Annotated in this window: 45 protein-coding genes, 1 tRNA gene and 4 pseudogenes (2 of these 50 only partly in view); 24 read left to right on the top strand and 26 right to left on the bottom strand. The window is 44.2% G+C overall.

What is annotated here, in order from left to right; translation table 11 throughout:
* The 6 genes from ACUJFK_RS17705 to ACUJFK_RS17680 all read left to right on the top strand — a co-directional run.
* Positions 1-1,439: the 3' end of a YhdP family protein gene (locus tag ACUJFK_RS17705; protein WP_445425682.1), read on the top strand. 2,419 nt of this gene lie to the left of the window's left edge; only the last 1,439 of its 3,858 coding nucleotides appear in the window; the start codon falls outside the window, past its left edge; its stop codon occupies positions 1,437-1,439.
* A complete protein-coding gene (locus ACUJFK_RS17700) occupies positions 1,411-2,262 on the top strand; it encodes a carbon-nitrogen hydrolase family protein (protein WP_445425681.1) in 852 nt (283 codons plus the stop codon). Before ACUJFK_RS17705 ends, ACUJFK_RS17700 begins: the two co-directional genes overlap by 29 nt.
* The gene (gene tldD / locus ACUJFK_RS17695; RefSeq protein WP_445425680.1) at positions 2,262-3,701 is read left to right on the top strand and encodes a metalloprotease TldD; all 1,440 of its coding nucleotides are present in this window, start codon (positions 2,262-2,264) and stop codon (positions 3,699-3,701) included. Before ACUJFK_RS17700 ends, tldD begins: the two co-directional genes overlap by 1 nt.
* Positions 3,702-3,728: 27 nt before the next feature.
* Positions 3,729-4,769, top strand: a complete 1,041-nt coding sequence (locus ACUJFK_RS17690) for a branched-chain amino acid aminotransferase (RefSeq protein ID WP_445426807.1) — start codon at positions 3,729-3,731, stop codon at positions 4,767-4,769.
* Between the two features lie 133 nt (positions 4,770-4,902).
* Positions 4,903-5,445: a PH domain-containing protein gene (locus ACUJFK_RS17685; protein ID WP_445425679.1), complete on the top strand. Its 543-nt coding sequence runs from the start codon at positions 4,903-4,905 to the stop codon at positions 5,443-5,445.
* Positions 5,438-7,030, top strand: coding sequence for a PH domain-containing protein (locus tag ACUJFK_RS17680; protein WP_445425678.1), 1,593 nt, complete (start codon positions 5,438-5,440; stop codon positions 7,028-7,030). The genes ACUJFK_RS17685 and ACUJFK_RS17680 overlap by 8 nt, the downstream gene beginning before the upstream one ends.
* A 35-nt stretch (positions 7,031-7,065) precedes the next feature.
* Here the strand turns inward: ACUJFK_RS17680 and yjgA are convergent, their stop codons facing one another.
* Entirely contained in the window at positions 7,066-7,596 is a 531-nt protein-coding gene (gene yjgA, locus ACUJFK_RS17675) for a ribosome biogenesis factor YjgA (RefSeq protein ID WP_306178803.1), read from the bottom strand.
* A gap of 118 nt (positions 7,597-7,714) precedes the next feature.
* Here yjgA and pmbA point away from each other — a divergent pair, with 118 nt between their 5' ends.
* Complete coding sequence (pmbA, locus tag ACUJFK_RS17670; protein WP_445425677.1) at positions 7,715-9,058, top strand: metalloprotease PmbA; 1,344 nt, start codon at positions 7,715-7,717, stop codon at positions 9,056-9,058.
* 224 nt (positions 9,059-9,282) lie between these two features.
* Here the strand turns inward: pmbA and ACUJFK_RS17665 are convergent, their stop codons facing one another.
* Together ACUJFK_RS17665 and ACUJFK_RS17660 are read right to left on the bottom strand one after the other, a co-directional pair.
* The gene (locus ACUJFK_RS17665; protein ID WP_445425676.1) at positions 9,283-11,454 is read right to left on the bottom strand and encodes a M3 family metallopeptidase; all 2,172 of its coding nucleotides are present in this window, start codon (positions 11,452-11,454) and stop codon (positions 9,283-9,285) included.
* Positions 11,455-11,620: 166 nt separating this feature from the next.
* Positions 11,621-13,528, bottom strand: coding sequence for an ATP-binding protein (locus ACUJFK_RS17660; RefSeq protein ID WP_445425675.1), 1,908 nt, complete (start codon positions 13,526-13,528; stop codon positions 11,621-11,623).
* Positions 13,529-13,682: 154 nt separating this feature from the next.
* On the opposite strand from ACUJFK_RS17660, the gene ACUJFK_RS17655 reads away from it, so the two are divergent.
* Positions 13,683-13,759, top strand: a tRNA-Arg gene (locus ACUJFK_RS17655).
* Positions 13,760-13,928: 169 nt separating this feature from the next.
* Here ACUJFK_RS17655 and ACUJFK_RS17650 read toward each other — a convergent pair.
* A complete protein-coding gene (locus ACUJFK_RS17650) occupies positions 13,929-14,192 on the bottom strand; it encodes a hypothetical protein (protein ID WP_445425674.1) in 264 nt (87 codons plus the stop codon).
* A gap of 449 nt (positions 14,193-14,641) precedes the next feature.
* Between ACUJFK_RS17650 and ACUJFK_RS17645 the strand changes: the two are divergent.
* From ACUJFK_RS17645 to ACUJFK_RS17630, 4 genes and pseudogenes are all read left to right on the top strand, one after another.
* Positions 14,642-15,421, top strand: a pseudogene (locus ACUJFK_RS17645) (PAS domain-containing protein); the annotation flags it as partial.
* Positions 15,419-15,943, top strand: coding sequence for a methyl-accepting chemotaxis protein (locus tag ACUJFK_RS17640; RefSeq protein WP_445426806.1), 525 nt, complete (start codon positions 15,419-15,421; stop codon positions 15,941-15,943). The pseudogene ACUJFK_RS17645 and the gene ACUJFK_RS17640, both read left to right, overlap by 3 nt.
* A 176-nt stretch (positions 15,944-16,119) precedes the next feature.
* Positions 16,120-16,434, top strand: a complete 315-nt coding sequence (locus ACUJFK_RS17635; protein WP_445426805.1) for a methyl-accepting chemotaxis protein — start codon at positions 16,120-16,122, stop codon at positions 16,432-16,434.
* A gap of 334 nt (positions 16,435-16,768) precedes the next feature.
* On the top strand, positions 16,769-20,062 hold the full coding sequence (locus tag ACUJFK_RS17630; protein WP_445425673.1) for a bifunctional diguanylate cyclase/phosphodiesterase: 3,294 nt from the start codon (positions 16,769-16,771) through the stop codon (positions 20,060-20,062).
* A 73-nt stretch (positions 20,063-20,135) separates the two neighbouring features.
* Here ACUJFK_RS17630 and ACUJFK_RS17625 read toward each other — a convergent pair whose 3' ends face one another.
* Together ACUJFK_RS17625 and ACUJFK_RS17620 are read right to left on the bottom strand one after the other, a co-directional pair.
* Positions 20,136-21,107 (bottom strand): diguanylate cyclase, encoded by a 972-nt coding sequence (locus ACUJFK_RS17625; RefSeq protein ID WP_445425672.1) that lies wholly within the window; start codon positions 21,105-21,107, stop codon positions 20,136-20,138.
* A 5-nt stretch (positions 21,108-21,112) separates the two neighbouring features.
* Positions 21,113-24,919: a CHASE domain-containing protein gene (locus ACUJFK_RS17620; RefSeq protein WP_445425671.1), complete on the bottom strand. Its 3,807-nt coding sequence runs from the start codon at positions 24,917-24,919 to the stop codon at positions 21,113-21,115.
* Between the two features lie 833 nt (positions 24,920-25,752).
* Between ACUJFK_RS17620 and tnpA the strand changes: the two genes are divergently transcribed.
* The 3 genes from tnpA (at position 25,753) to tnpC (ending at position 28,048) form a co-directional block, all read left to right on the top strand.
* Positions 25,753-26,037: an IS66 family insertion sequence element accessory protein TnpA gene (tnpA, locus tag ACUJFK_RS17615; RefSeq protein WP_445425670.1), complete on the top strand. Its 285-nt coding sequence runs from the start codon at positions 25,753-25,755 to the stop codon at positions 26,035-26,037.
* Positions 26,038-26,039: 2 nt separating this feature from the next.
* Positions 26,040-26,396, top strand: coding sequence for an IS66 family insertion sequence element accessory protein TnpB (gene tnpB, locus ACUJFK_RS17610; RefSeq protein ID WP_445425669.1), 357 nt, complete (start codon positions 26,040-26,042; stop codon positions 26,394-26,396).
* A 92-nt stretch (positions 26,397-26,488) separates the two neighbouring features.
* The gene (gene tnpC, locus ACUJFK_RS17605; protein ID WP_445425668.1) at positions 26,489-28,048 is read left to right on the top strand and encodes an IS66 family transposase; all 1,560 of its coding nucleotides are present in this window, start codon (positions 26,489-26,491) and stop codon (positions 28,046-28,048) included.
* A gap of 54 nt (positions 28,049-28,102) precedes the next feature.
* Here the strand turns inward: tnpC and ACUJFK_RS17600 are convergent.
* Positions 28,103-28,483 (bottom strand): annotated as a pseudogene (locus tag ACUJFK_RS17600) (transposase); the annotation flags it as partial.
* A gap of 480 nt (positions 28,484-28,963) precedes the next feature.
* Between ACUJFK_RS17600 and ACUJFK_RS17595 the strand changes: the two are divergent.
* Entirely contained in the window at positions 28,964-29,737 is a 774-nt protein-coding gene (locus ACUJFK_RS17595; RefSeq protein ID WP_445425667.1) for a hypothetical protein, read from the top strand.
* A gap of 61 nt (positions 29,738-29,798) precedes the next feature.
* Here the strand turns inward: ACUJFK_RS17595 and ACUJFK_RS17590 are convergent.
* From ACUJFK_RS17590 to ACUJFK_RS17575, 4 genes and pseudogenes are all read right to left on the bottom strand, one after another.
* Positions 29,799-29,939 (bottom strand): annotated as a pseudogene (locus ACUJFK_RS17590) (IS3 family transposase); the annotation flags it as partial.
* Between the two features lie 299 nt (positions 29,940-30,238).
* The gene (locus tag ACUJFK_RS17585; protein WP_445425666.1) at positions 30,239-31,573 is read right to left on the bottom strand and encodes a type II toxin-antitoxin system HipA family toxin; all 1,335 of its coding nucleotides are present in this window, start codon (positions 31,571-31,573) and stop codon (positions 30,239-30,241) included.
* Positions 31,573-31,953 (bottom strand): XRE family transcriptional regulator, encoded by a 381-nt coding sequence (locus ACUJFK_RS17580; RefSeq protein WP_445425665.1) that lies wholly within the window; start codon positions 31,951-31,953, stop codon positions 31,573-31,575. The genes ACUJFK_RS17585 and ACUJFK_RS17580 overlap by 1 nt, the downstream gene beginning before the upstream one ends.
* 763 nt (positions 31,954-32,716) lie before the next feature.
* Entirely contained in the window at positions 32,717-33,106 is a 390-nt protein-coding gene (locus ACUJFK_RS17575; RefSeq protein WP_445426804.1) for an ATP-binding protein, read from the bottom strand.
* 235 nt (positions 33,107-33,341) lie between these two features.
* On the opposite strand from ACUJFK_RS17575, the gene ACUJFK_RS17570 reads away from it, so the two are divergent.
* The 5 genes from ACUJFK_RS17570 to ACUJFK_RS17550 all read left to right on the top strand — a co-directional run bounded on the left by ACUJFK_RS17570 (position 33,342) and on the right by ACUJFK_RS17550 (position 40,397).
* Complete coding sequence (locus tag ACUJFK_RS17570) at positions 33,342-34,895, top strand: methyl-accepting chemotaxis protein (RefSeq protein WP_445425664.1); 1,554 nt, start codon at positions 33,342-33,344, stop codon at positions 34,893-34,895.
* 91 nt (positions 34,896-34,986) lie between these two features.
* Positions 34,987-37,515 carry a PAS domain S-box protein gene (locus ACUJFK_RS17565; RefSeq protein ID WP_445425663.1) on the top strand — a complete coding sequence of 843 codons (2,529 nt, stop codon included), beginning with the start codon at positions 34,987-34,989 and terminating at the stop codon, positions 37,513-37,515.
* Between the two features lie 50 nt (positions 37,516-37,565).
* Positions 37,566-38,690: an ISAs1 family transposase gene (locus tag ACUJFK_RS17560; RefSeq protein WP_420934092.1), complete on the top strand. Its 1,125-nt coding sequence runs from the start codon at positions 37,566-37,568 to the stop codon at positions 38,688-38,690.
* Between the two features lie 73 nt (positions 38,691-38,763).
* On the top strand, positions 38,764-39,534 hold the full coding sequence (locus ACUJFK_RS17555) for a putative bifunctional diguanylate cyclase/phosphodiesterase (RefSeq protein ID WP_445425662.1): 771 nt from the start codon (positions 38,764-38,766) through the stop codon (positions 39,532-39,534).
* A 641-nt stretch (positions 39,535-40,175) separates the two neighbouring features.
* A complete protein-coding gene (locus tag ACUJFK_RS17550) occupies positions 40,176-40,397 on the top strand; it encodes a hypothetical protein (protein WP_445425661.1) in 222 nt (73 codons plus the stop codon).
* A 136-nt stretch (positions 40,398-40,533) separates the two neighbouring features.
* Here the strand turns inward: ACUJFK_RS17550 and ACUJFK_RS17545 are convergent, their stop codons facing one another.
* Both ACUJFK_RS17545 and ACUJFK_RS17540 read right to left on the bottom strand, forming a co-directional pair.
* Complete coding sequence (locus tag ACUJFK_RS17545; RefSeq protein WP_445425660.1) at positions 40,534-40,887, bottom strand: type II toxin-antitoxin system PemK/MazF family toxin; 354 nt, start codon at positions 40,885-40,887, stop codon at positions 40,534-40,536.
* Positions 40,887-41,141 carry an AbrB/MazE/SpoVT family DNA-binding domain-containing protein gene (locus ACUJFK_RS17540; protein WP_445425659.1) on the bottom strand — a complete coding sequence of 85 codons (255 nt, stop codon included), beginning with the start codon at positions 41,139-41,141 and terminating at the stop codon, positions 40,887-40,889. Before ACUJFK_RS17540 ends, ACUJFK_RS17545 begins: the two co-directional genes overlap by 1 nt.
* Before the next feature lie 426 nt (positions 41,142-41,567).
* Here ACUJFK_RS17540 and ACUJFK_RS17535 point away from each other — a divergent pair, with 426 nt between their 5' ends.
* Positions 41,568-42,320 carry a hypothetical protein gene (locus ACUJFK_RS17535; RefSeq protein ID WP_445425658.1) on the top strand — a complete coding sequence of 251 codons (753 nt, stop codon included), beginning with the start codon at positions 41,568-41,570 and terminating at the stop codon, positions 42,318-42,320.
* On the opposite strand, the gene ACUJFK_RS17530 is transcribed toward ACUJFK_RS17535, so the two are convergent.
* Complete coding sequence (locus tag ACUJFK_RS17530; protein WP_445425657.1) at positions 42,315-45,542, bottom strand: tyrosine-type recombinase/integrase; 3,228 nt, start codon at positions 45,540-45,542, stop codon at positions 42,315-42,317. The two genes, ACUJFK_RS17535 and ACUJFK_RS17530, sit on opposite strands and share 6 nt — an antisense overlap.
* Positions 45,539-46,351, bottom strand: a complete 813-nt coding sequence (locus ACUJFK_RS17525; protein WP_445425656.1) for a hypothetical protein — start codon at positions 46,349-46,351, stop codon at positions 45,539-45,541. The genes ACUJFK_RS17530 and ACUJFK_RS17525 overlap by 4 nt, the downstream gene beginning before the upstream one ends.
* Before the next feature lie 118 nt (positions 46,352-46,469).
* Between ACUJFK_RS17525 and ACUJFK_RS17520 the strand changes: the two genes are divergently transcribed.
* Positions 46,470-48,025, top strand: a protein-coding gene (locus tag ACUJFK_RS17520; RefSeq protein ID WP_445424806.1) for an IS3 family transposase whose coding sequence is annotated in 2 segments (ribosomal slippage) — positions 46,470-46,953 and positions 46,953-48,025 — 1,557 coding nt in all. Because the reading frame shifts where the segments join, the coding sequence is not laid out codon by codon here.
* Here the strand turns inward: ACUJFK_RS17520 and ACUJFK_RS17515 are convergent.
* Both ACUJFK_RS17515 and ACUJFK_RS17510 read right to left on the bottom strand, forming a co-directional pair.
* A complete protein-coding gene (locus ACUJFK_RS17515; RefSeq protein WP_445425655.1) occupies positions 48,010-49,731 on the bottom strand; it encodes a hypothetical protein in 1,722 nt (573 codons plus the stop codon). The two genes, ACUJFK_RS17520 and ACUJFK_RS17515, sit on opposite strands and share 16 nt — an antisense overlap.
* Positions 49,718-50,173 (bottom strand): hypothetical protein, encoded by a 456-nt coding sequence (locus ACUJFK_RS17510; RefSeq protein WP_445425654.1) that lies wholly within the window; start codon positions 50,171-50,173, stop codon positions 49,718-49,720. The genes ACUJFK_RS17515 and ACUJFK_RS17510 overlap by 14 nt, the downstream gene beginning before the upstream one ends.
* 297 nt (positions 50,174-50,470) lie before the next feature.
* On the opposite strand from ACUJFK_RS17510, the pseudogene ACUJFK_RS17505 reads away from it, so the two are divergent.
* Positions 50,471-50,710 (top strand): annotated as a pseudogene (locus ACUJFK_RS17505) (transposase); the annotation flags it as partial.
* Positions 50,711-50,718: 8 nt separating this feature from the next.
* Here the strand turns inward: ACUJFK_RS17505 and istB are convergent.
* The 9 genes from istB to ACUJFK_RS17460 all read right to left on the bottom strand — a co-directional run.
* A complete protein-coding gene (gene istB, locus ACUJFK_RS17500; RefSeq protein ID WP_445425653.1) occupies positions 50,719-51,465 on the bottom strand; it encodes an IS21-like element helper ATPase IstB in 747 nt (248 codons plus the stop codon).
* Between the two features lie 11 nt (positions 51,466-51,476).
* The gene (istA, locus tag ACUJFK_RS17495) at positions 51,477-53,015 is read right to left on the bottom strand and encodes an IS21 family transposase (protein WP_445425652.1); all 1,539 of its coding nucleotides are present in this window, start codon (positions 53,013-53,015) and stop codon (positions 51,477-51,479) included.
* A 144-nt stretch (positions 53,016-53,159) separates the two neighbouring features.
* Positions 53,160-54,206 carry a TonB-dependent receptor plug domain-containing protein gene (locus ACUJFK_RS17490; protein WP_445425651.1) on the bottom strand — a complete coding sequence of 349 codons (1,047 nt, stop codon included), beginning with the start codon at positions 54,204-54,206 and terminating at the stop codon, positions 53,160-53,162.
* 110 nt (positions 54,207-54,316) lie between these two features.
* Positions 54,317-54,838: a response regulator transcription factor gene (locus ACUJFK_RS17485; protein ID WP_445425650.1), complete on the bottom strand. Its 522-nt coding sequence runs from the start codon at positions 54,836-54,838 to the stop codon at positions 54,317-54,319.
* Complete coding sequence (locus ACUJFK_RS17480; protein WP_445425649.1) at positions 54,835-55,956, bottom strand: ATP-binding protein; 1,122 nt, start codon at positions 55,954-55,956, stop codon at positions 54,835-54,837. Before ACUJFK_RS17480 ends, ACUJFK_RS17485 begins: the two co-directional genes overlap by 4 nt.
* On the bottom strand, positions 55,931-56,119 hold the full coding sequence (locus ACUJFK_RS17475; protein ID WP_445425648.1) for a hypothetical protein: 189 nt from the start codon (positions 56,117-56,119) through the stop codon (positions 55,931-55,933). Before ACUJFK_RS17475 ends, ACUJFK_RS17480 begins: the two co-directional genes overlap by 26 nt.
* A 57-nt stretch (positions 56,120-56,176) precedes the next feature.
* Complete coding sequence (locus ACUJFK_RS17470) at positions 56,177-56,668, bottom strand: Dps family protein (protein WP_445425647.1); 492 nt, start codon at positions 56,666-56,668, stop codon at positions 56,177-56,179.
* Between the two features lie 71 nt (positions 56,669-56,739).
* Positions 56,740-57,348: an SAM-dependent methyltransferase gene (locus ACUJFK_RS17465; protein ID WP_445425646.1), complete on the bottom strand. Its 609-nt coding sequence runs from the start codon at positions 57,346-57,348 to the stop codon at positions 56,740-56,742.
* A 20-nt stretch (positions 57,349-57,368) separates the two neighbouring features.
* Positions 57,369-57,671: the 3' portion of an efflux RND transporter permease subunit gene (locus ACUJFK_RS17460; protein ID WP_445425645.1), read on the bottom strand. Its footprint extends 2,946 nt past the window's final position; 303 of the gene's 3,249 nt are visible here — the last part of the coding sequence; its start codon lies off the right edge, out of view — the gene reads right to left on this strand; the stop codon is at positions 57,369-57,371.

Here is a 57,671-nt window from a genome sequence, read left to right as displayed (position 1 = left end):
CTGCCAGCTTACAATTGGTGGCGCACGGTAATGAACAGCAAAGTTATTTTACGTTGGATTATCCAGCGCTACTTAACTTTCAAGCCGAACTGCCACACAGTACAGGCGTGATAAGTCGTGCACAGTTATCGGTTGGTAGTGCGGACCCAGGGCTGGGAAGTAAAGGGTTTAATGTCGACATCAATTTGCCAGCAGTCAGTTTGCTGCCATGGTACGAGTTTTTACAGCCGTTACTCAGTTTGAAGAGCGAGGGCCAGGGGTTATTACCGCCGTTAAACAAAGTGCGTGGCCGTATTGGCGCGATAGCGCTACCCGATAATTTGCAGTTAACCAATACGGTTTTTGAGTTATCAAGCACAGATCAAGCGTGGCAGTTACAGCTTAATGGTACAGAATTAGCGAGTCGTTGGCAGTTTTTCCATGACTGGCAAGCGCAAGGCATCGCCGCACAGTTTGATTACTTGCATCTTGCTGTACCTGAAAAAGACGCGGCCTTGGCAGAAAACGAACGCGCTGTAGCGTTATTAGCAGAGTTACCTGAGCAACAATGGTTAACCCAAATGGTGCCATTGCAATTAAGTTGTCAGGATTGCTCAATTGGTAATTACCGTTTCGGTAATGTGCAAATTCAAGCCGCAGGTACAGGCGATAGCTGGCAGTTACGCCAATTCGATGCCGATTACAAAGGCAGTAAGCTTGGCGTGTCAGGCTATTGGCAGCCTGATAACGCAGCAGGTGTTAGCCATTTTAATGGTAGCTTCTCTAGCCCGAATATCGGCAACTTATTGGCTGAATATCAATTAAGCACCGCCATTAGCGGCAGCCGCAGTGACATCAGTTTTGAGCTAAATTGGCCAGGTGCGCCACAGCAGTTTCGTCTAGGCTCGCTTAATGGCAATGTCAAGTTTGCACTTGGTGATGGCGCTTTAACGGAGGTCAGCGATCAGGGCGCACGGTTATTTTCACTGTTTAGCCTAGACTCGTTAGTACGTAAATTGCGGCTCGATTTTCGTGATGTGTTTGCCAAAGGTTTTTACTACAACAAAATGAGTGGCACCCTAAACGTGCAGCGTGGTGTTGCGCAAACCAATGACTTTGTAGTGGATGGTGTGCCAGGCAATTTAGCGATTCAGGGCTATTCTGATCTGGTAAAACGGCAGATGGATTATCAAATGTCCTTTGCGCCGAAAGTGACCTCGAGTTTACCGGTGATCATTGCCTGGATGGTGAATCCCGCGACCGGTTTAGCGGCACTTGCCTTAGATGAAGTCTTTCAATCGGCAGAAGTGATCTCGCGTATTAATTTCACGGTAACCGGCAGTTTTGATAAACCGGTCGTGACGGAAGTCAATCGACACAGCACCGAAGTGCCCGTACCGGTGCGTATTGCTCAACCAGAGGCGGTTCCCCTTGATAACACTCAACCCCGCTCAGACTAAATGGCAGCTCAGCGCCATTCAATTTAACAGCCAGCCCGATCCCGAGAGTAATTTACGTTTTTTGCGTGAGCAATTAGCACAATTGCCCCGTGCTTTGCAGCATCTGGTGGTGCTGCCAGAGTGTTTTGCCGTATTTGGTGGGGCTGAAGGGGTACAGCTACGTTATCAAGAGCCGCTAGGGCATGGGCCTATTCAGCAGGCTTGTGCGACATTAGCTCAGCAGTATCAGCTGTACTTGGTGGCCGGGAGTTTACCAACATGCACCGATGAGCCAACGCGTTTCGCTGCCAGCAGTGTGTTTTTTGCGCCTGATGGCCAGTTATTGGCCGATTATCAAAAATTACATTTGTTTGATGTGAGCGTGAATGACAGCATGGGATCGTATCGCGAATCGCTCAGTACCCAGCCGGGTAAGAAACTAACATTATCTGTACAGGGCAGTCTGAAACTGGGTATGACTATATGCTATGATGTGCGCTTTGCTGGCTTAACACAGGCGTTAGCCGAGCAGGGTATGAATGTACTCAGCGTGCCGGCGGCGTTTACCGAAGTTACCGGCGCGGCACATTGGCATACGTTATTACGCGCGCGTGCAATTGAAAGCCAAAGCTTTGTGGTGGCGCCAGGTCAAACCGGCACCCATGCCAATGGGCGTAAAACATTCGGCCATAGCCTGATTATTAGCCCTTGGGGCGAGGTATTAGCCGAGGCGGGTTCCGCCCCGGGTTGGATCTCAGTGGCGGTCGATTTGGCCGATTGCCAACAATTGGCCGTAAACATGCCAGTAAAGCAACATAACCGATTTAGAAGTGAGCTGAAATAATGAATGTAGTAGAACAAAACCTAATTAATGCTTCTGAGCTGAGCGCCCGCGATTTAGAACAGACGCTGGGCTTTTTGTTTGCGCATCAGCTCGATTATGCCGATTTATACTTTCAATCTAGCGTGCATGAGTCGTGGGTATTAGAAGATGGCTTGGTAAAAGATGGCTCATTTAATATCGAGCGAGGCGTGGGTGTTCGCGCTATTAGCGGCGAGAAAACCGGCTTTGCTTATGCCGATTCGATCAATAGCGACGCGCTAAAACAAGCGGCTACCGCCGCGCGCGGTATTGCGGCGCACGGTCAACAAGGCAGTGTTAAAGCCTTTAGCCGTAGTGGTAATAGCCAAATTTATTTACCCTGCGAGCCCTTACAAAGCCTAAGCAACACCGACAAAGTCGCTTTATTGCATCAAGTTGAAGCCTTTATTCGCACTTTAGACAAGCGTGCTGAGCAAGTTATGGTGAGCCTGACTGGCGTTTACGAAGAAATATTGGTTGCAGGCAGCGATGGTACCTATGCGACAGATATTCGTCCTTTAGTACGCTTAAATTGCTCGGTGCTATTAGAAGAAAACGGTCGTCGCGAGCGCGGCAGCGCCGGTGGTGGCGCGAGAACGGATTATCACTATTTTAGTGAAGAAGTTGACGGTGCGGTGCGCTGGCAGCAGTTTGCTCGTGAAGCCGTGCGGATGGCACAAGTTAATTTAACGGCAGTTGATGCGCCTGCTGGCACCATGCCGGTAGTGCTCGGCTCTGGCTGGCCAGGTGTGTTGTTACATGAAGCGGTAGGCCATGGTTTAGAAGGTGATTTTAACCGTAAAGGCTCCTCGACTTTTAGTGGCCGTATTGGTGAGCAAGTGGCGTCGAAGCACTGTACTATTGTCGATGATGGTACCCTGACGGGTCGTCGTGGTTCATTAAATATTGACGATGAAGGCACAGCAAGCCAATACAATGTCTTGATTGAAAACGGTATTCTGAAAGGCTACATTCAAGATAAACATAACGCGATGTTAATGGGCGTGGCACCTACCGGTAACGGCCGTCGTGAGTCATTTGCGCACTTACCCATGCCACGGATGACCAACACCTACATGTTAGCGGGCGAATATAGCCCAGAAGAAATTATTAGCAGCGTGAAGAAGGGCATTTATGCGCCTAACTTTGGTGGTGGCCAGGTAGATATTACCTCGGGTAAATTCGTGTTTTCGGCTTCTGAAGCCTACTTAATTGAAGACGGTAAAATTACCACACCGATTAAAGGCGCGACGTTAATTGGTAACGGCCCAGAAGCGATGCAACATGTTTCTATGGTCGGCAATGATATGCGCTTAGACAGCGGTATCGGCGTCTGTGGTAAACAAGGTCAAAGTGTACCGGTTGGTGTAGGGCAGCCTACCTTGAAACTGGATGCGCTGACCGTTGGCGGCACTCAATAATTAAAAATAGATAGCGTTAACCTCTGGATCTGCCGGCACAGACCGGCACTACAACATACGCAGGAAAGAAAGATGGCAGCATTTGGTACGGTATTCACCCCCGAGATGATTATCTCGCGTTATGAACAAAATCAGTGGAGCACACCAGCAATGGTGTCGAGTAATAGCATCAGTTTGCACCCGGGTGCACATGTGCTGCATTACGCTAGCACCTGTTTTGAAGGGCTAAAAGCGTTTCGTCACGCGGATGATTCTATTCATATTTTTCGGATGGATAAAAACGTGGCGCGCTTACAGCAAAGTAGTGCTTTGCTGGCGTTACCTGCTTTTGACCCGGTCATGTTATCCAACATGATCACGGATATCGTGCGTCAATATGCGGCAGATGTGCCAAGCCCACCGGGCTCAATGTATATTCGCCCTACCCATATCGGTACCGAAGGCTCTATCGGTAAAGCCGCAGCACCCAGTTTAAATTCGATGCTGTATGTGCTGTTATCTCCGGTGGGTGATTATTTTGCTGGTGGTGCCAAGGCGCTAAGATTATTGCTAGAAGACGATGCCCGCTGTGCTAGCCATATGGGTATGGTAAAAAGTGGTGGTAATTATGCCAGCGCACTGCAGCCTATTATGAAAGCCCGTGCCGCAGTGCAAGCCGATCAGGTCTTGTTCTGCCCGAACGGCGATGTACAAGAAACCGGTGCTGCGAACTTCTTATTAATTGATGGTAATGAAATTATCACTAAAGCACTGGATAGCTCGTTCTTGCACGGCATTACGCGTGACTCTATTTTAACGCTGGCGCGTGACCGCGGTATGAAAGTGTCTGAGCGCGAGTTAACGGTCGACGAATTACTCGAGCGCGCAGTGCGCCCTGGGGCAGAAGCCGCGTTATCAGGCACTGCTGCAGTCTTAACGGCGGTCGGTACCTTGATCCATGAAAACAAAGAGTATCAAGTTGGCGGTGGTGAGGCAGGGCAAACCACAGCGGCCTTGCGTCAGGCGCTAAATGATATTCAATGGGGTAGAGCTGAAGATAAATTTGGTTGGTTGACGAAGGTTTGCTAAACCCGGCAGTTATACGCTGATTATTACGGCAGCTGCGGCTGCCGTATTTATAGGTATAAACAAAATGACTGGTGATAAAGCGGTACGGGCTGCTATCATTCTGCTTACACGCGAATAACAGCCAGAGAACAACATGGATCAGCAGCCTTTTTATAACCTTGCTTTATCTGAGGCCGATTTACCGGCGTTAGCGCAATTAAACTGGCAGCCCCTTTCCCCTCAATATAAACCGTTAATCGTGGCTTTAGACCTCGGCTGGACAGCCTTGCTAACACTCGTGTGGCTGGTTTTGCTGTACCAACCGTTTTGGCCTGTCGATGAAGTGCATCAGCCGCTGTTGTTATCGTTAGGTTTGCTGATCAGTGGCCTGGGGCTGCTGCTGGCAACTTGGGATCATTTTGCACTGCCAACATACGCTTATGCGTTACGAGAGCATGACCTTAGTTTTCAACGCGGTTTATTTTTTCGTAAAAGCACCACGCAACCATTATTGCGTATTCAGCATATTGAGCTAAAACAAGGGCCCTTAGATCGCTGGGCCGATTTAGCCACGCTACAAGTATTTAGTGCGGGTGGCGCCATGCATACTTTTCAAATCCCCGGTTTACCCGCTGATACCGCCCAACAAATTCGCCAGTTAATTTTGCAACATAAGGATATGCAGCAGCATGGCTGAGCCGCAGATCAGTGTCAGTGAAGCAACGCCGGCCCTAGATGCTTTATCGCAATGGCAGCGTGTATCGCCGATTGCGCTGTTGTACCTGGCGTTACGTTTATTTAAAGCGATTTTTGGTAACGTGAGCTACTTGGCCCCGGTGCTGATTGTGTTTTATCAAGGCATACAGCGGCAACCTCGCGCTTTCTTGCTTGGCGTACTGGTGGTGTTGCTGTTGCTGATCGTGGTTGCCTTGTTGCGCTATTGGGCTTTTCGTTTTCGCATTATTGATGAAACGGTGGAGATCCGTTCGGGCGTGCTACGTAAAGCGCAGTTAAATTTACCCTTTAATCGCATTCAAAATGTGAGGCTACAACAACCGCTGTACTATCGGCCAACAGGGCATTTATGTGTGCATTTAGACACGGCCGGTTCCAAAGTGCAAGAAGCGCAGCTGGCGGCGTTACCCGAACATTGGGCACAACAATTACAACTCGCTATTTATGCTAAACGCCAAGCTTTAGCCACTGCCGCGCAGCCACTTGAGTGCATCGACGAAACCGCCACAGCCAATACTGAAGCTGCGACACCAGCCACAGATCCAACAGAAACACTGCTCTGTCGTCGTGATATTGGCGATTTAGTGCTATATGGCATTAGTAATAACCGAGTGATTTTAGCGTTGGGTTTGTTAGCGCCTTTTTATCGCCCTTTAGTGGATACGCTAAATGAAAAGTTACCTGTATTGGGCTTAGATATTAGCGGTTGGTTTAACCCTGCCCAGCAATCTTGGTTTGGTGTGGGGTTAGCCGTGCTCGCGACTGCAATGTTCTTTATGTTGCTGATCACGCTGGGCTCTATTGCCCTGTCGGTGATCAGTTACTATCAATTTCGTTTGTACCGCACGCAGGACCGCTATATTCGGCGCAGTGGTTTGTTTACCCGCCATGAGATCAGCATGACATTATCGCGTTTGCAGTGGGTAAAGTTACAACAAGATTGGTTAGATAAACTGCTTGGGCGCTGTAATTTACATTATGAACAACTGTTTTCACCGCTGGAAGCCATGCAGCAAAATGCCGGTCACAGTAAAATTATGGTGCCAGCGCTCCATCCTGATGCCGCAGCGCAATTACTTTATGAAGCTTACCCACAACAACAATTAGCAAAAATGGCTTTAAAAGGGGTGAATTGGCGATATTTAATTCCGAGCGCACTGTTTGTCAGTTTACCGTTATTGGTGATCAGTTTGTTGTTGCTGATACGCACCTCAGTATGGATGGGCAGTTTTGGCATTTTGCTTACCGCTATAGTGCAAGTATTGCTGTTGATGCGCTGGCGTAAGTTTGGTTACGCACTTGATACTGAGTTTTTGTATATTCGGCAGGGCGTGATTGGGGCGGATTATTATTGTGTGCCACTGCATAAGTTACAGCAACTGACCTTAAGCCAGCATTGGTTTATGCGCAAAGCCCAGCTGCAACATTTGCGGTGTGTTTATGCAGCTGGCGCATTGAATATTCCCTATATGCCGCAAGCCGATGCACAAAAACTGGCTAACTATGCCTTGTATCAAGCACAGGCCAGTGGCAAAGGTTGGATGTGAGCCTTGGCACACACCCAGTGGTTTGCTTAGGGGCGTTATTCAGGCAGGATCAACGGTCGGATCAGCTGAAACAGCTCACGGAAAGCCTTTGGAGGTTGCTCTTTTTCTGCTTCACGTTTGGCATTACGGATCAGTTGTCGTAATTGCTGCACGTCTACTTCAGGGTAATCTGCAATAAACGCCGTTACCGCATCGCTATCGGCTAATAAGCGATCGCGCCATGTTTCAACTTTATGAAATTGCTTAGTGGCCGCGCGATTGGTGTTACGGATCAGTGCTAGCGCCTGTTCAATCGGCTCTAAATCGCGATCACGCATTAACCGGCCAATAAACTGTAAATGGCGGCGTAACGCTTCGCGTTTTTTCGCCAATCTATCGGCTAATTCTAACGCCTCTTTTAATTCGTCATCCAGCGGCACCTTAGCGCGTAATGCTGGGCTAAGAGCCAGTAGCTCTTCACCTAGCTCCTGCATGGCTAACATTTCTCGTTTAATCTGGCTTTTACTGATGTGATCCGGTTGTTCCAGCCACTTGCTGTCACCGTATTTAAATTCTGTATCTGTCATGGCTCTAAGTTCTATAAAAATAATTACATCTAGTATATCACTAAACTCGGCAGAGCAGGCAGCAGCCTTTGTCTGACTATGATAAGCTTAGCCCATTGATTTAGAGGTAAGAGTAACTATGCAGCAACAATCAGAAATTCAACGGGAAATTGCCGAAGTAAAAGAAGCCGTTAGTCAGGTGTTAGCCCATGCCAAACGCTTAGGGGCCAGTAGTGCGGAAGCGTCAATGAGCCGTACTCGTGGTTTAAGTGTCGAAACTCGACACGGTGAAGTGGAAACGGTTGAATTTAACCAAGACGGTGGTTTAGGCATTAGCCTGTATTTTGGCCAGCGTAAAGGTTCTGCCTCTACTGCCGATCTTAGCCCGCAAGCGCTAGAGCGTGCAGTTGCTGCCGCAGCAGATATTGCCCGCTACACCTCAGAAGATCCGCATGCTGGCGTAGCGGAAGCGGCATGGTTAGAGTTTAACCCACCAGAGTTAGATTTATATTACCCCGACAGCATTGATACTGAACAGGCCATTGCGCTGTGTGCTGGCGCAGAAGACGCAGCCTTTGCGGCGGATAGCCGCATTACCAATTCTGAAGGGGCGTCGTTTTCAACACACCAAGGTTTAAAAGTGTATGGCAACAGCCATGGTCAGATTGTCGGTTACCCGAGTTCTCGGCATAGTTTTAGCTGCGTGGTAATTGGTGAGCAAGACGACGATATGCAGCGCGATTACAGCTTCACGGTGGCACGGCGCTATGCTGACTTGTTAGATCCAAAACAAATTGGCCGCGAAGCCGCCTTAGAAACCGTCGCGCGTTTAAATGCCCGTAAGATCCCGACGCAAAAAGTCCCTGTGATATTTCGGGCAGACATTGCCAGCAGTTTGTTTGGGCATTTAGTGTCTGCCATCAGCGGGGGCAGTATTTATCGTAAATCGAGTTTCTTACTGAATAAAGTTGGCCAGCCCATTATGGCGCCGCACCTGACGATATTAGAGCAACCGCACCTGAAGCTGGCGCTTGCGTCTAGCCCCTTTGATGCGGAAGGTGTTAAAACGCGTGATTTAGCGGTAATCGAAAATGGCGTGTTAAACACCTATCTGACCACCAGCTACTCCGCGCGTAAATTAAACATGGCCAGCACCGGGCATGCTGGTGGTATTCATAACTGGTTGATTAACCATGGTGATACCGATTTAGCCGGTTTGTGTAAGCAGATGGGCAAAGGCTTACTCGTGACTGAGCTGATGGGGCAAGGCGTAAACACGGTAACGGGTGATTATTCTCGCGGCGCTAGCGGTTTCTGGGTTGAGCATGGCGAAATTCAGTTCCCAGTAGCAGAAGTGACCATTGCGGGTAATTTGGCTGATATGTTTATGAATATTGCCGCTGTGGGTAATGATGTTGATCGGCGCGGTGGCGTACTCACGGGGTCGGTTTTAATCAGTCAAATGCAGGTTGCGGGCAGTTAATGTGTACTTTTGCTAGATTAATAAGCGTTAAACGAGACTTATGTCTAAGTGGCAACGCTTTATCTGTGTTGAAAAAACAGACAGCATGAAAGATAAACTAGCCGTTAGCAGTAAATAAAAAGCCCCGCACTGCGGGGCTTTGGTTTTTGTGTGCACGGGTGAAGCTTAATGCCAAACCTTTAAATACAAAATGTACAACGGCTTAGCATTAAATAGCCTGCAGCTTAGTCAATCTTGGTTTTTAAACCGCGACGAATTAACAGTGCATCTGTGGTTGGCTCTTGTCCGCGGAACGCTTTATAAGAATCCATGGTAGGGCGTGAGTTGCCGACTTCCAGAATGTTTTTACGATAATGGTCGCCATTTTCACGCGTTAAGCCACCGTTTTTCTGCACATAAGCAAAGGCATCGGCGGCAAGAATTTCACTCCACATATACGCGTAATAGCCTGCTGAGTAGCCACCGCCCATCGAATGTGAGAAGAAATTTGATTTATAACGTGGTGGCACGGCAGGTAAATCAACACCATGCTTTTTCAACGCGGCAGCTTCAAAGGCTTGCGGATCTTGCAGTGGTGCATCGGCCGGTAATGAGTGCCATTCCATATCTAATAACGCGGCCGACATATATTCCAGCGTATCAAAACCTTGGTTAAAGCTACGCGAGCGAATCACTTTTTCTAATAAGGCAGCAGGGATCGGCTCACCGGTTTGATAGTGTTTGGCGTAGTTGCTTAAAATCTCGGGATGTTGTGCCCAGTCTTCTTCAAAGGTAGATGGGAACTCAACAAAGTCACGCGATACCGCAGTCATTGCCAGCGAAGGGTTTTTAACATTTGAGAGCATACCGTGAACACCATGGCCTAACTCATGGAAAATGGTAGTGGTGTGATCATAGCTGATTAACGTAGGTTGCCCCTCTGGCGCTTTGGGAATATTCATTACGTTAACTACAACAGGCTTTTGCCCCGTCAAATGTGATTGCCCTACAAAGGCGCTCATCCAAGCCCCGCCGCGCTTGCCTTCACGTGCAAAGTAATCGGCGTAGAAAATGGCTAAGCTGCTACCATCTGCGTCAAATACTTCATAAGCGACAACATCAGGATGATAAACCGGTAAATCTGGTCGAGGTTTGAAGCTAATGCCATAAAAACGGTTTAAATAATAAAACACACCGTCTTCTAATACGCGGTTGAATTCAAAATACTGTTTAACTTCGTTTTCGTCTAAGTCATATTTTGCTTGGCGAACAAACTCAGCATAGTATTCCCAGTCCCAAGGTTGCACTTCAAAATCACCGCCTTTTTCAGCGATCATTGCCTGGATCTCAGCTTGCTCTTGCTTGGTATTGGCAACTACCGCAGGGGCCATTGAACCTAACATAGCAAAGACCGCTTGTGGTGTTTTGGCCATGTTGTTTTCTAAAGTAAAGCTAGCCCAATTATCATAGCCGAGCAGTTGTGCACGTTCAGCGCGTAATTGCGCTAAACGGGCCACAATATCGGTATTGTTATTGTCGCCGCTTTGCGCGCGGTTAGCAGAAGCTTCCCATACTCGTTGGCGCAAGTCGCGGTTATTTAACGAGCTTAAAATGGGCTGACGTGTGGTATTGGTGATGCTGATTAAATATTTACCGTCATGGCCACGCTCTTTAGCCGCGTTGGCCGCTGCAGTAATTTGTGCTGGTGAAAGGCCATCAAGCTCTTCTACGGTATCTACGATAACAGCAATATTCGCCGTTTCGGCTAACAGGTTTTGTGAAAATTTGTTGGTTAAAGTGGAATGTTCTTCATTCAGTGCACGGATCGCGGTTTTTTGCGCGTCGTTAAGTTTGGCACCGGCTCGCACAAAGCGCTCATAATATACTTCAACCAAGCGCAACGATTCGGCATCTAAGTTTAAGTCATTGCGAGTAGTATAAATTTGCTCGATACGGGCGAATAACTCAGGGTTCAAATTGATATTGTCTGAATGCGCAGCCATTTTCGGTGCTAATTCGCTTTGAATGGCACGGCGCGCTTCGTTGCTGTCTGTGCCGGTCAGGTTATAAAAAACGCGAGAAACGCGCGTTAATAACTCACCGCTTTTTTCCATAGCAACCAAGGTGTTTTCAAAGGTTGCAGGTTCCGGGTTATTGGCGATAACCGCAATTTCATCTAAATGTTGCTGCATACCCGCGGTAAAAGCTGGTAAAAAATGCTCATCTTTAATGGCGGCAAAATCTGGCGCTTCATAAGTTAAGGTGCTTTTTTGAAAAAACGGGTTGCTCACTGTTACATCCGTAACCGCAGCCGGTGCGGCAGCTTGATTCGCTTGTTGAGTTGGGGTGGTGTTGTCTGTACAGGCGCTCAGTGCAAGTACAGCACTGATAGTCGTAGCGAGTAATGATTTACGCATGATGTGCTCCATGGGTTAGCTTGGTAATTTTATAGTTATACAATGCCTTTTAAGCGGCATATAGTAATATTTCAGTATGCCAAATAATGCTCTTAGAAAAAGCGGTTTTGCAACTAAATCACCATAATATCAGACCAATTGCCCTTGTTTTGCTGTTGTAACACGCTCAGTCTTCTGCTGGCGTGATCAGCGGTAGGGTAAAGTAAAAGCAGCTGCCATCATTTAGCCGTTCATAACCCACAGTACCTTGCAGTTTTTCAATGATTTCTTTACAAATCGCCAAGCCTAAGCCTGTACCGCCTTGCTCACGCACTGTCGGGTTATCGGCTTGGGCAAAACGTTGGAACAGCATAGGCTCAAAAGCCGGTGGCACGCCTTTGCCATGATCGATAACACACACTTTGATTGTTTGCTCTTGCTGCTCGAGCCGAATATGCACGGTCGACGTTGCCGAAGAGAATTTTATGGCGTTAGAAAGTAGGTTGATCACCACTTGGCGTAAGCGTGATTCATCGGCTAATACCCAAAGGCTGTTTGCAGAACTATCTTTTAGCTCAATGGTACGATGTAACCCATGCAATTGAGCAATACATTGTAGTAACAAGGCTTTTATATCAACCGGCCGCACATTAAAACGCATATGGCCGCTACTGAGTTTTTCAAAGTCGAGTAGGTCGTTCACCAGTTGGTGTAACTGCTTACAACTTTGCTGGGCTAAATGCAGCATTTTATGTTGTTTCTCGGTTAATTCACCCAAAGCACCGCCCAGTGCTAAGCTCAAACTGCCATTAATGGCGGTAAGTGGTGTGCGCAATTCGTGGCTCACGGTTGCGACAAAATCGTTTTGTAGGCGTTCTACCCGTTTGCGTTCAGTGATATCACGTAATACAAACAAGCGCTGGGCTTGTTGCAGGGGTAACTCGGTATGCGATAGTTGTAATGGGAAGCTCTGCTGATCAGCGCGCTGCCCTAAACATTCAATTTCAACTTGGACAGGCTGTGCAGGATCGTAGATTTTCGCGCTATCTTCACTGGGATCTAACAAACAGGTCCAATGTTTACCCGTTAAGCTATTGGCAGGGTAAGCAAAAATGCGATAACAGGCTCGGTTTGCGGTTTTAATAATACCTCGTGCGTCAACGGTAATAATGCCATCAAAGACATTATCATGAATGCTACGCAAGGTTTTTTTCTTATCGCCTAATGCTTTGGCACTTTGCTTTAAGCGTTGCATCGAGAAAAATATGCGCCACTGTAACAACAGCATAATCATACCCGCGCTGTACAGCATACCCCGAAGCCCAGACACGCGTTGCTCAGACAACTCCGCTGCGGGGATGGCCATTTGCCACTTCGCGCCTCTTATCGATACATTTAGAATAGGGTTTTTGCTATTAAAAAGAGCATTATCGCCAAAAAAGCTTTCAGTAAACCGCTGGTCAGGCAGTTTACTACGCAGCGCAATGGGTAATGCTAATTGGGTTGAAAGTTCAGCCAAACGCTGCCAAATGGGTTCAATGTCGATTACCGTACTGACAATGCCCCAGTACTCGCCGTTGGGCATAAAAATGGGGTAGCGATAGATAAAAGAAATACCCCCTTGCACCAAATGTATCGGGCCAGTGAGTTTAGCATTTCGATCCGCAATAATGCTGGCAATAGCCGGCCATTGCTCAGTTAAATCGGGATAATATAAGTTTAATGCCTGCTCGTTGCCGGCCAACGGAAAGATGTAACTAATACGATTCGCTGGCGCTATACCAATGTTCCTAATATAAGGGGCTTGTTTCACCAAGCCGGGCAATAACACGTCTAGCTCGTTGTTACTAATTTTACCGTCCATCGCAACAATGTAAGATGCCAAACCAATGGTTAAGTAAGACGAAATATTTAATTCGCTCTCTAACTGCGAGCGTAATTGCTCTGCCGTATTTAAGCGTTGCTGCAGTTTTTCAGCGCGCAACCGGTGCTGCTCATTATTTAAAAACCACTCAACGCCCAGCAAAAACAGCAAGCACGACGCGACCAAAGCAAGCCATTGCCATAATTGTAGGCTAGAGCGATAGTTCAACATAACAAGTGGATTGCCGCAGAAAGTGAAAACATGCAGGCAGATTATAGTCACTTGCCACCAGATGCAAAAAAGATTCGAACTGTTCGCCTAAAAAAGCATCGCCCCAGCAATAGACTTAGCGCCAAAGCCTGTCTATAATGCGCGCTCTATCGCTGCACCCGTAGCTCAGCTGGATAGAGCGCTGCCCTCCGGAGGCAGAGGTCCCGCGTTCGAATCGCGGCGGGTGCACCATATAAATCAACCACTTACGCGAAAGCTGAGTGGTTTTTTTATGCCCGGTGACAAATCGGTGACACAATCGTGACAAACCCACATTTTCATTATTTATAAAACTGCGTTTTTTGACCTCTGTCCGAAATCCTGATTGTATTGCTAAGTAAAAATACACTTTAGTGAGCAATCAAAACGCATGCCTCCTCACTTCACCCAAGTTCGCTACCATAATTTGCTGCGCCTCCGGGCGCGCTTCTATTTTCGCTAAATCTAGGTTTAACGCCTGCACGGCATAAGGCACTAGCGCCGAGCGCACTGAGAACACCCGCTTGCCGTGTTGCATATTGTAATCTTCGGCAATAATGGCTTTTTGATAGTCTGTTAAGCGGGAATCAGGCACCAGCACGATATCAATAGTGGTATTCCAACGTTCATCCTGCTCTTTGGTCATCTTGGTATCGCCTTCTATACCATTGATGCTGCGAAAACGGCTAAGCACAAAATCCCGAAAATCGCGGTTCTTCTCGCATAAAAAGTACCACCCGTTTGCAAGTGCTTGTTACCATTTGTTGCAAATTCACTGCACCAGCACTTTCACTAAAAGTACCACTTATTCGGATAGCAGCTTTGTGCAAATAGCGGAAATTACCGTTTTCCTGAGTTGAACGACTGTTTTCGAATGCAGAGCAAACCGAGCGCAGATATTGGTTTAATTATAAATACGTTGCCAAAATTAGTTTACCATTACATTATATTATGAACAGACTGTTTTTTAGTCAGTTAAGCCACTCTTTTAAACTTTGGGTACATGTGTTTGGGGTATTTACGTTTTCTTTATAAAACCTAATCGCTTGAATGCTCGTTGACAAAACAAAATCGGTTTCACCATAAGGTGGTGTTATGTTATTTTTCCAAAATAAAAGTATTGATGTTGCTGTTTTTGAAAAAGAAAAGCAGAAGTGCGTTGATTTATCATACAGCCTTGAGGCGATTAAACAGAATACGGCCTTTATCGCCTTTACCCCCTCTGGAAAAATTATCGAAGTCAGTGAAATGTTTGCGCATATCGTTGGTTACAATGCAGATGAATTGATAGGTAAAGAACACCGCTTATTGTGTTCAGATGAATTTTCCAACTCATCTGCTTATGCTTCTTTTTGGCGAGAGTTAAGTAATGGGAATCAACATAACGGCACTTTCACTCGTTTTGGAAAGTCAGGCCGAATGATCATGCTCGAAGCGACCTACTTACCGGTCAAGGATGCCGCTGGAAAAGTCATTCGCATTATTAAAATCGCCAACGATATTACCGAAAAGCAATTTGATCTACTCGATAAAATCGCAATTATAGAAGCCTTACATCGTTCACTGTCGGTTATCGAATTTAACCCTGATGGTGTCGTGCAATCTGCCAACCAAAACTTTTTAGATACCATGAGTTACCAAGAGTCGCAGCTAATAGGCAAACACCATTCAATATTTTGCTTTGAAAGCTTCTATCGGGACAATGCGGATTTTTGGAAAAAGCTCAAAAATGGCATGGTGTATTCAGGCCGCTTTGAGCGTAAAAACTCAAAAGGCGAACATATTTGGCTTGAGGCAACTTATAACCCAATTAAAGACCAAACGGGCAAAGTCTATAAAGTAATTAAATTTGCTTCAGACATCACTGCGCGGGTGTTAGCGGCAAATCAAGCGGTTGATATTGCTGCGGCAACGTCTGAACAAACTTCACAAATTACACAAAATGCCAGCAAAGTGCTTGAAGACGCGGTTCGCACCTCAGAAACCATTGCTGTGCAAGTTAAAAAAGCCAGCGATATTGGTTCACAGCTTAGCCATGAATCAAAAAGCATTGCTGATATTGTCAACACTATTCGTGGCATTGCTGATCAGACTAACCTACTGGCGTTAAACGCAGCAATCGAGGCTGCAAGGGCTGGGGAATCAGGCAGAGGCTTTGCGGTTGTTGCAGATGAAGTTCGTAAACTCGCCGGCAGAACCGCAGAAGCAACCAGCGAAATTTCATCAGTGGTAAAAACGAACTCAGATTTAATCAGTCAAATTGATTCGCAATTAACTGGGATCAGCAGTATCAGCTCTGATGGTCAAGAGCGTATCATGGAAGTGTCACTTGGTATCGCCGATGTTGCACAAGGTGTTGCTAATTTTGTGGATGTGGTGCAAAGACTAAAACCGTAAATTAACATCGAAATAGGCCAGTTTTTTGAATGTATGTCACTCGATCCTCGCAGTTTTCCTATGACAGTGCGGGGATTATTTATTCGCTTTAAACCACTCTTGTGTTCATGTGCTAATGTGGTACTTTATTTTGAAAATTTCAATAGGTTCAAAAGTTAAAACTCACTGTAGAGCCAATTGGTAGCTCTGTACGCGGCGTTTCAGAACAAACCTCCCGTATTGCTAGTGCTGCGCAAATTAATGAACAAATTGCTGACCAAACCAATCTTCTTGCGCTTAATGCAGCAATTGAGGCAGCTCGTGCGGGTGAGCAAGGGCGAGGTTTTGCGGTAGTTGCAGATGAAGTGAGAAATCTCGCAAGGCGCACTCAGGAATCGACGAAAGAAATATACGGCATCGTTAACGAGTTAACTCATCGAGCGGGTGATGCCGTAAAAGTTGCTGATGCAAGTGCCATTGATGCGGAAGAGGGACTTTCTAAATGTTATTGACAGTGGCAAAATGTTAATCGAAATCTCAGGATCAATAGGTTAAATTGCCCCTATGTCGACCCAAATGGCTGGCGCAGTAGAAGAGCAATCCCATGTTGCTGAGGATATAAACCGTCAAATTGTTAACATTTCCACGCTTGCCGATTTGAGTAGTGACAGTTCGATACAACTTTCAGACACCATTATTTATTTGAATTAGATAGCTGATGAGCTTCATGAGCTGGTAGTGCGGTTTAAGCGGTAGCCTCTCAAACACATAAACCTTACTTAAACAAAACATTATTGTTGTGCAATTGATAGCTTTGAATTGACTAGTAAATTGTTGGAGATACTTTTGAACGCACCTGAATTCCCTGTTGATGAAGCTGCTCGTCTACTTGCGTTACAACGCACAAATTTACTAGACACCCCTGCCGAGAAACGATTTGATCGCATTACCAGATTAGCAGCGTCCGTATTTAAGGTGCCGATATGTTTAATTTCTTTAGTCGACAGCAACAGGCAATGGTTTAAATCTAAAGTTGGGCTTGATGCTTGCGAAACCAATCGAGATATCTCGTTTTGTGGGCATGCCATATTACATGATGATATTTTTATCGTTTCAGATGCAACAAAAGATGAACGCTTTGCATCGAATCCTTTAGTGACCCAAGCGCCACATATTCGTTTTTATGCTGGAGCTCCCTTAAGAGAGCCTAGCGGGCAACCTATTGGCACCCTATGTCTAATTGATTCAGCTGCCAGAGACTTTTCAGTAAAAGAGCAGAAAGAGCTACGCGCATTTGCAGACATGGTAGAGCATGAGATCGCCAAAGTAGATCAAGAACAACTTCAAGAACAATTTTTAAAAGGCGTTGCAAGAACAGCTTCAATACTGGCAACACTACCAGATATGGTATTTGTCATTGATCGAAACTGTCGTTTTTTAGTTTGCAAAGAGCATCCTGACTTACTTAAACCTCAAAAAGACATTTTGGGGCATACTGTCCTTGAGGTACTGCCCAATGAGTTAGGTCATGAACTTGTAGCTTGCCTTAGGCAAGCCTTTTCTACTGATGATGTGATTCATCATAACTACACTTTTAAAAAGTCAAATCAATCGTTCGAAGCGCGGTATAAAAAGATTGATGATAATGAGGTGTTGGTCGTGATTCGTAATACCACGACACAGATTGAAGCACAGTCAGAGATAAGGCGTCTCTCTGAAGTTGTAAGGCAAACAACTAATGGCGTGGTAATCACCGATGAAAATGGACGAATCATATGGATTAATGAAGCCTTCTCCTCTCTTACAGGGTACAGCATTGAAGAAATGCAGGGTAAAAAGCCTGGGGAGTTATTACAAGGGCTAGATACTGACCCTGCCACTGTTGCAATAATGAGAGAAGCGCTTGCTCAACAGAACGGCTTTAACGTTGATATTTTAAATTATTCAAAAGCGCAAAATTCCTACTGGGTTAGGATAGCTTGTAATCCGCTGTTTAGTGAAAGTGGTAGTTTGAGCGGTTATATTGCAATTGAAACAAATATTACAAAAGAGAAGCAGGATGAAGAACTGATTCGAAACAGTGATAACTTACTTAAGGCCGTAATAGACGCTAACAATATAGGCACATGGCATTTAAATATTCAAACAGGCGAGTTGATTATCAATGATAAATGGGCCGCATTACTGGGTTACACACTTTCTGAGTTATTACCAATAAACAGAGTCATGTGGGAGAGGCTAACGCATCCTGACGACCTAGCTTATTGTGTAACTGTTCTCGAAAAGCACGCGTCAGGCCTTATACCTATTTATGAAGCCAATATTCGTATGAAACACAAAAAAGGTCAATGGATATGGATAAATACCAGAGGGCGTGTTTCTTCAAGGACATATGATGGCAAAGCGCTATGGTTATTGGGTACGCATTTTGATATTAATGACCAAATAATTGCAGAAAGAGCGCTTAGTGATAAGTCACGGCAGATGGAGGCCGTTGTAGAAGGCTTACTTGATGGCATTATTACTATTGATTGTCGTGGTAAAATTCTGACATTTAACCACGCGGCACAGGAAATCTTCGGCTATACGGAATATGAAACGCTTGGAAAAAATATCAGCATGCTTATGGCGTCGCCTCATCGGGAGCATCATGATAGTTACTTATCAAATTACATTGAACGTGGCATAAGCAACATTACCGGACGTATTCGCGAGCTTGAGGCCTTGCATAAAGATGGTTCTTTGTTCCCGATTGAACTTGGAGTTGTTGAAGTTCAAATGGCTGGTGAAGTTAACTTTATCGGTGTTGTCAGGGATATTACTGAGCGTAAACAACGTGAACATGAAATTCACCAGCTAGCATTTTATGATCCACTGACATTCTTGCCTAATCGACGTCTGTTGTTGGACAGATTGGCGGGAGCTATAAACCATAGCGCTCGTACAAATAATTTCTCGGCGTTACTATTTCTTGATTTGGATAACTTTAAAGACCTCAACGATAGTGCTGGTCATAATAAAGGTGACTTACTGTTGTGTCTGGTAGCTGAGCGTCTTGTCAATTCAGTTACACAAGGTGATACAGTAGCGCGTTTAGGCGGCGATGAGTTTGTTATCATTGCATCAGATTTAAGTCATGATCCAACATTAGCAGCGAACCAGGCTGAAGGACTTGCGCAAAAAATCATGGATAATTTAGCGAAGGAATATAATCTTGACGGTCTGACTTACAATAGTTCTGCTAGCATTGGTGTGACACTTTTTAATAATGGGAACCTTCCAAAAGAAGATTTGTTAAAGCAAGCTGATATGGCTATGTACAAGGCTAAATATGCTGGCCGAAATGGTGTGCAGTTTTTTGACCCACAAATGCAAGTCGCAGTAAGCTCAAGAGCAACAATTATTAGCGACTTATACGCTGCAATCCTAGGCCAGCAATTTGTTCTTTTCTATCAAAAACAGGTCGATCATCTGGAGCAGTGTATTGGTGTTGAGGTGTTGTTGCGTTGGATACACCCAGAAAAAGGAATGGTGTCACCATTGCAATTTATCCCCTTAGCGGAGGAAACCGGTCTTATTGTGCCCATTGGCGAGTGGGTGCTACAAGAAGCTTGCGCTACTCTGGCAAAATGGTCTTTAGAATCGGAAAAACAACATCTTAGCATTGCGGTTAATATAAGTGTAGTTCAATTTAGCAAAGATAATTTTGTTCAGAGTGTTTTCAATGCATTAGAAATCTCAGGTGCAAATCCACAGTTACTTAAGTTGGAAATTACGGAAACGCTGCTCGCAAATAATATCCCCGATGTTAAAGCTAAGATGCAAGAGTTGCAGCAACACGGCGTGACGTTCTCAATCGATGATTTTGGTACAGGCTATTCATCCTTATCTTACTTAAAGCAATTGCCAATAAATCAGCTAAAAATTGACCAAGGATTTGTTCGAGACATTATCAATAGCAGTAATGACAAAGCAATTGCCCAAGCAGTTATAACGTTAGCCGACTCAATGGAGCTGCAAGTCATAGCTGAAGGTGTTGAAACAGAAGCGCAGCGCGCATTATTACAGAGTATGGGGTGTCACACCTATCAAGGCTATTTGTACGGAAAACCATGTCGGATAGAAGAGTTGCATTTTTAAAAGCTAAACTTCTACTTTTAGGAGTAAGCCGATATTCATTCGTGATGCTTTAAAGGAAAAATCTTAATCCAGCTTAAACCACACAGGTCTGAGTCGCTGATAAAAGTGCGGGGGTAATTTCCATCACGGAAAATGTATTTCGGCCGTGTTGTTTACTTTTATAAAGCTGCTGGTCTGCCAGTTCTAGAATATTGCTATCGTAGTCTTCTGGTTTATTTGCGACGGCAATGCCAATGCTGATACTCAATTTGGTGGTTGGAGTCTGGGGGTTTGCGATATCCAGTTCCAACACATTATTCAGCATCTTTTTTGCCACGGTTACTGAACCATTGATATCGGTATCGGCGAGCAACACTACAAATTCTTCCCCTCCATAGCGGGCGACCACGTCAACAGGTCGAGAAATACTATGCTTTAGGGTATTGGCGACTTTACGTAAAGCATCATCTCCCGCTAAATGGCCAAACGTATCGTTATATTTCTTAAAGTAGTCAATATCCACCATCATTACTGCAAGAGGGTTTAAATTACGTCTGTGTTGGGCAAGTTGGATTGATAAAACGTTATCAAAATAGCGACGATTATAAATACCGGTTAATCCATCCAGATATGCTTGAGATCGCAGTTCATCAGAATGTCTTTTTAGTGTTAGATGCACTTTTACACGGTTGCGTAAGGTATTGGCATTAAAAGGCTTTTGAATAAAATCGACGCCACCGGCATCCCAGCAGGCATCTTCATCCGTTTGATGATGCAAACCAGTGACGAATATAACCGGAATCTCTGCCAGTTGTTTATCGGCTTTTAATTGCCTGCATGTTTCCAATCCATCCTGCTCAGGCATGACTACATCTAACAAAACGAGATCAGGCAGACTGTCGTGACAAACTTTGATTGCCTGTTGGCCGCTTGTGGCCATCAGAACGTTGTATTCGTTGCCTAAAACCTGATAGACAATCTGAATATTAATAGGTTGATCATCGACAACCAAAATGGTTGCGGGTGATTGGTTGATAGCCACATTTGGTAAAGTGTCAGCTGACATAGAAACTACTCTCGGAATTTATTTATTATTTTATCAACTATCACAACTGCTTTCTCGAAAGCCAAATTGACTATAGCTTGTTCGAGTTCTTCATTTAGTTCAGGTGTTTGAGCTTGAAGTGACGGCGCTAATTGCTGATAAAGTGGTAACGCTGTCATGTTGGCAAGATTGAGATGTTGCTTTAGCGTCATTAACTGATGGGCCTGTGCCGGCGAGCTAACAGGGGCTTTTTCGGTGACTATTTGCTGTTCGCCTTGTAATACATTCAGCAAGTCTGTTGCAGTGTTATAAGCTAAATTCAGCTTATCCAGAACCTGGTTATCCGCCTGATAAGCATCATCACTGTGCTCACGCAGACCATCCTCTAAACGGGTGGCAAGCGTTGCTAGATTGCTGAAGCCAAGTGTGCCTGCGGCACCTTTTAAGCTATGAAATAACAATCGTGCATTACTACGGGTAAGTGTTTTATCCTCCAGTTGTTGTAATGCTTGCCTAAGATCCAGCTTAAATTGCTTTAATACATTGATATAAATCGTCAGAGAATAACCCAGGCGTTGGACAGCAGCTTCGAGCTCAATATGATGCTGTTGGCAGAACGCTAACGCTGCCTCATCAAAATTTAGATTTAATTTATTAACTTGTTTGACCTGAGGTGTTTTCCCTGCTTTATGATGATTGAGGATCTTGGTCGTCAAATCACTAAGATCAAAGGGTTTTGCGATGTGATCTTGCATACCTGCGGCCAAGCAAGCGGTTATGTCATCAGACATGGCGTGCGCTGTCATAGCAATAATCGGCAAGAGCTGATGTTTAGGTAGCTTCCTTATCTCACGTGTGGTTTGATAGCCATCCATTCCCGGCATTTGTATGTCCATCAGTACCATATCAAAGCGCTCTGCATTACTTTCCAGCATTTTTAAAGCTTCCTCGCCGCTGCTCGCAATTTTGATGGTTGCCCCTTGTTGCTGCAATAACTCACTGGCAACCAGCTGGTTGGTCAAATTATCTTCTACCAGTAGTAATGATATTCCCTGCAATGGTTGCTCGTGCGGGGAAGGATAGTTCGGGAGCGGCAGGTCGGGCTCTTCATAAATAACACTCTCAACTGCTTGCAACATCATATTTTTCGTAACAGGTTTAATTAAAAATCCATCCAGATAACGCTCATAATCCTTATTGTACTCATTGAGTAGCTCTTTTCCATGGGCGGTAATCATTACAATGAGTGAAACATCGCTACTATGCGATTCCCGTAGCTCGCGGGCAAAGGTTAAGCCATCTATACCCGGCATACGCCAGTCTACGAAAACGACATCATAGCGAGTATTATCGCGATGGGCTTGTGTGACAAATAGTGACGCCTCTTGCGCATCGGACGCAATCTCTGCCTGCCATCCCAATGAGACCGCAATATCCTGTAAAATTATTCGCGCACTGTCGTTGTCATCGACAATCAACACTCTTAACTTTTCATTACTACGAGTAAACGTTTGCGAGTTTTGTATCGCCTTCTCCTCCGCTTTGCGCACGACGACGTTAAAGTTAAAGGTACTTCCACGACCAAATTCACTCACTACGCTGATTTCGCCGCCCATCAAATTCACCAGGCGCTTACTGATGGCTAAACCTAAACCTGTCCCGCCATAGCGACGACTTATGGAGGAATCTGCTTGTTGAAAACCAGAAAAAAGAGTGTTTTGTTGCTCCAGCGTCATACCGATCCCAGTATCTTTAACACTGAAAGACAAGTTAATCTCGCCCTCTGGCAGTGCTTGAGACCTAATTGAGATGAGTATTTCACCCTTCTCAGTAAATTTTATGGCATTACCTACCAGATTGATCAGGGCTTGTTTAATACGGAAGCTATCACCTAACAAATGCTCAGGCACATCCAGAGCGACATCGTAAAGCACTTCTAAGCCTTTTTGCTCTGCACCAGATGAAAAAACAAGGCCGATATCCTGAAGTAAATCCGTCAAACTAAATGGATGTAGGTCGAGTTCCAATTTACCGGCTTCAATTTTTGAGAAATCCAAAATATCATTTAGCAAGGTAAGCAAAGACTTCGCTGCACTATGTGCTTTTTCTATGTAGTCGGCCTGGCGTTTATCCAGTGTGCTTTTGGCTACCAATTGTAATAATCCCAGAACCCCATTCATCGGCGTGCGGATCTCGTGGCTCATATTTGCCAAAAACTCTGATTTTGCTTTATTAGCAGACTCAGCTTTTTCTTTTGCTTCTGCCAGTTCCGCTTCGTATTTAAGTTGTTTAGTTAAATCAAACGCGATACTAAGAAAGCCTGCTAGCTGACCTTGCTCATCTTTTAGTGCACTGACATTTAGTTTTACTTGCACCTGTTCACCGGTTTTTGTCAGATAGGTCCAGCGCGCATTATCCGTTTGCCCCAGACGCGCTTTCGCTACAAAGGTTTCAAAACCGACCGCGATGTTGCTACCGAGCTCAGTGGTCAGCTTAGCGGCATGGTGCTCCACTTCTGCGGGCAGATGAAAAATAGACGGGGTTTGTTGGAAAAGGACCTCCTCTGCGCGATAGCCTAAGAGTTTTTCTGCTGCTGGATTAAAGGCCGTAATAATGCCTTCTTCATCGGTAGCGATAATGGCGTAGCCCGCGCTGCTAAGAATACTGCGCTGCAAGATATTAACACGTGAAATCTCCGCCGTTCGCAGTGCGACCTGCTGTTCAAGCTCAGCATTCGCTTTTAGTAAAGTTTGCTCTGCAATACTTGCCAGCTCCTGCTTATGACGGATTAACTGACTTCTGCGCATTAACATAAGTTGCAGTAGATACACGCCAAAGGCCAGGATGGTACTGACTGCCATTACTTCAAAAAATAAGCTGGTGCCAGAGCGCAGTTGCAGTTCATTAATAAAGCGATTGGTTGGCGTAAGCGACAGCTGCCATTGGCGGCCAAATACAGAGAGATTTAATTTATGTTGTAGAGCAGCGTCGTAAGTGTCTTTCACTTCTTGGCTGAAGAACTCGATTGGCGTTTGTTCGGTAATGTCACTGATTTGCAAAAAGACATCGTTTTCCAGACCTGCAACTGAATTAAGGACTTCGTTAATCAGGATTGGGGCGTAACTCCAGCCAAATAAATGTTCAAGCCGTTGCCGACTATCTTGTGGCACGGTTGTTGTTTTATATACTGGCATTAATATTAAAAAACCCTGTTGAGCTCGCTCATTTGCTTGTACTAAGGTAATGGGCGCTGTTAACCTCACATCGTTATTGAACGCCGCATCTAATGCTGCCTTGCGGCGCATTGCTTCGGAACCAATATCAAGCCCCACGGCCTCTCGGTTGTTTTGCTCAGGTTCAATATAGGTGATCACAAAAAGGCTATCTTGGTGTGGCGTAAGCTGCCTGATTTGGAAGTTGTAGCTTGGTCGCTCGGCAGCCATCCGGTCTAGAAATGCCGCAGTTTGGTTTGGTTCAACTTTGATGATTAAACCAAAACCACGAGCCCCTGGAAACTCCCTTTTATAGTCTCGCACTTGCGTATAGGCCTGCATATCGTTGTAATCAAAATGCTCAGGGGATAGCGACATTACTGCACCACGGGTGCCGCGCAAACCATATTGATACAGCGTGACCTTTTCCTGAACCCCTGCTGCAATTAGATTTAACCTGACAGTAACCGCATCACTAATTCGCTTTGCTTGGGTTTGTTGTTGCTGATCTACCATGGATGTTGCCACAAAGTAGCCAATAACTAATAACCCTAACGGTAGCCATAATGACATTAACCAACTGCGTAATGAAAACTTGGGAACTGAGATAAGTGACGTCATTTAATGCTCAGGAGGCTCCGATTGATATCAAAAGGGTAGAACCGATAATTTAGATAGAAAGCCAAAATCAAATTCAGAACAACCCCGCAACTGACTTACCTGTTGGATCCGCTCATCACGAAACTGTCGCACCAGCACGCTTGTTCTGAACTAAGTCGAGCCAACCAGTAAATTAGGTATTTATTATAAATTTTACTATAAGCTCAAAAAGTAAATCTTTCAATTTGAATTGAGCTTATGTTGATATAAATAGTGATATTTAATCAACAGGGCGAAAGTGAATTAGCATCCTCTAATTCATTTAATTACACTTAATTGGGTGGCCTACAGAAATCAATAGAAGCGGTCGTATTGAAGATGATTGTTGCGTAGGCGGTTAATTCGTCTTACTGGGAGCGCTCCGAGTGACAATCAACTCGACAAATGGATGGCAGACACTTTCTTCAGAATAAGCATGCCATTTTGTGTTTAAAGTCCGACCAACTTCGGGCGTTGATGTCCGCTATATCAAGCAAAGCATACTTTCACATGAGCACTATGATGCGGTGATAACTATTTGCTATTCGCTCAAAGCAATCTTAGAAATTAACAAATGCTTGTTGCAATCGATGGTTCTTGATTGTGAAAGTTATGGCCCACAGAAATTGCATTCCTTGGTCCATTTAAGTTGAAGCAGGTGGTAATTTAGGGTGATCTTTTTCATGAGGTGAATAAAAGTCGTAAGGGTATCTGTATCAGCTAGATAAATTGTAAGCGTAACGCCAACCACACATTCCTATCCTAACTGATCAATATTACCCTGTCTGCCTCTTTAAATTATCAGGGTAATCATCATGAAACGCACTAAAGAACAATGGCTGGCCTTATTCGCCGAGCAAGCCCAAAGTGGCCTAACCCAAACGGCATTTGCTAAACGACAAGGGATTATTCCGACCTACTTCAATCTGCGTAAACGCCAGTTGTTGGCTCATCAGAATGATGACACCGGTTTCATTGAATTAGCACCACAAAGCTTGCCGCTCGGGCAGCGTATTCTGCTGCGCAAGCGTGATATGGAATTGCAACTTCCAGCAGGGACGGATGCACTGTGGTTAGCCGCCTTGCTCAGAGCACTTTGACTATGAAAATGTTCCTCGATGTGCCTAAGGTCTATTTGCATAAACAGCCGGTCGATTTTCGCAAATCCATTAATGGTTTATCGTTGCTGGTCGAGCAAGAGATGCAGCTCTCGCCATTTAGCGGCGCACTGTTTGTGTTCTGCAATCGGCAGCGTACCCGGTTAAAAGTGCTGTACTGGGATAGCACCGGGTTTTGCCTCTGGTACAAGCGACTTGAAAAAGACACATTCCGCTGGCCAAGGCAGATGCCAGGTAAAGTGTTGTCTATTAGCGAGCAGCAATGGCATTGGCTGTTGCAAGGTGTCGATATTCAAAAAATCACCGCGCACCAGCCGCTGCATTACCAGAGTGTGGGTTGATATGCCGATCGGCTATAAATCCTGTAGATCGCATCCAAAACAATCTAAATCTTACCAAGCACTTAGCCAAATTGGCCGTTACAATAACGGCCATGAAAAAGATACCTCAATCCTTACCTGATGATGTTGAACTGCTCAAGAAAATGCTGCTTGAGCAGACGCAAAAGCTTGAGCGCAAACTGGCGCAAAAAGACAAACGCATCGCTAAACTAGAGCGGGTTAACCAGCAGCTCTCGGATAAACTGCAGCAATTGCTGGAGCGCTATAACCTGAAGAAGTACCAGAAATTTAGCCCCAGCAGCGAGACCTACGAAGGTGAAGGCGAAGTGTTGAATGAGGCCGAGCAGCTTATTGAAGAGCAGTCAGTAGCAACAGAGCCAGATACTCAGACGACCGAGAGCGCTGAGAAAGCCGCCAAGCCACGCCGCCCACGCATTGCGCCTGAGCTGCCGCGCGTTGATGTTATCCATGACATTGACGATAAAACCTGTGCCTGCTGCGGCCATGCCCTGCATCAAATGGGTGAAGAAGTCAGTGAGCAAATTGAGTTCGTGCCCGCGCAAATCCGTGTGCTGAGAAATGTCCGGTTGAAATACAGCTGCCGGCAGTGTGAAACCAATGGCACTAAGGTCGACATTAAGATTGCCGATGTACCGCCTGCGGTTATCCCTAAGAGCATGGCCACGCCAAGTTTACTGGCGCAAATCATCAGCAGCAAAATGCACTATGGGATGCCACTTTACCGACAAGAAAAACTGTTTAATGAAGCCGGCATTGAGCTTAGTCGTCAAACGATGAGTCGTTGGCTGATAACCTGTGCAGATAAACTTAAACCGCTACTGGCGTTAATGAAAGCTGAGATTCTGAAACAGCCGGTGCTGTGGGCAGATGAAACCACCGTCAATGTGCTGGATGTTGAGAAAAGCACCTGTTACATGTGGGTATATGGCTGTGGCTTAGAAAAAAGTACCGGCCCCAAACTGGCGCTGTTTGATTATCAGGATAGCCGCAGCAGCAAACATCCCTGTGACTTCTTATCCGGCTTTAACGGTTATCTGCAGGTCGATGGTTATGCCGGATATGAGAAAACTCACGCAACCTTAGTCGGTTGCTGGGCGCATGCCAGACGCAAGTTCGTTGAAGCCCAAAAAGCACAGGGCAAAGGCAAAACGGGTAAAGCGGATGTGGCCCTTAACCACATCCAGAAACTCTATGCACTGGAGAGTAAATTAAAAACCGCGCCGCCTGATAAGAAGTATGACGCCAGACAAGCACTAGCTAAACCACTACTAGAACAATTTAAAAGCTGGCTGGATAAATCAAGCGAGAGTGTCACGAAAGAAAGTTTACTGGGAGTCGCTATCACGTATAGCCTGAATCAGTGGCCCAAACTAATCCGCTATCTGGACGATGGCCGATTAAATATCGACAACAACCGTGCTGAGCGCGCCGTCAAACCGTTCGTGATTGGACGCAAGGCGTGGTTGTTTGCCAATACTGAAACGGGCGCAGAAGCCAGTGCTGCAATGTATAGCCTAGTCGAAACGGCCAAAATCAATGGTCTGGAACCGTATGATTACTTATGCCGCTTGCTGACAGAGCTGCCCAAAGCCAATACCCACGAGCAACTGCAAGAACTCCTGCCTTATTGATCAGCAGCCACACCGCAAGGTGTGGTTGTTGTTACGCTTACCTTCAAGCTCTGCCTTTTTATCAGCATCATCGAGCTTATCCAGATATAAGCTGATGCTTTGCTCAATTCTTTCGATGTGACCTTTAACCCTGCTCGGAGTGTAGTTATTCGATTTGCTATTTACCGCTTTAAATTTACTACCGTCAATGGCAACAATCACATCAGTGAACATTTGCATTTGCTTGCATAGGTCAATGAAAGCACGGCAAGCATTCTTAATACCTTTACCATTATTTTTTCTGAAATCAGCGATGGTTTTAAAGTCAGGGGTTAATCGCTCAAGCAGCCACATCAATTCAACATTTCGATGCGCTTCTTTTTCTCATCTGCGGGAAGATTGGATACGATTCAGGTATCCATAAATGTATAGTTTCAGCATGGTGGCCGGGTGATAGTTACTTTTAACTACTAACCAACCGTCGACTGACTCTGAATATTATGAAAACAAGACAAAACAACTACTCTGGTGCGGTGGGACCTTTTAATTTTGTTCATCCAGCTGGTAAATCGCCAGTCCTTGCTGCATTATTGTCGAAGGCGTTGTTGCTGCTGTGTTAAAAAATCAGATGCGTCAGCTTCGCTTAAAACCATGTTGGATGTGCGATGGCGCATGGTTCTAATTGTCTGTCACTTGATGATGAAACCGCTTTTTTCAGAGAAAATTGAGTGATTTTCGACATTGTCTGATCTGGCTCATCGGATAACCTGTGATTTCACACTGTTGCAAGGAGCAGGGTGTGCCTATGAAGTGTCAAAATGTTTTACAGAATTGGAAGGTCTAAATAAAAAAAGCATTTTAAAACAGTGTGATATGTTTTGGCGTACATTTTGCTTGTTTGTAAGGTTATATTTGCTTTGAAAAATGAGACAATAAATGAAAAATGCACTCTTAGGTTTATTTTGTTTTAGCTTCTCCTTTGTCACTCACGCTGCGTTGATTGATTTAAATTCCTGGTCTCAAGAGGGCAATGCCTCAAATGGTAATTGGGTTGTTGCAGCAGATGGAAAAACAGTACTTCAAACTATCAATGGTAATCCTACTTTTTTTGTAAGTAACGACTCATTTATTAACAATGTTTTCACGGGTTCATTTGGTGTAGAAACTACGTCCGATGATGATTTTATTGGCTTTGTTTTTGGTTATACAGGTTTAGACGATTTCTACTTGTTTGATTGGAAACAATCGGCGCAATTTGCTGGAGGTGGTAATGCTGAAAAAGGGTTTACACTATCTAAAATATCAGCAGGGGCAGATGTAACTGGCTTTCAAAGCCTCTGGGTACACACAGGCACAGGCGTTTCTGTTCTTGATACCGATTATGGTGTTTCGAGAGGTTGGCTCGATAATGTATTTTACGACTTTAGGCTGATCTATACTGCTACCAACATTGAAATTACTATTGACGGTGGCCAATTCGATAATGAGACTATTTTTTCTTTAAGTAATTTAAATAACTCGGCTGGTCGCTTTGGTTTTTATAACTTATCCCAGTCGTCAGTAAGATATAGTGGGTTTGAAGAAGAAATTTGTACTGTAAACTGTGGTGAAGTGGCCGTTTCAGAGCCTCAAACAGTGTTTATTTTCTGTCTTGGCCTGTTTGGCTTAGTAGCGCGTAATATTAAAAGAGCAAAGTCTTTGATTTCGTAAGCCAAAGTCAGGCGAGAGCGCTGGGAAAAAAGCGTGCATTAGTTGTTTCAGGCACAATGTCGCTGGCGTTAGACTTTTTCACGGCCGCATTACGCGAATTATATAACTGAAATTCGTGTAACTTTAGCTCTCTTGCTGTGGCTTCAACACCAATTTTATCAGCCAGTTTCAGGGCTTCAGCTTTAAATTCAGCGGTACGAATTTTATGTAACTTTTATGCTGACATGATTCACCTCGTGAAGCGATTGTTTTCACTTAGTGCGTTATCCAAAAGTGTTGGTACGGATCAGGGAATTATTGATCCATATATGGTCAATAGCTGCATAGTCCAGATGTTCTTCTTCATCATTGAGCATCTGGGTGTTGGACTACAACTTCTTTCAGTCGTGGCGATTGATGTACTGTCGCATCAAACCAAAAACGTCGCCTACCATTTGACATCGTTAGCGTATGAAGCTCAGCAAAGGCAGAAAGCCGCGGCTTTTAATGTTAGCGCCTGGCCTATAATAAACTTAGCTTGGCGCTTAAGGTTCGCATTCCATTAAATATTGGCTCAGATACATTAACAGGAAAGCCATCTGGCAACTCCTTCGATACCGTCTCTATGACTTGTGGTGTTAACTCCAAAACCTCAGTAAGAACAGCTAACACATTATGAGTTGGCATACCCAAATACTCACCAAAGTTGATCCATTGCCGGGCTATAATATTGAAGATATTTGCATGCCTATTTTTGGATACTACTGCCATAGCTAATTTCGCTTTTTGCTTTGGAATGCAATTAGCTTTTCGCCCTATAACTGGATGTGCAGAAAGAATGTCGTAGAGCGGGGTCATTGCATATTTGTTGCCAGGCAGAAGCTGTATGGAAAAGTTTTTAGCATGCCCATCCGTGGCAGCCAACACCCAGAAAACAACAAGTGTTTTGAAAAAAATCAATCCGTCTTCCTTATTGCTGCTGTGCTTAAGTATTTTCATTACATCCAGCGCTGAAGGGCCGCCATCTGCTTCATATTTGAATAGTGAATTCACACCCAGCGCTTGACACATATCCTCCTGAGGGATACGTATAATTAATCCGGCCTCTTCTGAAAATACCCTGTCAAATCTTTCAACAACGAGAGCCTTTTCACTTCCTTTCTTATCAGTGAATATCATCGGAGTGCAATTCGCTACAGGCAAACCGTAGTGATGCGCTATTCTTGCGCATATCCACTCATTCTCCACTGACGTAGACATGTCAGCCTTCATGTTGCCAACGAGCCCAAGAGGCAATTTTAGAATATGCGTGGTTGGAGTGGTTCCAACCGGCAAATACCAATGGCCATCATTAAACAAAAGAGCGTTCTTCTCTTGGGCACCAGCGATAGATAAACGCAATCCATCATCATTGATGCCGCTTCCCAAATTAATTGGGGTAGCGCTAACGGTATTTCGAAGCACCTCCGCAATATCAGATTCAGACAATTCCACACCTTCAAACCCATAGTTTAAGGTTGCGATTTCATTTTCCGGTATGATCTGAATGGCACCAACACAGTCACGCCCCACCGCCGACAATAGATCGGCTGCAGAGGCGCTCTCGGCTTTATATTTTGTGGCCAGTCTTCGCCTGATCGCTTCTGCGTCAGGAAGTAAATTATCAAAGTAGTTTTTTACTGGGGAACCTTTGTGAGGCGGATTGCCAGGAGCCATCGGCAACGATAATGATAGGTTTCGTGAATACGGGCTATCATACCATTCAGAAAAATACTGAAATGTATCACTTTCAGGCTTCCACACTCCAACCCTTTCACCATTCATCAGAATTGCTAGTGACTTTGATTTTTTTGCCATTACCAAGCAGCCTTTTTACCTGTGGGTTTCGCAATCATAACTATTTTTTTTTCGCTCTTTAGGGCGGCATGCTTTTCGTTTTCACTTACAAAATGCTGCGAAGGGATCTTAACAAAGGCTCCAGCATGCTTCGATATGTTAGTGCGCGAGCCATCTTCCTGCTCGGCATTTACTCTGACTATTAACTCTGCCTTAAGATGAGCCAAAACCTCAATGAGCCTTTCAACACTCATTTTTTCTGGGTTGTTCTCTAAGCTTTGATAGCTTTGCTGGGTAATACCCAAAAGCTTACCCACATCGGCCTGTGTAAGGGATGCTTTCCTGCGCAAGCCTTTAATGTATTGCTTAAGCTGTAGCGGGTTTTGTAGCGGAAAGTCCATAAAGCACCTTAAAAATAATGCAGAATATATTAACAGTCTATAACCTGTAATTTTATAATACAGATTGAAGCCTGTATTTTGTTAAAACAGCTTGCAGGCTGTAAATGAAAATACAGGTTAAGAGCTGTAAATCTTAATTACAGTATATAACCTGTAATTAAGAAGTACAGTCCAGAGTATGTATAATTGATAATTAAAACCAATATTAAAAACTGAAAGCTTGGGGGATTGGCATCTGACGCCTTAAAATCCAGTTCTCTTTGTGCTCTGAGGCTTACGATAAATTTTTTATGCTTCCAATTCTATTGCTGCTATGGAACCTCAAGCTTGCTTCTTTGTTCATATTTATTGTAAAAATGCCCAGTCTCTCTAAGGATTAGCTTTTGGGTTTTTAAAGCATTATCTGTTAAAGATGTTATTGGCAAAGCAACATTCGTTCTCTGTGGTATTTTGATTTTTGGCGAAACCATTAGACCTTGTTGCTATGCCGTTTGATTTTCGCTCAAAGAACAACAGCCTTTAGTTGTAAAATCATCGTGTTCGCAATTTGTCATATTGCTTGAATTCAGACCAAATATACTAAAGTGATTTATGCAAATCCTTTTAGGCCTATTGCAGTTGAACACTTTTTCAACTATTTTAGAATTCGATTGAGAATTGCTTTGGATTAGTATATGAAATGGTTGCGTATTTCGGTGATTCCGAACAGCGCTCCCGGAGTTATCCGATCACCTGTTAGCCGTTCTTTTTCATAACTGTAGTTTTACGCTAAGTGATCGGATTGGTCTAGTTTTCTCATCGACTCTCCTGTTAATTCTATTCGGTGACTGTTGTGTAATAGCCTATCTAATAGTGCATCAGCGATTGTCGGGCTTGGGATCAGTTTGTACCACTCACTGGTCGGTATTTGACTGGCGATAATGGTGCTTGATTGCTGGTAGCGTATTTCCATTACATCCAGCAAGTCGTTAGCCTGTCGCGCAGTTAATGCTTCCATGTCCCAATCGTCTAGAATGAGTAGTTTACGTTTAGCCAAGGTGCTCAGTTGTTGGCGGTATGAGCCGTCGGCGTGCCCGATATGTAGCTCATCTAACAGCTCACCGAGCCGGTAGTAACGTACGCTGTGATGCTGATCACACGCTTGTGTAGCCAGCGCGCAGGCCTTCGATTAGTAAATATAAACTGCACTCTAAAATTGAGCTAAGTGAAAATGTTTAATTTCATATGTTAATTGCATATAAAGTACCATCCATTTGCAAGTGCTTGTGACACGTGTAAAATGAATATTGATGCAGCAGAAAATCTCACTCTCTTACTGTCTATTTTTGGATAACACTGCATATTACAATTTACTTAGGCATTTCAATACTCTGTAATAAGGGACATTCATGCGTAAAAATCTTCCGGTTACTGATAGAGAGAAAACGCTTAACAGTAATGTAAAGCTAATTTCAGTGACGGATACTCAAGGGACTATTCTTGAGTGTAATGATGCCTTTGTTGAAGTCAGTGGTTTTGAAAAGCACGAGCTAATCGGGCAGCCTCACAATATGGTCAGGCACCCTGATATGCCACCAGAAGCCTATAAAAAAATGTGGCACTACCTTAAGGCAGGAAAACCTTGGATGGGCCTGGTGAAAAATCGTTGTAAAAATGGCGATTTTTACTGGGTAAACGCTTATGTTACGCCAGTAACACAGAACGGTAAGGTGGTCGGTTATGAGTCAGTGCGCTCCTGCCCCTCAAGACAAGACGTTGAGCGAGCTGCTAAGTTGTATCGTGATATCAATGCTGGCAAGACGAAACGCGCCGCTTTACCCATATCAGTAGAAAATGCTTTTTTAATCTTATCTATCGCCATTTGTGCTGGTTTATTTGGCTTCGGTTTCAAAGAGTTTTCTGAGGGAGTTTTGCTTATCTCTGTCAGTATCTTTGCCTTTTGGGTCTCATTGAATAGAAAGAAAACCCTGAATGCATTAAACGAGATGCTCAATCATGCATTTTCAGATGAACTTGCAGTACAAAGTTACACTGATGAAACAGGTGATTTAGGTAAGCTAAAAGTCGCCATTTTGAGTCAGCTAGCGCATTTAGGCACTGTGATTACCCGCATTGAAACTGCAGCACTTGTCGTTGCCCAAGAGTCTGAAAAAGGCGCGGAGCTCACAGCAAAAACGAGAAAAGATATAGAAAGTCAGCAATCAGAAACGATGCAAGTTGCCACCGCAATGAACGAAATGTCGACGACCATTGCAGAAGTTTCCAAGCACGTCAGTGATACGGCGACGCAAGCTGATACCGCTAATCAGCTCGCTTTTAAAGGTAACGAAGTAGCAAATATCACCCGAAGTTCTATTCAAAAGCTAAAACTGACCGTAGAACAAATTGGTAACTCTGTTCGTGGTGTGTCGGAGCAGACCGCTCGTATTGCTAGTGCCGCGCAAATGATTGAACAGATTGCCGAGCAAACCAATTTACTTGCGCTTAATGCGGCTATTGAGGCTGCTCGTGCTGGTGAGCAAGGGCGGGGTTTTGCGGTAGTTGCAGATGAAGTTAGAAATCTCGCAAGACGCACTCAGGAGTCTACGAAAGAAATCTACGGTATCGTCACCGAGTTAACTCATCGGGCTGGTGATGCAGTAAAAGTCGCTGATGCAGGGGCTATTGATGCTGAAGAGGGGCTTTCCCATGTCATTGAAAGTGGCAAAATGTTAAGTGGTATTTCAGAATCAATAGGTCAAATCGCCTCTATGTCGACCCAAATGGCTGCTGCAGTGGAAGAGCAGGCCCATGTTGCTGATGACATTAACCGTCAAATTGTTAACATTTCCACACTTGCCGATTTGAGTAATGACAGTTCGATGCAACTTTCAGAGACCATTATTTATTTGAACAAGATAGCTGATGAGCTCCATGAGCTGGTAGTGCGATTTAAGCGCTAGCCTTTCAAACTCAGTAACCTTACTTAAACAAAGCATTATTGCAGTACAATTGATAATACTCGATTGAGCAGTAAATTATTGGAGTAACGTTTTGAACGCACCTGAATTTCCTGTTGATGAAGCTGCTCGTTTACTTGCATTAAAGCGGACTAATCTACTGGATACACCTGCAGAGAAGCGATTTGAACGCATTACAAGATTAGCCGCGTCTGTATTTAAGGTGCCAATATGCCTTATTTCTTTGGTGGACAATGACAGACAATGGTTTAAGTCAAAAGTGGGGCTTGACGTATCTGAAACAGGCCGGGATATCTCATTTTGTGGCCATGCGATATTGCAGGAGAACATTTTCATCGTTTCAGATGCAACAAAAGATGAACGCTTTGCATCGAATCCTTTAGTGACCCAAGCGCCACATATTCGTTTTTATGCTGGAGCTCCCTTAAGAGAGCCTAGCGGGCAACCTATTGGCACCCTATGTCTAATTGATTCAGCTGCCAGAGACTTTTCAGTAAAAGAGCAGAAAGAGCTACGCGCATTTGCAGACATGGTAGAGCATGAGATCGCCAAAGTAGATCAAGAACAACTTCAAGAACAATTTTTAAAAGGCGTTGCAAGAACAGCTTCAATACTGGCAACACTACCAGATATGGTATTTGTCATTGATCGAAACTGTCGTTTTTTAGTTTGCAAAGAGCATCCTGACTTACTTAAACCTCAAAAAGACATTTTGGGGCATACTGTCCTTGAGGTACTGCCCAATGAGTTAGGTCATGAACTTGTAGCTTGCCTTAGGCAAGCCTTTTCTACTGATGATGTGATTCATCATAACTACACTTTTAAAAAGTCAAATCAATCGTTCGAAGCGCGGTATAAAAAGATTGATGATAATGAGGTGTTGGTCGTGATTCGTAATACCACGACACAGATTGAAGCACAGTCAGAGATAAGGCGTCTCTCTGAAGTTGTAAGGCAAACAACTAATGGCGTGGTAATCACCGATGAAAATGGACGAATCATATGGATTAATGAAGCCTTCTCCTCTCTTACAGGGTACAGCATTGAAGAAATGCAGGGTAAAAAGCCTGGGGAGTTATTACAAGGGCTAGATACTGACCCTGCCACTGTTGCAATAATGAGAGAAGCGCTTGCTCAACAGAACGGCTTTAACGTTGATATTTTAAATTATTCAAAAGCGCAAAATTCCTACTGGGTTAGGATAGCTTGTAATCCGCTGTTTAGTGAAAGTGGTAGTTTGAGCGGTTATATTGCAATTGAAACAAATATTACAAAAGAGAAGCAGGATGAAGAACTGATTCGAAACAGTGATAACTTACTTAAGGCCGTAATAGACGCTAACAATATAGGCACATGGCATTTAAATATTCAAACAGGCGAGTTGATTATCAATGATAAATGGGCCGCATTACTGGGTTACACACTTTCTGAGTTATTACCAATAAACAGAGTCATGTGGGAGAGGCTAACGCATCCTGACGACCTAGCTTATTGTGTAACTGTTCTCGAAAAGCACGCGTCAGGCCTTATACCTATTTATGAAGCCAATATTCGTATGAAACACAAAAAAGGTCAATGGATATGGATAAATACCAGAGGGCGTGTTTCTTCAAGGACATATGATGGCAAAGCGCTATGGTTATTGGGTACGCATTTTGATATTAATGACCAAATAATTGCAGAAAGAGCGCTTAGTGATAAGTCACGGCAGATGGAGGCCGTTGTAGAAGGCTTACTTGATGGCATTATTACTATTGATTGTCGTGGTAAAATTCTGACATTCAACCACGCGGCACAGGAAATCTTCGGCTATACGGAAGATGAAACGCTTGGAAAAAATATCAGCATGCTTATGGCGTCACCTCATCGGGAGCATCATGACAGCTACTTATCAAACTATATTGAGCGTGGCATCAGCAACATTACCGGACGTATTCGCGAGCTTGAGGCTTTGCATAAAGATGGTTCTATGTTTCCCATTGAACTTGGAGTTGTTGAAGTTCAAATGGCTGGAGAAGTAAACTTTATCGGTGTTGTCAGGGATATCACTGAGCGTAAGCAACGTGAACATGAAATTCACCAGTTAGCATTTTATGACCCACTCACATTATTGCCCAATCGACGTCTGTTATTGGACAGATTAGCGGGAGCAATAAATCATAGCGCTCGTACAAATAACTTCTCGGCATTACTATTTCTTGATTTGGATAACTTCAAAAACCTGAATGATAGTGCTGGTCACAATAAAGGTGATTTGCTGTTATGTCAGGTTTCTGAGCGTCTTGTCAACTCAGTTAGGCAAGGTGATACGGTAGCGCGTTTAGGCGGCGATGAGTTTGTCATTATCGCATCAGATTTAAGTCATGATCCAACAGTAGCAGTGAACCAAGCTGAGGGACTTGCACAAAAAATTGTGGGTAATTTAACGAAGGAATATAATCTTGACGGTCTTACTTACAATAGTACTGCTAGCATTGGTGTGACACTTTTTAATAATAAGAACCTGCCAAAAGAAGATTTGTTAAAGCAAGCGGATATGGCTATGTACAAGGCCAGGGCAAGATCACGAACATTTAGTACGCACTTTAGCATAACTGATTGACCCCGATCTTCAGCTGTGATCAGATACTGGCTTTTACGCGGAGCCAGTTTATGAACATCGATATTTTTGCAGAGCACTTTTCAGAATTAGAAGACCCAAGGCAAGCCGCTAAGGTCGTTTACCCCTTGTTTGACGTAGTGTTTTTAACGCTTTGCGCAGTCATTGCTGGCTGTGAGGGCTGGGAAGATATTGAAGATTTCGGCGAAAACCGCTTTGACTGGCTGCAAGAACATGGCTTTTTTAAACTGGGTTTGCCGGTACACGACACCATCGCGCGGGTGATGTCACTGCTGGACAGCGAAGCCTTGCAGCGCTGCTTTGCCAGTTGGATGCAGGCTTGTACAGAGCTTACCGATGGTCAGGTGGTCGCAATCGACGGCAAAACGCTTCGCGGCTCCTACAACCGGGAAGACCGCTGCTCTTCTATTCATATGGTTAGCGCCTTTGCCAGCGCCAATGGTGTGGTAATGGGCCAGGTTAAAACGGACGAGAAGAGCAACGAAATTACGGCGATACCTCAGCTACTTAACTTGCTGGAGCTTAAAGGATGCCTGGTCAGTTTGGATGCAATGGGATGCCAGAAAGAGATAGCGCAGCAGATAGTAGATAAAAAAGCTGATTACCTGTTGACGGTTAAAGGCAACCAAGGTCATCTGCACGATGCAGTAAAACAAGTCTTTGCGGGTAAAGCGCATAAAGATAGTGCAGCGCAGTCACTGGAAAAGAACCGTGGGCGTCTAGAGTACCGTGAATTCCAGGTCTGTCCGGCCAGCGAATTACCGGAAAAACTCAAAGCTGCCTGGCCAGCGCTGACAACCTTAGGCATGGCAACGACTTACCGGGTGGAAAAGCACAAGCGTGCGGTGTTAGAGCAACGTTATTTTATCAGCTCAGCCGACCTTACCGCAGAAAGGCTGTCCCAGGCAGTACGCGAGCATTGGTGTATTGAAAACCAGCTGCACTGGGTGCTGGATGTGAGCTTAAGTGAGGATGCGTGCCAGATATACCGTGGTAATGCAGCAGCCAATCTTGCCACGATGCGACACTTCGGCTTGAATATGTTACGCGCTGAGAAGCGAAAAATGAGTATCAGAAGAAAGCAGCGTCAGGCATTGATGAATGAGGCTTATCTTGATGCGGTGTTGGAAGCTGGCATGAGTGTGGTGATTAAATGACCACTCGTAATCTCACCCTGTGTACAAGGCTAAATATGCTGGCCGAAATGGAGTGCAGTTTTTTGACCCACAAATGCAAGTCACAGTAAGCTCAAGAGCAACAATTGTAAGTGATCTATACTCTGCGATACAAAGCCAGCAATTTGTTCTGTTCTATCAAAAACAGGTCAACCATCTGAAACAGTGCATTGGTGTTGAGGTGCTGTTACGCTGGATACATCCAGAGAAAGGAATGATATCACCACTGCAATTTATTCCATTAGCGGAAGAGACTGGTTTAATTGTGCCCATTGGTGAATGGGTACTAAAGGAAGCTTGCGGCACTCTAGCAAAGTGGTCTTTAGAACCTGACAAGCAACATCTTAGCATTGCGGTTAATATAAGCGTTGTTCAATTTAGCAAAGATAATTTTGTTCAGACTATTTTGAATGCATTAGACATCTCAGGTGCAAATCCACAGTTGCTGAAATTAGAAATTACTGAAACGCTGCTCGCAAATAATATCCCCGATGTTAAAGCTAAGATGCAAGTGTTGCAGCAACACGGCGTGGCTTTCTCAATCGATGATTTTGGTACAGGTTATTCATCCTTATCTTACTTAAAGCAATTGCCAATAAATCAGTTAAAAATTGACCAAGGATTTGTACGAGATATTATCAATAGCAGTAATGATAGGGCCATTGCTCAGGCGGTTATAACGTTAGCCGATTCAATGGAGCTGCAAGTCATAGCTGAGGGAGTTGAAACAGAAGCGCAGCGCGCGTTATTGCAGAGTATGGGGTGTCACACCTATCAAGGCTATTTGTACGGAAAACCTTGTCAAATACAACAGCTGAAAATTTAAGCGCCATTTGAGTTGTTTATCGAGATAATTTTGAACTACTTATCTACAATATTATGGAAAGCGGTCATTTAAACATCCACAATCGCGCGTGGAAAATATCCGATTTTCGCTCGTAGCGACTAACCAGTCTAGTGCCATGCTCTAGTCTCGGTAAGGTAATTGTCCTCACCGAGACTGTTGCACTAAGGCTTTTCTTGCAGTGGCGTACAGTATCAGAACTGGTAGTTGACGCTCAGACTGTAATTCGCTGGTGCGCCGTAATAAGCAGAGCATATTACAGTTAACGCACTTTATAAAAAAATGACTCTGCTACGCTAAACATTTAGGCTCAACGGTGCTGACTCATGCTCAATGCTTTTAAACTCGCGCCATTCTGGTCGGTAAAAGGCATAAGCTATTGAATGACTGAAATTACTCTTAAAAAGAGCCCTGGCTATTAGTGTCATCCTTACCTGAGTCGGTATTGATTTCAGGGCAAGTTCGCGGCAACAATTTAGTAGGATTTTTCATTATAGGCCAGTATTGGCGTGTGTTTTAGAGCGATTTAAGCAATACCAATTTAGTAGGGTTTTTCGGTGAAAGCCAGTATTTATAAAGCTTGCAGGACGGTTGGAGCGACAATTATTTAGTAGGATTTTGCAATGAAGGCCAACAATGGCGCTGGTTTTAGAGTGGTTTATGCGACTAATAATTTAGTAGGATTTTCACTTAAGCCTTGCAATAACGATACTTCCGGAGCAGTTAACCAAAAAACTTGGTATGATTTTCACTTAAAACCAGTAATTAGTAAGCGTCCGGCGATCTCAGGTTGGTGTTCTGATTTAAGTATCCACTTAATTTTTAGTGGACACTTAGCGCCTTAAATCACAGTTACCTGAGTGTTTGTAGATCCAAAAGCTGTTGATGTAGGAAGGTGGCTGACTTGCTTGTGAAACATTTCATCAGCTCCACATTTCTGGAAGGTGGCGTTTCCAATCTGATAAGTCCAAATTTCCCTTGTTATTCTTCAAATAGAGACTCAGCCCCAATTAACGGGATAAGTCTTAACAAAACATCTTCCATCACACCGTTTTCAGCGGTAGTAATCATCTTCACGCTACGGTCTTTCCAAGAGAGCGTTTGAATCAAACTTGAGGTAACAACACTAGGCTTTTCAAGGTTTTTTACTGGTACTTCAGTAGCTTGACCGCGAATACTGGTACTAATCGGACAGCAGATAAGTAGCCCTGTTTGCTGATTGTATTCTTTACTTGAAAGGACAAGAGCTGGACGGTACTTGCCGATCTCTTTGCCTTTCACTGGCTCAAAATCTAACCAGATAATGTCATTGCGTTTAGGAATGTACTGCGCCACTACTCGCCTAACTCCTCAACAGAGACAACAGCCAATTCATCAGCATGTGCCGTATGAGCATCTAAGCCGTTTAGAAGTTCTTTTTCGCTAAACGGGAAGCGTTTCTTTTGGCGCTGAATAGGTTCAATAGTGATTTTCTTTCCATCAGCTTTAACCTCAATATCAGCCCCTTCAACCAAGCCAAATTGACGAATAAACGCAGCAGGAATGATGTTACCAAGACTGTTGCCAATTTTTCGTACTTGAGTCCGCATATTTCAACCTCAAAAGTGGGTACATTGTTATAACGAAATTGATTGTATACCTTTTAACCGCGGTGTCAACATTGTTATAACTTAAAAGCTAACTCAGCTGCCTTTGATATTGAGCTAATACGATTCTCATTTAAATTCTAAAAAGTTTTCAACTTTAAAGTCATAGTTTCAAAAGTTATTGTCTACAGGCTTTACCGAATAAACTTCTAAGCCTGCCGCTTAAATGTTCACGTTTAAATTGCGTTATGGTCTCAGTTAACAGCAGCAAGCGTAAGAATTATCCGTTTATAAATTTGTGTTAAAAGACGGTACTCTGCTATCGATTTACTCGTCGGTGATCTTCGGCCCTTATCGGTTGATATTGATTTGACTTAATTAAATCTATTCAGTAACTTAATTTATAGTTAAGCAATTATAAGGTGTCGCTTGGATAGCTTAGATGAATTTCAACTTCAGTCTGATGTGGCATGGCAACTTTCAAGTTGGGTGATTTTGGAGTATGAATCTTATGTTAACAAAGAGAGGCTATATCAACTTCTGGTAGTTTATGAGCGAGATGGTCCTGAAGCAACTTTATATAAATTAAATGTATTTAGTCAAAAGCTCAGCCTTAATTTCGTGCTCATTGAGGGTAATTCGTTTATTTGGTGCCCAAATAAAAAAAATACACAGGTATTGTCTCTTGACGATTATCTTGCTGATATAAATCATATTTACAAATTAGCAGACTATATTGGCAAATTACGAACTGAAAGACACTATGTAAATGTTGTTCAGAAAGATCAAATTCCAGACTATTCTACTATCCCTTCGCAAAGGTACTGGAGAGCATATGTTGTTTTTTTACAGAATATTGCCCCAATGTGGAGTTTATCAGCTAAACAAGCGGCTTTGTTAGTGACTGGACACTCTAATATGGGGCCATTGAGTGAGGATGATTTCAATAATTATTTCACTGCGGCTCATCGGGATAGGCTTCATTTACTGTTGCTAATTCAAAGTAATTTGGAAAAATTCTATGGCAAAGATAGAAAAGAAATTTTGCAGTGGCTAAATACTAAACATGTTAATTTTGGCAATGTCTCAGCGTTTAATTTGATGGCTTCAGAAGAAGCAGGCATTTTAATCGTTCACCAAAATACTTCATTCCTCTTAAAAAATAAGCTCACTGGTTCATAATTCATCCATATCATGATGTATAAAAAATAGTATATAAAACGCTAGGCGAAATCCCTGAAGTGCAGGAGGGCGATTACGTTTTTGGATAGGCTCATTTTTATTGAGTTCTTTTATATTTAACCAATCCTCTGTTTCTAGCCTACTCATGATATCTAGATGAATTGCAGCTGTTTTGGGGTATTTGGGATCATAGCGGTCATCGCGGTTAAAGTTAGGCAGTTCCTTTGTCCAATGGTCCCACCAGTATTGACGTTCCTCACTATCAAACTGATAGCGACAGACCAGCGTTAATCTAACATTCTGAATATAATCATCATCTATGCTGATTAATTTAATTACCTCATACCACAGCTTTAGCCACTTTTCGCCATCAGTGTCAGGCAATGATGTTTTTCGGAATCGAAGATCAGACCATTCAATATCACAGAAGTCCACCATATATTTCGCAGCTAAAATCACTTTTTTTTGGTCATCAACGGGCAGTACATTATATCTGTTTAATATTTCACCAATAACGAGTTGTATATTCTCTTGCTTAGGTATTTTTACCAGTTTATCAACAGCGACTTTCTTTACTTTTTGAGAGCCAATATAGCCTCTACGTGAGCTGTTCTTGAATCTGAGTTTGACTTTTCCGTACTTGTGAGGGCTTTGCTGTTGACTAAAAAAGTAGTGCACATTTGCAATTGCTTTGTCAAAAAGCATTTCATCAATATTGTAGTTTTTTATGCAGGTTGTTCTATTTACATCATTATTAACATGTTGCAAAAGAGCATCGTAGATCAGCAACTCATCAATAGCGGTTGGCGTGATTTGTGTCAACGGCGCAATGGTATTTGGTGACAGCGTTAGCCACGAGTCAGTGCAAACAATGGATTCAGGATAGATATTGCTTACATGTTCAGCCAACTTATTTTGGATAAAACGATTAAAGCCATCAAAATAAGTACTACTGTGTTCTTTTTTATTTATTTCTCTGTAAAGGGTCCGAGTAGTGAAACCGGACAACGTAGCTTTTGCTTTATCAGTTAAATCGGGTAATTGTTGCTGTAGATCAGACCAGATAATCCAATGTGCGCTATGAATATAGTGGCAAAGTGTGATTGATGGACCTGAGTGACCGATGAATGAACTGATTGTATGCAAGGTGTTTCTTGCTGGTTGATCTTCATTTCGATTAAAAATATGGTTTTTGGCATCCGTTAAATGTTTAAAGGTAGGATGTTTTTGTAAGGCAGGGATCGGGTGGCTAAATTTATGAATATCGGCAGTCCAATACCAAAACAACCAAGTTGCAAATGAATGTCTTAAGTGGTGAAAACGAAAAGTATTATCGCCAGTAACACGTTGTAGTAGCGTTGTAAGAGGCATAAAAAGATGGTTGGCATGCACAACTTGCGCATCTCGGGAGAATAGCGGCGATTTATCACCGAAATAAAATAAAAACTCTGAATCTTCCAATCCTAACTTGAGTCTTTCAGTGCAATAATCAGCAAAAATATTTTTTTCTTGTTCATTTAGCAGGTGGCCAATAGGCAAGCGCCGTTTTGCGGATATGCTTTTTAGTTCTCTCGCTTGCGATGGCCAAATGATCAACGTTGCCAAGTTTGGTATCGTATTCTCGTTGCTGATACTCCATTCCAAATCACTGAGTTTTAAAAATAACAGTTCACTTCGACGCAGACCGCAGCGAAATCCTAGTATTAATGAGACGGATACGGCTTTTCGTTTCAGATCAAAAAGTCCTGTGATTTCGGCCGATTGTTGTAAAAAATCTATAGCATTATCATATTCCCAAGGCATTAATATGTTTGCATCAACAAGATTGGCTTGGTCTTTATTACCTGCGACGATAAAACTTTGAAAGATATAGCAAGGCTTAACCTGATAGTCGAGCTCTAACAAAATATGAAAATCTCTGAGAATTTTAGCCCTTCTAGCTTTTACCGCAGTGTTTTTGCCCGCATCAATGATCAGTAAATAGATATCTTCTAACTCATCGATAGACATATTGAGTGGATCTCGATAACCGATATGTACTTGAAGAGGAATTGCTACTGATCCAAGGTATGACAACAGTGTTGATGGTTTGAGTTTTCCCGACCATCTGCTTTGTCTTGTTAAACGGCTATGTGTCCATTCAACTAAAAGCTTTGTCACTGGGAGAATATTATTCTCCTTAAGCATCGGCTCATTTTTAATCGCATTTGCAAGCGACATTGATTTATTGGGATTTTTATGACTTTCTGCGTCATTATGTTTTCTTTTTTTGTATTCTCTCAGTTGCTGCTTAACCGAGGTTAACAGTGCTTTTGAATTTAAGAAGCTTTTGCTGTTGGTTGATTCTTGAGTAATGCTAGGGATCGCATGCGTTTTCGACGACTCTTCAGGTTGTGCATGGTCAATTGAAAGTGGTGGTGTTTTTTCACTTATCAGCCTTAAAAGAGGTTGTAATTTGAGTGTAAGGTTAATCTCTTTACCCGTTAAAAGTGGTAGTGAAAAAGGTGTTAAAGACAAATAGAGCAGACTATTAATCACTCTAAATAGCCAGCTTAATTTAATATTAGTCCTCGTTTGTGCTGGATTCAGTAGTAAGAACCTACGAAGATAGTGCTCAGGTGATCTTATGATTTCAAAACATGCTTGAGTGTTATACCAATGCTTAATAAGAAGTACTGTGAGGTTATCAGGGGTCCAGTTGTAAGGTTCATTTGCAGAGCCTCGTAATTCAAACCAAATCAAGCCTTTTGCAGATTGTAATTGCTTGTTATAAAGCAGGGACAAAAAGCTATTTAAATGAGATTGATTCAATAATCCACCATGTCGAACGGCACAGTAGAGTAGTCTGCCAAAGAGCGCTTCATCTGAAAGCTCCTGCATTTCAAGACTTTGAATAAAAAAAGTATCGAACGAAACAACCTCTTGGATTTCGTTGATATTGTCCTCGCGGATGGGGGGGCTTGGACGAATGAGTTTTGCCGGATTTTTAATCAGGAAGTCCGCACTGTACGAACTTCGATTGCTGTCTACATAGCTATTTAATTGTGCGGTGAATTTAACTTTTTTAACTGACTTTGACGGGTTATTTTCTGCTTTAAGCAAAGTCCAAAATATCTGGTCATAGTCCTGCTCTGAAAGGATACATATATTTTTTTCATTAATTTTTAGATTAAGGTTGCTCAGCTCCGTTCGGACAACTTTGTTTAGTTTTTCGTATTTCATGATGGCATTCCTTGGATAACCTTGATCCCAAGGATGTTTGATAACTCTGTTATGTATGGCTCGATGGTTTGATAAATTGCACGCATACTCAGTGTTGAACTTGAAGACCAAAATTGTTCGCCGATATTGGCATGGCCTAATACAGCATCAATAATTTCATGAGGAACTGGAGTGAATGTTGACTTAATCGATGAGGGGTCTTCCAAGAAAACTCTGAGTAGTCTTCTGTTTGAATTAACGGGCGCATCTATGTAATGAGACAATTGTTTATCATAGGAACTTACAGAAAATGGGACTATTTTCAACTTATCAGATTGGGTTGGCTCAATCTCTAAGAAAAAAAGTCTGGGTATCTGTTTTACAGGTGTTCCTAAACGGATCAGGCGTCCTTTTACGGCTAGTAGATGTTCTTCATAATGCTGCATCTGCTCAATAACTTCATTAACCAGAGGAATGTAGCGAGTATTGAATTCATCAGACTGACTTTTTTCGCGACGAATAAAAACTTTTGCAGGCAAAATAATATTTTCAGGTACAACAATAGGCGTTTTAAGCGGTCTGAGACCTGTTTGCAAACCGGTACAGAACAGCACATAAAGTGTAAAAAGGTTATGAAAATCATACCATTGCCGATAGTCTGCCCAAAGCTCTGAATACTTAATAGTGTTTGTTTTCAGGGTCTCAATACATTTTTGAATAACGGTATAATCAGGATGCCATTGTGAGCCTATATGTTCTTGTTGGTTACTTTTTTTTACGATAATTTGAGTGGGTGTTTGGATCGCACCTTTTATAATGGGCGCTAACAATTTAAGCAGACTGGTGTATCGATTTTTTAAAGTCTGTGTTGCCCGCCGTGTCAGGATAGTTGTCCGGTCTTTTTTTCACAATAGTTAGCGTCAGACGGCGGGTGGTTAGCAGGTTGAAATGGCTATATCCCCAGAAAGAAAAGAAGCGATCTTAAAGAAGTTATTACCGCCAGTCAGTCGCTCAGTAGCGCAGTTGGCAAGAGAGGAAGGCATTTGCGAGCAGACGCTGTACAATTGGCGTAATCAGTTAAAAGCTCAAGGATATGCTGTGCCGGTAAGTGGACAAAAGCCTGATGATTGGTCAGGAGAAGCAAAATTGGCGGTGGTGATTGAAACTGCCCCGCTATCAGAGGCTGAGTTAAGCCAGTATTGCCGTGAAAAAGGCTTGTTGGTTGAGCAGGTTAAAGAGTGGCGCAGTGCCTGTGTGATGGGCAATATGAGCGAAGCTCAGCGCAAGGCTGCTGAGAAAAAGCAGTCTAGAGAAGATAAAAAGCGCATTAAAACGTTAGAGCGCGAGCTTAACCGTAAAGAAAAAGCCTTAGCGGAGGCGGCAGCGTTGCTGGTGCTGCGAAAAAAGCTCAGAGCGTACTACGGCGAGGAGGACGAGGACAGTTAACGTCGGTTAGTGAACGCAGCTTAAACCTGGTCTGGTTTGATGAAGCCGTGTTAGCCGGTGCCAGGCGTGATAAGGCTGCACAGGAGCTTGAGATACCGTTGCGTTCACTGCGCCGCTGGCGGGATGAGCAAGGTGTGGTGCTTGAAGATAAACGGCCAGTAGCCATCAGGCAAGAGCCGAAGAACAAGCTTAGTGAAACCGAGCGCGAGCAGATACTGGCCACCTGTAATGACGAAGAGTATGCCAGCTTACCGCCATCGCAAATTGTGCCGAGGTTGGCAGATAAAGGTGTTTATCTGGCGTCGGAATCGACGATGTATCGGGTATTAAAAGCGGCAAACCAACAGCACCATCGTGGCAAAAGCAAAGCACCTCAGAAGCGGCCAATGCCCACCAGTTACAGTGCGTCAGCACCCAATCAGGTGTGGTGTTGGGACATCAGCTATATGCCCTCAGGCATACGCGGTTTATACTGGTATTTATACGCGATCATCGATATTTACAGCCGAAAACTGGTGGCTTGGGAAGTACACGACAAGGAATGCAGTCAACTGGCCAGTGAGTTGGTACAGCGTGCGTTACTACGTGAACAGTGCCTGTTTAAACCACTGGTACTGCACTCAGATAACGGCAGTCCGATGAAAGGCAGTACGCTCAGGGTAAAATTGCAAGAATGGGGTGTAACCTCCTCATTCAGCCGGCCCAGAGTGAGCAATGATAATCCGTATGTGGAGTCGTTGTTCAAGACGGTGAAATATTGTCCGCAGTGGCCAACCGGCGGCTTTGCAACCGTAGGTAGTGCCAGAGAGTGGATGTTAGAATTTACACGCTTCTACAATAATGAGCATCGCCATAGTGGTATCAGGTTCGTGACACCGGCGCAGCGGCATCAGCACCAAGATACGGCTCTGCTGGAAAAGCGTAAAGCGGTATATGAACAAGCAAAGTCAGATTACCCACAGCGATGGGCTGGCAGAGCAACAAGAAACTGGAGCCCTATAGGGCCAGTAAGTCTGAATCCTGAGCGGGAAATCGTGCCAGTTCAGGCAGCAGCATAAAACGGGAAAATCGGACAACTACCTTGAAAAACTCCGGTTGATAAAGTAGTGTAATAACTTCTGGCGATACTACCTGGCGGCGCCCTGTTATAAAGAAGGGTTGTCGTTGCTTGACCATATATCTGACATGACATAATGAGCATATGGTTACTGATCCGCGCTAATCCTCCTTGTTTGCCTTGTATGGTTTTATCGACAGTTGCTTGTAAAGTGGGTTTAAGTTCTTCTAGTTCAAAGCCCACAATTTTTGATTCGCTTGATAAATTGCTTTTCCTAAAACGTTCAAATGTGGCGGCACAAAATTGACTTGCAGGAAGTCTTAAGTATTTTGCGACTTTTAAGCAGTCACTTGTTTTTTCATGTGTCTTATATTTTAGGTCGAAAGCAGGAATGATCCAATGATGATTACTCAGGTCATAGGTGATATTTGTGTCAGTAGCGTTATCTTTTATTTCGTTGACAACACGTAATTCAATGGCATTCTCGAGCGGGGACGCAGTAAAAAACATACACATTAAAACGATCTGTTGGATCTGTTCAAGTGGCGAATGTTGCTCTGACGCCAAAAAAAACATGAGTTTTTGGATTTCTTGCGGTGACAACAACTGCAAACTATATGGAACATAGTTGTTTTGTCTCTCAAGTCTTTTAAGGGTGTCATTTGATACACGCCGTTGATGAAACTCATGAACATAAGATTCTAGAGGGATGCTTTCGTCAATAATCACAAAAGTACCAGTATCATCCTCGTCTACAACTTCGCCTGATAATAAGGCTTCAGGATCAGGTTCTTGTGTGGCTTCTATTAATCCATAAATAATAGGCTCTTCATCATCAAGCTCTGCCAACGTAAATGGGGTCAGGATCGTGTTACCTATTCTCTCTCTAACAGTCTTCGAGCGAGTCTGGGTTCTTGTTTTTCGGCCAACATTTCGGCGTTGAATAGGTGAACCACGGATCAAGCCAATTACACGTCGGACGTATTTAGCATTATCATAGATAAGCAACTTGTCATGGAGTGGATTGCTTTGGTCTTTACGGAGCGATTTAAGTTCTTTTGAAGCGGAAGGAAGTGATAACTCAGCCCTTAGTTCTTCTGCAAGCATATCAAGAAAAACGTGTAAAAGTTGAACTGTATTCGCTCTTCGGGTAGAGGTACTCAGACGTTGTGTTACGATGTCAGACTTAATCAGATGTCGGTAACCGATACTCATCCTGATAAAATCGCTGTTTTTAAATTCTATTTTTATATTTGATTTACGAGCTTCTGCGACAAGCGGTTGGATAAAAAGAATTGTTTGATGAAACTCAAGTACGGCACTTTTTTCTTGGCTATCCGTTGTATACAACATGGTATAAAGAGGATTTTTGCTGATGACGCCTCTTAAAGCTTTCTCAGGCTGGGTAGCCCCAATTGCTGCTGCAAATAGTGAGGAATTATGGGTAGCTTGCTCAACCAAGGGTAATAGCTTTAGTGCAGTATTGAGATAGCCAGAAGCTTGACTCTTCAGTATCGGGTTATTCTCAATTTCACTTATTAATTTTTGTGATAAACAGGCAATCGTATTTTTTAGAACAACATGGAGTCGAAGCAGATTAGTTGGGCAATTAATAAAATTAAGAAAATTATTATTCTCCTGTGAAACGGGTATGTTAAGCGATGAGAGAACATGTCCATAGTTAAAAATGATCTTAGTTTCTGACATCGATTTTTTGCTTACTGGTAAGTTTTTTAAACAGTGTTTTGACTTTGTCGTGGCCAATATTTTCAAACAGCTGCTTTGTCTGTTTTTCTGGATTTTTTGCGCAATTAAATAAGCGTAATGAACCTGCAATATCCGCAAGTGCTAGGTTAAATAATTCAGGCTGAGACAGTTCATCCAGATCATGCAAACAGCAGTTGATCACTTGGTCTTCTTTTAATAACAGCTTGGCCATTTCAAAGGTGCGAATACCTGCAATTAGCAAATAACCGAGTTCGGTTTTGACTAAATGAAGTGGATGTAAAATTAATAGGTTTTTAACGAGAAGTTCGGTGCACTCATTCGGCCCTAATAAATACATTATCGATGAGGTTTTAGAGGCAAGCCCCTTAATTTCTTCATGATAATCAGTGATGTCAGAAAGTTTAATCGATGCTGTTATCAATTAAGGCCTATTGTTAATATGAGTGGTATATCAAGCTATATAACAATAAATTTTTAGCATCATCAAGGCAAAAAGCCTACATTTCTTCAATTTCTTGTATTTGATGTAAAAAGCCACATCTATTACCACTGGCTTCCTAACAAACTCAGGGACAGTCATTCAGTCTAGCTTTTAATAAACTACTAGTTGTGAACCAGTGACCATCTGACCATCTAATAAACCTATACTTTTGCGCGAATTTTCCGCAAATGTCATTTGCAAACTCTATGAATATATTATCAATTACATATTTCTGACATGCAGGCTAAGTTAGATGCTGCACCACAAACGGCTACGATACGAAAACAAACCGTGGAGCACCCGTTTGGGACAATAAAAATGTGGATGGGTGCCACTCACTTTCTAATGCGGCGATTTACAAATGTCAGTACTGAAATCAGCTTACACATCTTGGCATACAACCTGATGCGTATTTCGGTGATTCCGAACAGCGATCCCGGTGTTATCCGATCACTCGTTAGCCGTTCTTTTTCATAACTATAGTTTTACGCTAAGTGATCGGATTGGTCTAGTTTTCTCATCGACTCTCCTGTTAATTCTATTCGGTGACTGTTGTGTAATAGCCTATCTAATAGTGCATCAGCGATTGTCGGGCTTGGGATCAGTTTGTACCACTCACTGGCCGGTATTTGACTGGCGATAATGGTGCTTGACTGCTGGTAGCGTATTTCCATCACATCCAACAAGTCGTTAGCCTGTCGCGCTGTTAGTGCTTCCATGCCCCAATCGTCTAGAATGAGTAGTTTACGTTTAGCCAAGGTGCTCAGTTGTTGGCGGTATGAGCCGTCGGCATGGCCGATATGTAGCTCATCTAACAGCTCACCGAGCCGGTAACAACGTACGCTGTGATGCTGATCACACGCTTGTGTAGCCAGCGCGCAGGCCAGATACGTTTTACCGCAGCCCGTTGCCCCCGTTAGGATAATATTCTGGTTGTAGTGCAGATATTGACCGCTGAGTAAGGCGGCCACTTTATCTTTTTTAAGCCCTCGACTCGCTCGATAGTCTATATGGTTAGCTCGGGCATCCACCCGTAACTTAGCCTGGCGAGCCAATCGCTGCACTTTGGTATTGTCACGGCACAGTAGCTCATGTGTTGCCAGCAAGCCTAATCGCTCTTCGAAGCTCATGTCAGAGTAAGTAGCCGGTTGCGTCTGTTGCTGTTGTAATGCTTGAGTAAAATGGCCAAGCCTCAACGCACGCAGTTGCTCATGTAATGTCGATAAACTCATCTCAGTTCTCCTTATTGATAATAACGTGGACCACGGATGTTGTGGTGGGTCAGCGGTGGTGTAGCCTCTGCTGTAGTGGCAATGCCGATGCGTTCTTTGTTATTCACCAGCAGGTTTGTAATGACTTTAAGGTAGGGCTGCTCCAGTAGCAGAGCTCGTTGGCTAGCCGCTTCAAGCCTGTCGTTACTATACTTTTTAGCCAAGCTTAGGATTGCAAGGCAGCTTTTAATCGCCTGCTCAGGATGTTGGCGTCGTTCAAGCTGGAAGCTGATGACTGCCCTGACGCCATTGCCTATGCTGTCAGCCCAACTCAGTAATCTTTCCGCGCTCCAGCGCTGTTTGATATGCGCATCAGGCATATGCTCTTTGACGGTAGTAAACCCTCCGTCTTGATGTCTTCTGGGGTGCTGGGCCACCACTTTTCCTTGGTAGTACACGCAGATGATTTGCGCGGTCGCTTCCACAGTGACGGTATGGCTGACCAGATTATGTGGGACGGAGTAAGCGTGTTTTGCATACAACACATGATAGTCAGGCCCGACACGCGCTTGCTTGCTATCGATGTACTCGTAAGGATAGGCCGGTAATGGCATCAACGCAGGCTTATCAAACCGAGTGTAAAGTTCATAACGAGAGCCTGGATGTACGCGTTGCTGACGATGATGAAGATCATGCAACAGCTCGCGGATCCGCTGATTCAAACTGCTGAGTGTATAAAAGTATTCATGGCGTAAACGCATGAGGATCCAGCGTTCAACAATCAAGACCGCGTTTTCAGCTTTTGATTTATCTTTGGGTTTATAGGGCCTCGCGGGCATGACGGCGGTGCCATAATGCCGTGCCATTCGAGCATAATTTTCATTGATAACAGGCATGTAACGATGGGTTTTGGTGACTGCTGAACGCAGATTATCTGGCACTAACAAACGCGGGATCCCCCCAAAGAACTGGAAGGCACGAGTATGAGCCATGATCCAGTCCTCCAGCTGCTGAGAGCGTCCTGCTTCAACATAGGTGTAATTAGAGGCACCCAAGGTCGCAACGAAGATTTGCGCAAAAAAGCCAATCTCGCCGGTATCAGGGTTAAGAATGGCCACGGTTGGGCCGCAGTAATCAATAAACAACTTGTCACCGGCGATGTGAAGCTGCCGCATGCTTCGCTTGAGGCTTTTAAGCCACGTTTGATAGTGCTCACAATATTGTGTGTAACCATAGGCCGTAGCGGGATCCAAATCACGATATTCCTGCCATAACAACAGCTTCGTCATGCCTTTGCGCTTTAGCTCCTGATGCATGCAAACGAAGTCTGGTTGGCGTTTATGCCGAGAGGTGTTTTTGCCCTTATAGACGGCTTTTTCCAGTTCAGTATCACTGGTTTCTTCGCCCAAAGGCCAACTTAAGCCGCTAGCTGCAAAACGTGACAAGATTTCGCTAACAGTGGCAGGGCCAACAGCGCAACACTTGCTGATGTCTCTTAAACTGAGTCCAGCGTTAAAACGAAGCCTCAAAATGTCTTTAATTTTGCTCATGTCTGTTCTCTTTCTAGCCATGGTCAACGCCTACCTAAGTTAATTAAAATTAGGTAGAGCTTACCAGTTGATTTGATTAGAAAAAGAATGGCATTTCGGCATTCCGATCAGCTATTTCGGAAAAGGGCTAAAAGTGATCGGATTAAACCGAAACAAGCGATCGGATTAAACCGAAATGAGTGATCGGATTGAACCGAAATCAGTGTTCGGATTCATCCGAAACATGCATTGTCCCATCACGGCCAGACTGCCATACCAGAACTGGCGATCCGGCCCAAAATCCATATAGTGCTCGACTTTTTCCTGATAGATCCGGCTTTTTAACTGCCCCCAGTGGGTATCGCGCTGCCAGCTCAGGTTAAGCCGCAGTTGCTGATTATCCAGCAAGTCCATACGCTGGTTAGCAAATCCCTGATAGGGCATCGCCTGATAGCCCAGCTGTACTTCAAACTGATCATCGGTTTGCTGGTAAGCCAGCCGCAGCTGATGATTCTGCGTTTCAAAGGCCGTGGAGGCGACCTCATTCAGCGGCAGGTTATGGCCAGGGCGGCCTGTGGCGGTTTGCGTTTTAAAATCTGCAGCAGCACGGTAGTTATTGCCCCGGCTCCAGTTGCCGCTATAGCTGGCAAAATGTTGCGAGTCGCTGTAGCTTAGCTTCAGATTGCCGCCCCTTGCCTGATTATTACTGCGGTAAAAGGCACCGCTACTGCCGGCAAAAGTCGCGCTGTCAGCAAACTCGACTGGTGTGGATTCGCTGATAATGCTGCCGCCAATACTATCACCACCCAGGCTCACCGGCGTGACACCGGCAAAGACCTGAATTTTACCGATGTCCGATGGCGCCAGATAAGACAGCGGCGGGTTCATATGATTCGGGCAGGCAGAGACCAGATCCATACCATCAACCTGGATCCGCAACCGGTCGTCCGCCAAACCGCGAATACTGGGTAAACCTGATACGGCACCAGCCTGTTTAATACTGACCCCGGCAAACTGACTGAGTATTGACGCGGTATCACTGGTGGCGGCCAGTCGATTTTTTATGTCTTCTGCCGAAGCTGCCTGGGCTGATTTTTTCGGTAACGCCTGTCCTGCCACCTGAATATGCTCGATCTCTGCTGCCTGCAGCGTGGTGGAATAACTTAATATCAACGCGAAAGCACAGCTTGAAAGTGCAGAGGACACAGCAAAAGCGCAGGGCTTTAATATCATGGGTTAACCTTAAATTGAGCTAAGCAGTTAAGGTTAATGGTAATAATTTTGGTCGCGCAGGTTAATGCGACAAATTGTCGCAGCAACGACAGACAGCTTGCGTTGCTTTATTACGGACGGTGTTTCAGTAATTTACGTTGCAAGGTGCGGCGGTGCATCCCCAAACTTTGCGCGGTTTGTGAAATATTGCCATCGTGTTCGGCCAGTACCCGTTGGATATGTTCCCATTCAATTTGTTCTGCAGATAAAAAACCGCTGTCGGCCGTTTTGATTTCGGGCTCGGTCGGGCCAAACAGGCTTTGTTTCAGCACCTGAAAATCGACAGGTTTAGTCAGATAGTCATCGGCCCCCAGCTTTACTGCTTGCACCGCAGTGTTAATACTGGCATAGCCGGTCAGCACAATAATTCGGCAATCGGGTAATGCTTGGCGCAGTGGCCGGATAAACTCCAGACCGGATTGCTGCCCAAAGCGCAAATCCAGTAGATATAACTGCGCCTGTTCGCTAATCAGTTGATCTATACTAACCGGCCCGGCAAAACAAACTAACTGCCAGTCTGGTTGGCTAAGGCGTCGCTGCAAGGTGCCGAGTAAGGTACTATCGTCATCTACCAGAACAAATTTTCTCATCATTCTTGATCTTTAAATGTAATCAGCGTTTCCATACCGCCTTGTGGCAGGTTGCGGCGCTGCACCTGACCACCTAAGCGTTCGATAGAGATGTTAGCCAGAAATTGCCCCCAACCGAGGCCATGTTCACTTTGTAAAGGGTAATGCCCCAATTCGGCTAACCGTTGCTCGGATAATCCCTCTCCAAAATCGGTAATTTGCAAACGCAGTTGTTGTTGTTTTAACTGCAAACTGAGTTTTAATCGGGGCTGCTGGTTCAGGATGCTGGCAGCAGCAGCATTCTCCAGGATCTGGAACACCGCTGAGGCCACTGCGGTCGCTTCCATGATCCGGCAGTGACTTTGATCACTGGATTGGGTCAGCTCAACCTGGAGTTCCGGTCGGGTGACAGCCCAGGATTGTAAGCTTTGCTGCAGCACCGGGTACAGCTCTGCTGCATCGAGACTACGCCAATCTCCGGCGCTTTTTCGAAGTTCATCAATAATTTGCTGGCAGCGTTTGAGCTGTTGCAGCATGTCCGCTAAGGCCGGATGCCGCAGTTCACTGGCGACCTCATCGGTTAACAACAGTAAGTTTTGAATAGGGGAGGCCAGATCATGGGCGGCATTCGCAGCGTAAGTGGCAATCGCCAGCGCTTTTTCCTGACGTAACTGATTTTGCTGTAGTGAATTAAGTTGCTGCGATTTCTGGCGAATGAGGCTAGTTTGGTGGCTTAGAAACCAGCTGAGTAGAATCGCCGAAATGCTAAAAGCACACCACATATGCCACATGTGTTGGGTGAACGGTTGTAATACTTCTTGGTGCAAGGTGTGATGGCCAAGCGCCATGTCGGATTGAACCAACGCCGTTAAATCGCCCAGCCAGAGCAATACACCATAAAAGCTGATCGCTGTGAAGGCAAAGATATAGCCAATCCACGCCGGCAGCAGTACAGTCGTTACTGCGACGGGCAGCAATAGCAATGCAATAAAGCCATTACTGGCTCCGCCGGACAACAGCAGCAATACAAAAATCGCCAGAAAATCTAGCGCGATACCCAGCACTAAAATTTGCCGGGTGCTCTGCCAGCTTACAGGTAGCAGTGGCAGCGCCAGGTTAGTCGCCAGCAAGTTTAACAACACAAGAGATATGGCAGGCACCCCAGGAGGTAACCGGAAAATCTAGCAACCAACCTGTTACTGATAATAGCAACAGGATCGTCAGCACAACGACCCTAAAGCTCATCAGCTGCCAGAAAGCCGAGGGGGGCACTTGCAGGTTGGATAATAGATTATTCGCTTTCATTTTCAGCTCCGGTATTAGAGCCTTTGCTGTTGTTTGCACAGTGCTGGCTAGAATTATTTAAGGCAGCATACTACGCAACATCCAAGCCGTTTTCTCATGCACATTCAAGCGTTGCGTTATAATATCTGCTGTAGGTTGGTCATTAGCCTCTTCGACAAGCGCAAATAATGAGCGGGCTGTTCTGGCGGTTGCCTCTTGCGCCTTAACCAGATGCTGCAACATTTCATTAGCGCTTGGTACGCCCTCGATTTCTTCAAAGCTGGCTAACTTAGAGAATTGTTTATAAGTCCCTGGTGCAGGATGTCCTAAGGCTCTGATCCGCTCTGCGATATCATCCAGCGCATTCCACTGCTCGGTATATTGCTCCATAAACATATTGTGCAGGCCATTAAATTGCGGACCTGTCACATTCCAGTGAAAATTATGCGTCATCAGATAAAGCGTGTAGCTATCGGCCAGTAATTTTGACAGACCCGCTGCAATTTGCTTACGGTGTTCGTCACTGATCCCAATATCAGGATTCTGTAATCCAGCTTTTTCATTACTCATCGTGTTTTCCTTGTTTTTTCCGACATACATAAAAATAACCGTTTTAGTCGCCACTCCGGCACTATCATTGATTATTGAGGCTTTACCGCTACCACCTGACAGACCGCGGCCATGCCATTGTGTCCGGTGCCTTCGACCACTTCCCGTTCACATGCCTGTAGATGTGACATGGTCAGGCCTTTGAGCTGTTCATCGAGCATACAAAGGCTATACAGCATCTTAATATCCTGTGGGCCACCGGTTTTAAAACTTAGTTGTTCAGGTCGGTAAAACTCGCCAATAAAAAGCCCGTCAGGTCGCAGCGCTGTTTTAATTTGCGCAAATACCCGATCCCGGATGGCTTCTGGTAAATGCATAAAAATAGCGACGATAAGATCCCATTTCTCTTCACCAAGCGCATAGTTCGCCAAGTCACCCTGTTGCCAGCGTACCTTTACGCCGGCATTGTCTGCCAGTCGGCGACCTTTATCCAATGCCACCATTGAGATATCGACGGCGGTCACATCATGACCTAATTGCGCCAGATAAACGGCATTTCGTCCTTCACCCTCGGCTAAACACAGCACTTTTGAATTTGGCTTGATTCTAGCTATCTGACTGACCAAAAAGTCATTTGGCATTTCGCCATACACATAGTTTTCCTGAGCATAGCGCTCATCCCAAAATGTAGAACCGGACATATCTTTCCTTTTTAACTTTATTACGACGACTTAATCCCGAGCTCAGCAGACTGCGGGTCAAAATGATAAGCATAAAAAACCACCGGGATGACCACTAAGGTCAGTAAGGTGGAGATAAAAATACCAAAGATTAATGATACTGCTAGGCCACCAAAAATGGGGTCGTCCAAAATAAAGAACGCGCCCAACATGGCTGCCAATCCAGTTAGAATGATTGGGCGGGCCCGCACGGCGGAAGCATGAATAACAGCGATTTTCAGTGCGGTACCCGCTACAGTTTGCTGCTGAATATAGTCCACCAGCAAGATTGAGTTTCGGACAAT

The organism is Alishewanella sp. HL-SH06 (genome assembly GCF_052656265.1).
Note: the sequence above shows the minus strand (reverse complement) of the source record. Positions and strands in the feature narration are given on the sequence as shown.

What these genes read in the sequence shown, in the direction of transcription:
- tldD (WP_445425680.1), top strand. Translation starts at nt 2,262, where the DNA reads ATGAATGTAGTAGAACAAAACCTAATTAATGCTTCTGAGCTGAGCGCC.
- ACUJFK_RS17685 (WP_445425679.1), top strand. Translation starts at nt 4,903, where the DNA reads ATGGATCAGCAGCCTTTTTATAACCTTGCTTTATCTGAGGCCGATTTA.
- ACUJFK_RS17680 (WP_445425678.1), top strand. Translation starts at nt 5,438, where the DNA reads ATGGCTGAGCCGCAGATCAGTGTCAGTGAAGCAACGCCGGCCCTAGAT.
- yjgA (WP_306178803.1), bottom strand. Translation starts at nt 7,596, where the DNA reads ATGACAGATACAGAATTTAAATACGGTGACAGCAAGTGGCTGGAACAA.
- pmbA (WP_445425677.1), top strand. Translation starts at nt 7,715, where the DNA reads ATGCAGCAACAATCAGAAATTCAACGGGAAATTGCCGAAGTAAAAGAA.
- ACUJFK_RS17665 (WP_445425676.1), bottom strand. Translation starts at nt 11,454, where the DNA reads ATGCGTAAATCATTACTCGCTACGACTATCAGTGCTGTACTTGCACTG.
- ACUJFK_RS17660 (WP_445425675.1), bottom strand. Translation starts at nt 13,528, where the DNA reads ATGTTGAACTATCGCTCTAGCCTACAATTATGGCAATGGCTTGCTTTG.
- ACUJFK_RS17650 (WP_445425674.1), bottom strand. Translation starts at nt 14,192, where the DNA reads ATGACCAAAGAGCAGGATGAACGTTGGAATACCACTATTGATATCGTG.
- ACUJFK_RS17625 (WP_445425672.1), bottom strand. Translation starts at nt 21,107, where the DNA reads ATGTCAGCTGACACTTTACCAAATGTGGCTATCAACCAATCACCCGCA.
- ACUJFK_RS17620 (WP_445425671.1), bottom strand. Translation starts at nt 24,919, where the DNA reads ATGACGTCACTTATCTCAGTTCCCAAGTTTTCATTACGCAGTTGGTTA.
- tnpA (WP_445425670.1), top strand. Translation starts at nt 25,753, where the DNA reads ATGAAACGCACTAAAGAACAATGGCTGGCCTTATTCGCCGAGCAAGCC.
- tnpB (WP_445425669.1), top strand. Translation starts at nt 26,040, where the DNA reads ATGAAAATGTTCCTCGATGTGCCTAAGGTCTATTTGCATAAACAGCCG.
- tnpC (WP_445425668.1), top strand. Translation starts at nt 26,489, where the DNA reads ATGAAAAAGATACCTCAATCCTTACCTGATGATGTTGAACTGCTCAAG.
- ACUJFK_RS17595 (WP_445425667.1), top strand. Translation starts at nt 28,964, where the DNA reads ATGAAAAATGCACTCTTAGGTTTATTTTGTTTTAGCTTCTCCTTTGTC.
- ACUJFK_RS17585 (WP_445425666.1), bottom strand. Translation starts at nt 31,573, where the DNA reads ATGGCAAAAAAATCAAAGTCACTAGCAATTCTGATGAATGGTGAAAGG.
- ACUJFK_RS17580 (WP_445425665.1), bottom strand. Translation starts at nt 31,953, where the DNA reads ATGGACTTTCCGCTACAAAACCCGCTACAGCTTAAGCAATACATTAAA.
- ACUJFK_RS17570 (WP_445425664.1), top strand. Translation starts at nt 33,342, where the DNA reads ATGCGTAAAAATCTTCCGGTTACTGATAGAGAGAAAACGCTTAACAGT.
- ACUJFK_RS17560 (WP_420934092.1), top strand. Translation starts at nt 37,566, where the DNA reads ATGAACATCGATATTTTTGCAGAGCACTTTTCAGAATTAGAAGACCCA.
- ACUJFK_RS17555 (WP_445425662.1), top strand. Translation starts at nt 38,764, where the DNA reads ATGCAAGTCACAGTAAGCTCAAGAGCAACAATTGTAAGTGATCTATAC.
- ACUJFK_RS17550 (WP_445425661.1), top strand. Translation starts at nt 40,176, where the DNA reads ATGAAGGCCAACAATGGCGCTGGTTTTAGAGTGGTTTATGCGACTAAT.
- ACUJFK_RS17540 (WP_445425659.1), bottom strand. Translation starts at nt 41,141, where the DNA reads ATGCGGACTCAAGTACGAAAAATTGGCAACAGTCTTGGTAACATCATT.
- ACUJFK_RS17530 (WP_445425657.1), bottom strand. Translation starts at nt 45,542, where the DNA reads ATGAAATACGAAAAACTAAACAAAGTTGTCCGAACGGAGCTGAGCAAC.
- ACUJFK_RS17515 (WP_445425655.1), bottom strand. Translation starts at nt 49,731, where the DNA reads ATGTCAGAAACTAAGATCATTTTTAACTATGGACATGTTCTCTCATCG.
- istB (WP_445425653.1), bottom strand. Translation starts at nt 51,465, where the DNA reads ATGAGTTTATCGACATTACATGAGCAACTGCGTGCGTTGAGGCTTGGC.
- istA (WP_445425652.1), bottom strand. Translation starts at nt 53,015, where the DNA reads ATGGCTAGAAAGAGAACAGACATGAGCAAAATTAAAGACATTTTGAGG.
- ACUJFK_RS17490 (WP_445425651.1), bottom strand. Translation starts at nt 54,206, where the DNA reads ATGATATTAAAGCCCTGCGCTTTTGCTGTGTCCTCTGCACTTTCAAGC.
- ACUJFK_RS17485 (WP_445425650.1), bottom strand. Translation starts at nt 54,838, where the DNA reads ATGATGAGAAAATTTGTTCTGGTAGATGACGATAGTACCTTACTCGGC.
- ACUJFK_RS17475 (WP_445425648.1), bottom strand. Translation starts at nt 56,119, where the DNA reads ATGAAAGCGAATAATCTATTATCCAACCTGCAAGTGCCCCCCTCGGCT.
- ACUJFK_RS17470 (WP_445425647.1), bottom strand. Translation starts at nt 56,668, where the DNA reads ATGAGTAATGAAAAAGCTGGATTACAGAATCCTGATATTGGGATCAGT.
- ACUJFK_RS17465 (WP_445425646.1), bottom strand. Translation starts at nt 57,348, where the DNA reads ATGTCCGGTTCTACATTTTGGGATGAGCGCTATGCTCAGGAAAACTAT.